The 48,439-nt window shown below is 67.1% G+C and carries 41 protein-coding genes and 2 tRNA genes; 24 read left to right on the top strand and 19 right to left on the bottom strand.

What is annotated here, in order from left to right:
• Nucleotides 1–39: 39 nt before the first annotated feature.
• The 6 genes from ARTB_RS15345 to ARTB_RS15320 all read left to right on the top strand — a co-directional run bounded on the left by ARTB_RS15345 (nucleotide 40) and on the right by ARTB_RS15320 (nucleotide 3,791).
• Complete coding sequence (locus ARTB_RS15345; protein ID WP_243181315.1) at nucleotides 40–789, top strand: sunset domain-containing protein; 750 nt, start codon at nucleotides 40–42, stop codon at nucleotides 787–789.
• A gap of 46 nt (nucleotides 790–835) precedes the next feature.
• Entirely contained in the window at nucleotides 836–1,978 is a 1,143-nt protein-coding gene (locus ARTB_RS15340; RefSeq protein WP_243181314.1) for a PQQ-dependent sugar dehydrogenase, read from the top strand.
• Nucleotides 1,979–2,094: 116 nt separating this feature from the next.
• A tRNA-Lys gene (locus tag ARTB_RS15335) sits at nucleotides 2,095–2,170 on the top strand.
• Between the two features lie 203 nt (nucleotides 2,171–2,373).
• A complete protein-coding gene (locus ARTB_RS15330; protein WP_243181313.1) occupies nucleotides 2,374–2,919 on the top strand; it encodes a hypothetical protein in 546 nt (181 codons plus the stop codon).
• A gap of 73 nt (nucleotides 2,920–2,992) precedes the next feature.
• A complete protein-coding gene (locus ARTB_RS15325) occupies nucleotides 2,993–3,490 on the top strand; it encodes a hypothetical protein (RefSeq protein WP_243181312.1) in 498 nt (165 codons plus the stop codon).
• A 121-nt stretch (nucleotides 3,491–3,611) separates the two neighbouring features.
• Nucleotides 3,612–3,791 carry a hypothetical protein gene (locus ARTB_RS15320; protein WP_243181311.1) on the top strand — a complete coding sequence of 60 codons (180 nt, stop codon included), beginning with the start codon at nucleotides 3,612–3,614 and terminating at the stop codon, nucleotides 3,789–3,791.
• Between the two features lie 990 nt (nucleotides 3,792–4,781).
• On the opposite strand, the gene ARTB_RS15315 is transcribed toward ARTB_RS15320, so the two are convergent.
• Entirely contained in the window at nucleotides 4,782–4,970 is a 189-nt protein-coding gene (locus ARTB_RS15315) for a hypothetical protein (protein ID WP_028275031.1), read from the bottom strand.
• 289 nt (nucleotides 4,971–5,259) lie between these two features.
• Here ARTB_RS15315 and ARTB_RS15310 point away from each other — a divergent pair, with 289 nt between their 5' ends.
• Nucleotides 5,260–5,889 carry a DUF2510 domain-containing protein gene (locus tag ARTB_RS15310; protein WP_243181310.1) on the top strand — a complete coding sequence of 210 codons (630 nt, stop codon included), beginning with the start codon at nucleotides 5,260–5,262 and terminating at the stop codon, nucleotides 5,887–5,889.
• A 365-nt stretch (nucleotides 5,890–6,254) separates the two neighbouring features.
• Entirely contained in the window at nucleotides 6,255–6,644 is a 390-nt protein-coding gene (locus tag ARTB_RS15305) for a hypothetical protein (RefSeq protein ID WP_243181309.1), read from the top strand.
• A gap of 89 nt (nucleotides 6,645–6,733) precedes the next feature.
• Here the strand turns inward: ARTB_RS15305 and ARTB_RS15300 are convergent, their stop codons facing one another.
• Nucleotides 6,734–7,216: a MarR family winged helix-turn-helix transcriptional regulator gene (locus ARTB_RS15300; RefSeq protein WP_043433894.1), complete on the bottom strand. Its 483-nt coding sequence runs from the start codon at nucleotides 7,214–7,216 to the stop codon at nucleotides 6,734–6,736.
• Nucleotides 7,217–7,325: 109 nt separating this feature from the next.
• On the opposite strand from ARTB_RS15300, the gene bcp reads away from it, so the two are divergent.
• From bcp to ARTB_RS15270, 6 genes are all read left to right on the top strand, one after another.
• Complete coding sequence (gene bcp / locus ARTB_RS15295) at nucleotides 7,326–7,799, top strand: thioredoxin-dependent thiol peroxidase (RefSeq protein ID WP_243181308.1); 474 nt, start codon at nucleotides 7,326–7,328, stop codon at nucleotides 7,797–7,799.
• Between the two features lie 115 nt (nucleotides 7,800–7,914).
• Nucleotides 7,915–7,996: transfer RNA gene (locus tag ARTB_RS15290), tRNA-Leu, on the top strand.
• 237 nt (nucleotides 7,997–8,233) lie between these two features.
• Entirely contained in the window at nucleotides 8,234–8,911 is a 678-nt protein-coding gene (locus ARTB_RS15285) for a fasciclin domain-containing protein (RefSeq protein WP_243181307.1), read from the top strand.
• A 241-nt stretch (nucleotides 8,912–9,152) separates the two neighbouring features.
• Entirely contained in the window at nucleotides 9,153–10,808 is a 1,656-nt protein-coding gene (locus tag ARTB_RS15280; RefSeq protein ID WP_439954138.1) for an ABC transporter substrate-binding protein, read from the top strand.
• Between the two features lie 78 nt (nucleotides 10,809–10,886).
• A complete protein-coding gene (locus ARTB_RS15275; RefSeq protein ID WP_243181306.1) occupies nucleotides 10,887–12,389 on the top strand; it encodes a malate:quinone oxidoreductase in 1,503 nt (500 codons plus the stop codon).
• A gap of 119 nt (nucleotides 12,390–12,508) precedes the next feature.
• Entirely contained in the window at nucleotides 12,509–15,688 is a 3,180-nt protein-coding gene (locus tag ARTB_RS15270; protein ID WP_243181305.1) for an efflux RND transporter permease subunit, read from the top strand.
• On the opposite strand, the gene ARTB_RS15265 is transcribed toward ARTB_RS15270, so the two are convergent.
• The 5 genes from ARTB_RS15265 to ARTB_RS15245 form a co-directional block, all read right to left on the bottom strand.
• Nucleotides 15,685–19,977 (bottom strand): Pls/PosA family non-ribosomal peptide synthetase, encoded by a 4,293-nt coding sequence (locus ARTB_RS15265; protein ID WP_243181304.1) that lies wholly within the window; start codon nucleotides 19,975–19,977, stop codon nucleotides 15,685–15,687. The two genes, ARTB_RS15270 and ARTB_RS15265, sit on opposite strands and share 4 nt — an antisense overlap.
• 15 nt (nucleotides 19,978–19,992) lie before the next feature.
• Nucleotides 19,993–21,444: an aspartate kinase gene (locus tag ARTB_RS15260; protein WP_243181303.1), complete on the bottom strand. Its 1,452-nt coding sequence runs from the start codon at nucleotides 21,442–21,444 to the stop codon at nucleotides 19,993–19,995.
• A 75-nt stretch (nucleotides 21,445–21,519) separates the two neighbouring features.
• Nucleotides 21,520–22,791, bottom strand: a complete 1,272-nt coding sequence (ectB, locus tag ARTB_RS15255; protein WP_243181302.1) for a diaminobutyrate--2-oxoglutarate transaminase — start codon at nucleotides 22,789–22,791, stop codon at nucleotides 21,520–21,522.
• Nucleotides 22,792–23,281: 490 nt separating this feature from the next.
• On the bottom strand, nucleotides 23,282–24,181 hold the full coding sequence (locus tag ARTB_RS15250) for a M20/M25/M40 family metallo-hydrolase (protein WP_243181301.1): 900 nt from the start codon (nucleotides 24,179–24,181) through the stop codon (nucleotides 23,282–23,284).
• Between the two features lie 175 nt (nucleotides 24,182–24,356).
• Complete coding sequence (locus ARTB_RS15245) at nucleotides 24,357–25,784, bottom strand: MFS transporter (protein ID WP_308197246.1); 1,428 nt, start codon at nucleotides 25,782–25,784, stop codon at nucleotides 24,357–24,359.
• 277 nt (nucleotides 25,785–26,061) lie between these two features.
• Here ARTB_RS15245 and ARTB_RS15240 point away from each other — a divergent pair, with 277 nt between their 5' ends.
• Nucleotides 26,062–27,183 carry an LLM class flavin-dependent oxidoreductase gene (locus ARTB_RS15240; RefSeq protein WP_243181299.1) on the top strand — a complete coding sequence of 374 codons (1,122 nt, stop codon included), beginning with the start codon at nucleotides 26,062–26,064 and terminating at the stop codon, nucleotides 27,181–27,183.
• The gene (locus tag ARTB_RS15235; RefSeq protein ID WP_243181330.1) at nucleotides 27,183–27,644 is read left to right on the top strand and encodes a MarR family winged helix-turn-helix transcriptional regulator; all 462 of its coding nucleotides are present in this window, start codon (nucleotides 27,183–27,185) and stop codon (nucleotides 27,642–27,644) included. Before ARTB_RS15240 ends, ARTB_RS15235 begins: the two co-directional genes overlap by 1 nt.
• 33 nt (nucleotides 27,645–27,677) lie before the next feature.
• Here the strand turns inward: ARTB_RS15235 and ARTB_RS15230 are convergent, their stop codons facing one another.
• From ARTB_RS15230 to ARTB_RS15220, 3 genes are all read right to left on the bottom strand, one after another.
• On the bottom strand, nucleotides 27,678–28,481 hold the full coding sequence (locus ARTB_RS15230; RefSeq protein ID WP_243181298.1) for a transglutaminase-like domain-containing protein: 804 nt from the start codon (nucleotides 28,479–28,481) through the stop codon (nucleotides 27,678–27,680).
• A gap of 85 nt (nucleotides 28,482–28,566) precedes the next feature.
• Nucleotides 28,567–29,397 (bottom strand): hypothetical protein, encoded by an 831-nt coding sequence (locus ARTB_RS15225; protein ID WP_243181297.1) that lies wholly within the window; start codon nucleotides 29,395–29,397, stop codon nucleotides 28,567–28,569.
• Nucleotides 29,398–29,427: 30 nt separating this feature from the next.
• Complete coding sequence (locus ARTB_RS15220; protein ID WP_243181296.1) at nucleotides 29,428–30,870, bottom strand: M20/M25/M40 family metallo-hydrolase; 1,443 nt, start codon at nucleotides 30,868–30,870, stop codon at nucleotides 29,428–29,430.
• Between the two features lie 125 nt (nucleotides 30,871–30,995).
• Between ARTB_RS15220 and ARTB_RS15215 the strand changes: the two genes are divergently transcribed.
• Entirely contained in the window at nucleotides 30,996–31,670 is a 675-nt protein-coding gene (locus tag ARTB_RS15215) for a DUF1684 domain-containing protein (protein ID WP_028277528.1), read from the top strand.
• 4 nt (nucleotides 31,671–31,674) lie between these two features.
• Nucleotides 31,675–32,160, top strand: a complete 486-nt coding sequence (locus ARTB_RS15210; RefSeq protein WP_243181295.1) for a GtrA family protein — start codon at nucleotides 31,675–31,677, stop codon at nucleotides 32,158–32,160.
• A gap of 83 nt (nucleotides 32,161–32,243) precedes the next feature.
• Here the strand turns inward: ARTB_RS15210 and ARTB_RS15205 are convergent, their stop codons facing one another.
• The 5 genes from ARTB_RS15205 to ARTB_RS15185 are packed head-to-tail and all read right to left on the bottom strand — an operon-like array spanning nucleotide 32,244 to nucleotide 38,239.
• The gene (locus ARTB_RS15205) at nucleotides 32,244–33,398 is read right to left on the bottom strand and encodes a cysteine desulfurase family protein (protein WP_243181294.1); all 1,155 of its coding nucleotides are present in this window, start codon (nucleotides 33,396–33,398) and stop codon (nucleotides 32,244–32,246) included.
• 8 nt (nucleotides 33,399–33,406) lie between these two features.
• Nucleotides 33,407–34,333, bottom strand: coding sequence for a carboxylating nicotinate-nucleotide diphosphorylase (gene nadC, locus ARTB_RS15200; RefSeq protein ID WP_243181329.1), 927 nt, complete (start codon nucleotides 34,331–34,333; stop codon nucleotides 33,407–33,409).
• A 35-nt stretch (nucleotides 34,334–34,368) separates the two neighbouring features.
• Nucleotides 34,369–36,222, bottom strand: a complete 1,854-nt coding sequence (locus ARTB_RS15195) for an L-aspartate oxidase (protein ID WP_243181293.1) — start codon at nucleotides 36,220–36,222, stop codon at nucleotides 34,369–34,371.
• Nucleotides 36,219–37,526, bottom strand: coding sequence for a quinolinate synthase NadA (gene nadA, locus ARTB_RS15190; protein WP_243181292.1), 1,308 nt, complete (start codon nucleotides 37,524–37,526; stop codon nucleotides 36,219–36,221). Before nadA ends, ARTB_RS15195 begins: the two co-directional genes overlap by 4 nt.
• Nucleotides 37,523–38,239, bottom strand: coding sequence for an NUDIX hydrolase (locus tag ARTB_RS15185; RefSeq protein WP_028277523.1), 717 nt, complete (start codon nucleotides 38,237–38,239; stop codon nucleotides 37,523–37,525). Before ARTB_RS15185 ends, nadA begins: the two co-directional genes overlap by 4 nt.
• A 217-nt stretch (nucleotides 38,240–38,456) precedes the next feature.
• Between ARTB_RS15185 and ARTB_RS15180 the strand changes: the two genes are divergently transcribed.
• Nucleotides 38,457–39,101 carry a maleylpyruvate isomerase N-terminal domain-containing protein gene (locus tag ARTB_RS15180; RefSeq protein WP_243181291.1) on the top strand — a complete coding sequence of 215 codons (645 nt, stop codon included), beginning with the start codon at nucleotides 38,457–38,459 and terminating at the stop codon, nucleotides 39,099–39,101.
• Here the strand turns inward: ARTB_RS15180 and ARTB_RS15175 are convergent.
• Nucleotides 39,098–39,574 (bottom strand): Lrp/AsnC family transcriptional regulator, encoded by a 477-nt coding sequence (locus tag ARTB_RS15175; protein ID WP_243181290.1) that lies wholly within the window; start codon nucleotides 39,572–39,574, stop codon nucleotides 39,098–39,100. The genes ARTB_RS15180 and ARTB_RS15175 overlap by 4 nt on opposite strands.
• 183 nt (nucleotides 39,575–39,757) lie before the next feature.
• Here ARTB_RS15175 and ARTB_RS15170 point away from each other — a divergent pair, with 183 nt between their 5' ends.
• The 5 genes from ARTB_RS15170 (at nucleotide 39,758) to ARTB_RS15150 (ending at nucleotide 44,573) form a co-directional block, all read left to right on the top strand.
• Nucleotides 39,758–41,188, top strand: a complete 1,431-nt coding sequence (locus ARTB_RS15170) for an amino acid permease (protein WP_243181289.1) — start codon at nucleotides 39,758–39,760, stop codon at nucleotides 41,186–41,188.
• Between the two features lie 106 nt (nucleotides 41,189–41,294).
• Nucleotides 41,295–42,332: a thiamine pyrophosphate-dependent enzyme gene (locus ARTB_RS15165; RefSeq protein WP_243181288.1), complete on the top strand. Its 1,038-nt coding sequence runs from the start codon at nucleotides 41,295–41,297 to the stop codon at nucleotides 42,330–42,332.
• A 103-nt stretch (nucleotides 42,333–42,435) separates the two neighbouring features.
• Entirely contained in the window at nucleotides 42,436–43,419 is a 984-nt protein-coding gene (locus ARTB_RS15160) for an alpha-ketoacid dehydrogenase subunit beta (protein ID WP_243181328.1), read from the top strand.
• Entirely contained in the window at nucleotides 43,412–43,741 is a 330-nt protein-coding gene (locus ARTB_RS15155; protein ID WP_018775751.1) for a biotin/lipoyl-containing protein, read from the top strand. Before ARTB_RS15160 ends, ARTB_RS15155 begins: the two co-directional genes overlap by 8 nt.
• 4 nt (nucleotides 43,742–43,745) lie before the next feature.
• The gene (locus ARTB_RS15150) at nucleotides 43,746–44,573 is read left to right on the top strand and encodes an alpha/beta fold hydrolase (protein ID WP_243181287.1); all 828 of its coding nucleotides are present in this window, start codon (nucleotides 43,746–43,748) and stop codon (nucleotides 44,571–44,573) included.
• A gap of 139 nt (nucleotides 44,574–44,712) precedes the next feature.
• On the opposite strand, the gene ARTB_RS15145 is transcribed toward ARTB_RS15150, so the two are convergent.
• The 3 genes from ARTB_RS15145 to ARTB_RS15135 form a co-directional block, all read right to left on the bottom strand.
• Nucleotides 44,713–46,068, bottom strand: coding sequence for an MFS transporter (locus ARTB_RS15145; RefSeq protein ID WP_243181286.1), 1,356 nt, complete (start codon nucleotides 46,066–46,068; stop codon nucleotides 44,713–44,715).
• Between the two features lie 160 nt (nucleotides 46,069–46,228).
• Nucleotides 46,229–47,683 (bottom strand): 4-hydroxyphenylacetate 3-monooxygenase, oxygenase component, encoded by a 1,455-nt coding sequence (gene hpaB, locus ARTB_RS15140; protein WP_243181285.1) that lies wholly within the window; start codon nucleotides 47,681–47,683, stop codon nucleotides 46,229–46,231.
• Between the two features lie 55 nt (nucleotides 47,684–47,738).
• On the bottom strand, nucleotides 47,739–48,275 hold the full coding sequence (locus ARTB_RS15135; protein ID WP_243181284.1) for a flavin reductase family protein: 537 nt from the start codon (nucleotides 48,273–48,275) through the stop codon (nucleotides 47,739–47,741).
• Nucleotides 48,276–48,439: the final 164 nt, after the last annotated feature.

Here is a 48,439-nt window from a genome sequence, read left to right as displayed (position 1 = left end):
CATACGAGATCGCACTAATGGTCTCGTGGGCTCGGAGAGGTGTATAAGAGCCAGGTTGCCCCCGAGGCGACCGGGCCCGCAGCGGCCACCGCCGCCCCGACCATCAAGCCGGGCGCCGAGGCCGCCCCGGAAGCAACAGGCGCCCCGGGCAATGCCGAGTGGGAGACCCAGTGGTCCGAGACCGCCCCGCCGGCGGAGACACACACCGCCGCGGCCCACGCTGAGCCGGCCCGCGGTGCGCACGCTGTGACGGCCGCCGAGCTTGGCGGTGCTGCGGAGACTGGCGCGGCGGGCCTGCCCGTCCACCACCCGGAATACACTGAGCCCCACGCTCCGACTCTGCCCGGGGCCGAATCGGCAGCCGCGGAACCAGTCGACGACGAGAACACCGTTACCGGCACGGCCACTTCAACCAGCACTGGCGTTGATACCGGCACCGGCACGGCGATGCCCGGACAACCCGACGCCGGGACACAGCCCACGGGTCCCGGCGACACGGAAACGACGCAGATGGCAGCCTCGCCGGCAGGGGCCGGGGCCTCCGCCAGCCAAACGGCCGAGCCCACCGGCCATTTGGCCACTGAGCAGCCCTACGGCGAGGGGTCAGCGGCTCCGGCCGCCGACGGAAGCGGCCCTGAGGGTTTCACAGTCAAGGGCAATGCCTCGTCGATGATCTACCACGACGAGACCAGCCCGGCGTATGAAGAAACCCGGGCTGAGGTGTGGTTTGCCTCCCCGGCCCACGCCGAAGCAGCCGGGTTTCGGCCGCCGCGCCGGACACGGCAGTAGCCGGCGGTCCGGTCGGCCGACCCATCCGTTCTCATCGCGTCCGTTGATGCTCGTCCGCATTACCGGCAGGCGCTTCGGTGGCAGGCGCTTCTTCTTCAGTGCGGTGGCCCGGGCCACCGCGCTGGCCGTTGCCGTGTTTTTCCTGAGTGCCTGTACCGGCGGCTCAACCTCGCCCGTGGTTCAGCCGGGAGACCGCACTGCCACCGGCGCACCGGGCACGGCCGGGGCAGCGGGTGAGCCCACGGTTGCAAGCCGGGTTAATGGGCTGCAACTGCCGTGGTCCACGGTCCATCTACCCGACGGCACCGCGGTCATCTCCGAGCGCGACACAGCACTGCTCAGGACCATCAAAGACGGACAGCTCGGTACGGTCGGCAAGGTGCCCGGCGTCGTGCCCGGCGGCGAAGGCGGCCTCCTGGGCCTTGCCCTTTCGCCCAACTTCGCGTCGGACCGTTACCTCTACGCCTACTTCACCGCGGAGGCGGACAACAGAATCGCCCGCATGCGGCTGGAGGAACGTGGCGGCCGGCTGGAGCTCGGTGCCTTGGAACCGGTTTTCACCGGCATTTCCAAGGCCGGCACGCACAACGGCGGCCGGATCCGCTTTGGGCCCGATGGTTTCCTGTATGTGGGGACGGGCGATTCGCAGCGCCGGGAGCAGCCGCAGGACCGCGCGGCGCTCGGCGGAAAGATCCTCCGACTCACTCCGAATGGCAGGCCGGCACCGGGAAACCCGTTCGGCGATAACCCCGTCTACAGCTTCGGCCACAGGAACGTCCAGGGACTGGCCTGGGACAGCGCGGGCCGGCTGTGGGCCAGCGAATTCGGCCCGGACGTCAACGACGAGCTCAACCTGATCGTGCCGGGCGGCAACTACGGCTGGCCCGAGGTGACGGGCGCCCCGCACCGCCCCGGCTTCCTGGACGCCAAGGTGGTGTGGCCGTCGACGGCGGAGTCTTCCCCCAGCGGACTCGAAATTGCCGGCAGCACCGCCTACCTGGGCGCCCTGCGCGGCCAAAGGCTCTGGGTCGTTCCCCTCAACGGCGAATTCGCCGGAGATCCTGTGAGCTATTTCACAGGAAAGTATGGCCGGGTGCGCAATGTTTCACTCGCTCCTGACGGGCGCCTGTGGCTCCTCAGCAACGGGCAAAACCCTGATTTCGCGCTGATTTTGAACCTCCCCGGCTAACCTGGACCATCCCGCGCCCCTCGATTTCACACGACAGCCAATCTCGTGTAGAGTTTCATGTCGTTGCGGAGAACAACGCGGGAAATAAAAAGCCCCGAGGAACGAAAACAACAGATGCACCTCTAGCTCAACTGGCAGAGCAATTGACTCTTAATCAATGGGTTCCGGGTTCGAGTCCCGGGGGGTGCACCAGCGAGAAACCCCGTCACGCAGGCTTAGCGGCCTGCGGGACGGGGTTTCTTTTTTGTTGGCGAAAAGGAGCCGGCGACGACGCCGTGGCGGGCCGGATCCGGGCTGGTGCGCAGACCAGACTCGCAATCAGGTTGGCGAAGGCCTCCCCGACCGGCGGGGCCGGAATGACTTGCCTTTTAGGGCACTGACCGTAGACTCGGCCCATGTCTGGTCCTGGGGGAACGAAAACAGTCCGCTGCGCTGCGGCATCCGTTGTTGGCCTGCTGCTCGCCGGTAGTTTGGCCTCCTGCGCCTACGAGGACGAGGGCGATCCGCGGCCGACGGCGGCCGGGCAAAGCCACCGCCCGGCGCCCGCCCCCCCGACCAGAGATCCGGGGGTGCTGGGGGTGGAAGCGAGCAACTACGCCGAGCTGCACAAGCGTCTGGCCGAGGCGCCAGGGGCCGCGCTCCTCTCCGACGCCGGTCCGGCGGACGGGCCAGGGGTTGGCTTCACCAAAGCCGCAATGGTGACGGTCGCCGGTCCGCACACAGTCACCGCGGCCTGCGTGGGCATCCCCCATGCCCAGATCTTCCTCTCCCAGAACTCGCTGGGCGGAACAGAGCACACGGTGTTCGAGGTCGATTGCTCGCGAACCCAATCGCAGGTCGTACAACTGCAGAAGGGCTACGTCAGCGCCCAGTTGACCCGCCCGGACCCGACCGGCGCCTGGACCGGGGCGGTCGCCGGAATCAAAGTCACGGCCCAGTGAGGCTGACGAGCCTGGTGCGGACGCCGCTGGACGTGCATTGGACCCAGCCCAACGTGTGGTGGAGGGACTACTGATGCCAACCGTAGATGCTGCCCTCGATCCGTATCGTAACTGGACCGAGCCTCGCGACGGAGTCGGAGTCGGGTCGAACCCATTCCGGCTCGCCAGCAAGGTGGAGTCAGGAGCCTCCCTCGACGAAGTCTCAGGGGCTTGGGCCGCCCACGCACTTTTGCCCGGGCTGGAGGCACTCTGGCTATCAAGTCGCGAGGCGTGGCTGTTCCAAGACATCGACTACGGCCAATGGGGCCTCCACATTCTGGAACCCGCGACGGCGGCAGCGCGCACCGACGCCGAGCGAGCGAGCCGACCGAAAGACTTTGTGCCGAGCGACGCAGTCATCGGCGAGTTCCTTGGCGACACGGACCTCTTGGTACTGGAAGCCAACGGCGGCGTCTTGGTCGCACAGCCCCTGGACCCGCGCAGTGACTGGCCACTGGCGGCGTCGACGCTGTCCGAGTTCCTGACCCTGTATCTCGAAGCTGTGGGCGATAAATACTGGGAGAGCTCCTGACCTCGACCTGAGCGCCCGGAGTGGAAGGGCCTGCGACCGGCCGCTGGCCCATGCGAGCTTCGTCCCCCTGCTCCGGGGAGCAGCCGCTGAAACCCGTGCCCTGCGATCCGAAGGTGTCGACATGCCCGCCTTCGTGATGACCCGCAAGGCGCTTGTCGTCCTCTCCGTCATCGCCGGTGGGCTCTGGATCGTCTTTGCCGTCCTCGCATTCCTGGGTGAGTCCGCCTCCCCGTTGGTTCCGATCGCCTGGACAATTGTGCTTGCCCTCCAGGGCCGCCGCTGGAGATCCTTGCCGCGGTGAATGCCAGGTCAGCTGTGCGGCCGGCAGCGGACCAGGCGCTGAACTTCCAGGAGCTGCGAGTCATCCGCGGTTCCATTCGCTTGCGGCCCTCAGTGGTCGGCATGAGTCAGATCTCCGGATGCTTGGGGTCTTTGGCGGGGAGCGGGGTTCGCTGTCGCTGCCCGGTGCTCATGGCTCATGGCTCATGGCTCATGGCTCATGGCTCATGGCTCATGGCTCATGGCTCATGGCTCACCCTACCCATTCTTGGTCCACAGTGGCGATGGTTTGCTGAGCGCAGACCTTGCCCGGGCTAAGGAGACACGCAAAGGCCAGGATTCCCCGGCTGCCGGCGGTGGAACCCTACGATGGTAGGGATGAACTCCACCCGGAAGGCCTCGTACGCAGCCGCTGTGGCCCTGCTGCTCGCGGTCTCGCCGTTGGTCGTTGCGCTGCCCGCGGCGGCTGCGCCCTGCAAGTCTGCCGGCCTTCTTCCCGTGAAGATCTGCCCCGCCTCACCGACGCCGGTCCCACCGTCCGCTTCCCCGGCGCCCAGTGTGACTCCCCCGGGCAGCACAGCGCCGCCGTCGGACCCCCCGCCGCCCCAACCACCGTCTCAGTCGCCGTCTCAAAGCCAGGTCCCCGGACAGGACGCGGCTCCGCCGACGCCGGGCCCCGCCCCCTCCGTCAGCCAAGGAGCCCCCACCCCACCGGCCACGGGTGCTGTTCCGGTCCCAGCCACGGCGGGAACGTCCGCCCCTCAGTCGCCAGACGCTGGCCAGGGCCCAGAGTCCGCAACGGCGATTCCTTCCGCAGCGGCGGCCGGCAGGGTTGGTCCCGGACCGGACGGGCAAGGCAGTCTTGCCGGCGGATTCCTGCTGGCGCTCAGCGGTCTGCTTATAGGCCTCTCCGCGGCCATTGGCCTCCGCCGGCCCGCCGGGCCATGAAACGGCCGCCGAACCGTCACAGTGAACTGTGTGGCTCAGCGGCCGCCTCATGCACATCGATTTATCAGACTTTCTCGCGGGACCGGTCGCGCACCTTCTCCGGCTCTTCGACCGTGAACTCCTTGCTGCGGCGGGGGAAGGCCCAGAACCTGAATTCCGGCGCCTCCGCCCGGGTCTCCGGGCGATCCTCAGAATCCTTTGCGGCATCCTTCCTGGTATCCCGCCAGGAATCCCTGTTGTACGAATAGCACATCACTGACCTCCTTCGTGGTGATTGCCTATTAATCGTCCTCCCGATCGGCTGGCGCGTCGAGACTTCCGGACTGCCCTTTTGCGCCTGGGCGGCAGGCTGGCCCAAGGGTTCCAGCGGACGGGTCTGCGCCGTCGGCCGGCCTTCCCGCCGGCACGGGCCGCGGTTAGACTCCATCCAATGCACCACTGCGGCCAATGGGGGAATCATGGAGTTGCCCATCCCCCTGTACGCTCTCTCACGGAACAGAAGAAAGCCAACGCGCGCCACGCCACGCAAAGGATGAACAGCCATGACCGTCCCGCCCAACGCCTCCGCCCCTGGCCCTGGCTGGTATCCGGACCCGGCAGGCTCGGGCCGGCTTCAGTGGTGGAACGGTTCGGCCTGGACCGGCCAGTTCAACGCACCGCAGTTCCAGGCGACAGCGCCCCGCCAGCCGGTGGCGCCGCGCAGGCGCATCAGCGACCGAACACCGGTCTACAACGCGTACATCTGGACAATTGTGGCCCTGCCGCTCGTACCGCTCATCCTGCTGATGTTCTGGAACCCTGTGCTCCGGCTGCGCACCGTGGGCCCGCGGCAGATCCAGACAATTGATCCGGCGTCGATTTTCACGGCGCCTTACTTCCTCTTCATAGCAATCAGTTTCGTGGCCTACGGCGTGTCCGCCCTCCTGGCGTACCTGGACTGGGACCGGCTGCGCAAGGACGGCGTTGTCCGGCCCTTCCACTGGGCGTGGGTGTTCCTCAGCAGGGAGGTCTACGTGATTGGCCGCTCCGTGATCGTCCACGAGGTAGCACCGCGGCGGGGGCTCGCCCCGGTGTGGGTCACGATCAGCGTCGTCTTGCTCACGGCGGTGCTCACCGGCCTCAAAATGTCAGCCATCGTCGCCACCCTGGCGAACCAGGCCGTAACGGTGTAGGCAGCGTCAATCCAGGCAGTGGCCAACGTGCCGGGGCTGCTCCGACCGCCAGCATCCCGGCTCCTGAAGCGATCCGTCCGATTGCTGCAGAAACAGGGTCTTTAGTCCCTTTTGAGAGTCAATGCAGGGGCGTTGACTGGAAAGGTGCTCCGGGCAACAGTTCTGGAGCGACCGGTCCTGCAGACCCGGACCGACAACAACGCCGGCCAGAGAGCCCGACGCGACCACCAAAGATGATATTCAGATCTCCCGGTGCCCTCACTGAGGATCGCGTCAGCAGACACGCAAATCATGGGCCCCCGGCAGCATGCCTGTCCGGCCCGCCCCGGGGCCAGGGAAATCGATCTCCGTTAGGACCAAGTTTCATGAACAAGGCTATTCGCATCATTGGAACAACCGCGGTGACCGCCGCACTGGGCCTGGGCGCCAGCGCCCTGCCTGCCAGCGCCGCCGCTACCACTTCGACCGCCTCCGCCAGCTCCTGGAGTCAGTCCTCATTTGTGAACCGGCACCACATGCGGGACAACAACCGGCACGACACGCGCAATGGCTGGTGGGACGGGGAGAACCGGTGGCATGACAACGCCGACGGATGGGGGTGGCGCGACGATCATGGCAATTGGCGGGACGACAACGACCACCGCGGCTCGTGGACGGGCCGGGACGGCTGCCGGCATGACAAGGACGGGTTCTGGGACCATCACGGAAACCGGCACGACAATAGGCACCACAACCACCACAGGAACACCTGGTGACCTCTCACCACTGAAGGCCTCGAGAACGGAACTGATTGGGACGGCGGGAAACCCTGCCGTCCCGTTCCCGTTCCCCCACAGCAGTGTGGCTAATTCAGCGGGGTGGCCCCGGCAATGGCGCCCGGCTCGGCAGCCGTGACGATGGCGTTGGCCTCCGGCGAGGAAGACTTGGTTGCCAGCACCCTGACCACGGCCTGGAGCTCCTGCCGCAGCACGTCGGGGTCAATGGGCGTGGCGGCGAGCACGGAACGTTCCATGTCGGCGGCCGCGGCAACCGCCTCGCGCCCCTGGTCAGTCAGCGACACCACATGGCTGCGCCGGTCGGAGGTGCTGCGGTGCCGCGAAATGTGGCCGTGCGCTTCCAGCCGGCTCAGTGTCTTGCCCATTGTCTGGGCCTGGACCCGGACGAGCTGGGCCAATTGGGCTTGCGTCATCGGCCCATTCGCCGAGAGCACCTCCATGGCGATCACCCCGGCATGGGTCAGGCCAATGGCCCCCAATTTTTCGTTCCAGGAGTGTTCTACAAGACGTGCTGCCGTGGACAATAGGCGGCCCGTGGGCCAGCGATCCATATCAGGCATACCCAAGAGTATAGCCAGCAGCGGATTCGTCCGGCGCCGATCGCGTCACTACGCTGGATTATCACCCCGCTTCATGACCAACCTCACCAAGGAGACACCCGTGTCCGAGCGACTCACCGCCGGTGCCACAGCACCGGATTTCACCCTCAAGAACGCCGAAGGACAGGACGTCAGCCTGCGTGATTTCCGGGGCCGGAAGACCGTGCTCTACTTCTACCCGGCAGCCGCCACGCCGGGATGCACCAAGGAGGCCTGCGATTTCCGGGATTCCCTCGGCGCGCTTCAGGCCGCCGGTTATGACGTCGTGGGCATCTCCCCCGACCCCGTCGGGAAGCTTGCCGCGTTCGCGGCCGCCGAAGGGCTGAACTTCCCGCTGCTCTCTGACGAAGACCACTCCGTCGCCGAGGCCTACGCGGCCTGGGGCGAAAAGAAAAACTACGGCAAGACCTACCAGGGCCTGATCCGCTCGACCATCGTCGTCGACGCCGACGGCCGGGTTGCCGTCGCACAGTACAACGTCCGGGCCACCGGGCATGTCGCCAAACTTCGCCGGGACCTGAACCTCGACGCCTAGTCCCCGGTCTCCGGTCCGTCCGCCCGCGGCAGCCGTTGCAACCAGCAAACCGGCAATAGGTACAATAGAGCCTGGCGCCCGCCTCCGGGGTTCTTCCCCGGGACGACGGCGCCGCGCGCGAGTGGTGAAATTGGCAGACACGCAGGATTTAGGTTCCTGTGCCTTCGGGCGTGGGGGTTCAAGTCCCCCCTTGCGCACAGAGAGAACCCCGGTCTTCGGACCGGGGTTCTTGTGGTTTCCGGCGCTGTTCCGGGATTTTTCAGGAGTTTTGACGCCGCCAAAAAGAATTTCACATCCGCACCCATCCGTTTCCTCCGAGCGACCGAATACCCATTGAGACACCAACCAAGGGTCGGTGCCCAACAGTCGGGAAAAGGCCGCAGCGGCAAAAATTCGCCGCCGGCAAACATCGGCACAACAAAGGAGAAACCGAAATGCAGAACATCAAGCGCACCACGTTCGCCGTTGCAGGTATCGCAGCTGCCGCCATGCTCAGCCTCACTGCCTGTGGCGGATCCAGCGCCTCGTCGGCCCCCGCCTCCTCGGCCCCGTCCTCCGCACCGGCGGAATCCAGCATGGCCTCCCCCTCCACGAGCGCCTCCGCTGCGGCCATGGATCCGGCCGCCAACCTCGTCGGCTCCGGCTGCGCCGCCTACGCCGCCCAGGTTCCCAGCGGTGCCGGCTCCGTCTCCGGCATGGCGCTTGACCCGGTAGCCACCGCGGCGTCCAACAACCCGGTCCTCACCACCCTGACCGCCGCCGTGTCCGGCAAGCTCAACCCCAAAGTCAACCTGGTGGATACGCTCAACGGCAGCGAATTCACCGTCTTCGCCCCGACGGATGACGCCTTCAAGAAGATCGATCCGGCCACGATCGAGGCCCTGAAGACGGACGACGCCACGCTGAGCAAGATCCTGACCTACCACGTTGTCCCCGGCAAGATCACCCCGGACCAGATCGTCGGCACCCACAAGACGGTTGAAGGCGGTTCGGTGACGGTCACCGGCACCAAGGATGCCCTCAAGGTTGACGGCGCCAACGTTGTCTGCGGCGGCGTCCAGACCGCCAACGCCACTGTCTACATGGTCGACTCAGTCCTGATGCCCAAGTAGTCAGCCCTTTTGCACTCCTGCCCGGCTCCAGCCTGACTCCCTGGACCACTAGGAGAAGCGGAGGCCCGCACCACCAGGTGCGGGCCTCCGCTTTTTGCGCTGCCGTGCGCCTTGCGGCGGTGTGCCACAAGAGCTGGCGGACCCGGCCGTCAACTAGACTGGGGCTGGTCCGCAGCCGGCGGGCCATCCAGTTCCCAGAGGTGATTCTCGAGTGCCCAGCAGTACAGTGCCCAGCAGGACAGTGCGGCGGATTGCCGCCAGCATCGGGGCCGCCCTCCTTGTCCTGCCGCTCGCGTCCTGCACGGGCAGCCTCGGCCCGGCACCCAGCTCCCCCACCGCCTCTGCCACCGCCAGCGCGGCACCTACCGCGCTTTTCACCTTCGGCACTGGCTCGGAGCCGCTCGGGCTCGATCCTGCCCTGGTCTCCGACGTCGAGTCCTACCGCGTCACCCGGCAGGTACTGGAAGGCCTCGTGGGCGTAGACCAGACCACCGGCCAGCCCACGCCGCTGCTGGCCACCGAATGGTCCCAGAGCGATGAAGGCCGGACCTACGAGTTCAAGCTGCGCGGGAACGTCAAATTCCAGGACGGAACACCGTTCGATGCCGCCGCGGTCTGCACCAACTTCAACCGCTGGTTCAACTTCTCACCGGCCCTCCGCGAACAGGCCACCGGTACCACCTTCAAGGGCGTCTTCAAGGCCCATTCGGACCAGGCGCCGCTGTCCATATACAAGAACTGCACCGCCGTCGCGCCGGACAATGTGCGGATCGGCCTCACCCAGCCCTTCACGGGTTTTCTCCAGGCCCTCACCCTGCCGGCCTTCGCGATCTCTTCGCCCAAGGCCCTCGCCGCGGAGAACGCTGACGTCCTGAACCAGAGCCGGGGCGGGCAGCCGGTATCCGCTTACGGCCTCCACCCGGTAGGCACAGGACCGTACGTTTTCGGCTCCTGGGATTCGGGCAGCGTCACCCTGGCCAGCAACAAGGACTACTGGGGGGACAAGGGGCAGATCGGCACCATCAAGTTCGTGACCTACGATCACCCGCAGACCCGGATGCAGGCGCTCCTGGACGGCAAGATCGACGCCTACGACGCCGTCACCGTGGGAAACTTTGACCAACTGGTCAAGAGCGGAAAGCAGATCATCCAGCGGGACCCGTTCTCCGTGATGTACCTGGGCATGAACCAGCAAGTCCCCATCCTGCAGAACCTCAAGGTCCGCCAGGCGATCGAAATGGCGCTGGACAAGGACACGCTGATCCGCCGGTTCTTCATCGACAACACGGCCCAGGCATCCCAGTTCGTTCCACCCAAGCTCAGCGGCTTCAACAACAACGCCGCGGCGCTCGGCTACAACCCGGGCAAGGCCAAGGAACTCCTGGCCGAGGCCGGCTACAAGGGCGAGGAGCTGAGGTTCTACTATCCGCTCAACGTCACCCGGCCCTACCTGCCGACGCCGGAAAAGGTGTACGCCGAAATCAGCCGTCAACTGACCGCCGTCGGGCTCAATGTCAAGCCCGTACCGGTGGACTGGGCTGACGGCTACCTGCAGAAGGTCACGTCCCCGGGCGACCACGCCCTGCACCTGCTCGGCTGGAACGGCTCGTATTCGGACCCCGACAATTTCGTGGGCCCGCTCTTCGGCGAGAACACCGGCGAATTCGGTTACCAGGATCCCCAGGTCTTCTCCAAGATCGCCCGGGCCCGGGGCCTGCCGGACGGCAAGGACCGCACCGAGGAGTACCAGACCATCAACGGGCAGATCGCGGCAACGGTGCCCGCGGTTCCCATTGCCTTCCCGATCTCGGCCCTGGCGCTCTCGGACCGGGTGCTGAAGTACCCGGCGTCGCCGGTACTGAATGAAGTTTTCACAAAGGTCGAGCTAAGGCCTTGACGCCCGGGGCCAATTTCAGTTAGTGGGCGGTGCGGGATATTCTGTGACAGCCAGAGCCGCTGCTATCGGAGACTGATTGTGACTTTCATTTCCAAGACCCAACACGCCGACGTCGTCCTGATTGGCGGCGGCATCATGAGCGCCACGCTCGGCGCCTTCATCAAGCAGCTTGAGCCGAACTGGACCATCTCGCTCTTTGAGCGTCTGGACGAGCCCGGACTGGAAAGCTCCGACCCGTGGAACAACGCCGGCACCGGACACGCTGCCCTGTGTGAGCTTAATTACTCCCCCGCAGCCAAAGACGGCTCGGTGGACCCCGGCAAGGCCCTGAACATCAACGAGCAGTTCCAGCTGTCCCGCCAGTTCTGGTCCCACCTCGTCTCGAACTCGCTGATCGGCTCCCCCAAGGGGTTCATCAACACCGTTCCGCACATGAGCTTCGTGATCGGCGAGGACCACACCAAGTTCCTCCGCACCCGCTACGAGGCACTCAAGCCGAACCCGCTGTTCCGTTCGATGGAGTATTCCGAGGACCACGCGCAGATCGCCAAGTGGGCCCCGCTTATCGTCAAGGGCCGCGACCCCAAGCAGCGCGTCGCGGCAACCCGTGCCGCCGAGGGCACCGACGTCGACTTCGGCGCCCTGACCCGCGAGCTGACCACATACCTGGGCAACAACGGCGTGGAGATCAACTACGGCCACAACGTCAGCGACATCAAGCGCGCGTCCGGCGGCGGCTGGGACCTGTCGCTGAAGCACGCCAGGAGCGGCGAGCACGGCTCCATCCACGCTAAGTTCGTGTTTGTCGGCGCCGGCGGCGGGGCCCTGCACCTGCTGCAGGCCTCCGGCATCCCGGAAGGCAAGGGGTTTGGCGGTTTCCCGGTCTCCGGCCAGTTCTTCCGCTGCACCGACGAGAGCATCGCTGCCCGGCACAGCGCGAAGGTCTACGGCCAGGCGTCTGTCGGCGCTCCGCCCATGTCCGTGCCGCACCTGGACACCCGCTACGTCAACGGCAAGCGCTCCCTGCTGTTCGGTCCATACGCCGGCTTCTCTACGAACTTCCTCAAGAGCGGCTCCTACCTGGACCTGCCGCTGTCCATCCGCCCCTCCAACATCATCCCGATGCTGGCCGTGGCCAAGGACAACATGGACCTCACCGCCTACCTGATCAAGGAAGTCGCCAAGCGTCACGGCGACAAGGTCGAGGCCCTGCGGGAGTACTACCCCGAGGCCAAGGACGGCGACTGGGAGCTCATCACCGCCGGCCAGCGGGTCCAGATCATCAAGAAGGACCCGAAGAAGGGCGGCGTGCTGCAGTTCGGCACCGAGGTCATCGCCGGACGCGACGGCACCATCGGCGCCCTGCTTGGCGCATCCCCGGGCGCGTCCACCGCCGTGCCGATCATGATCGAGCTGCTCCAGAAGTCCTTCCCGAAGAACTTCAAGGGCTGGCAGTCCAAGCTCAAGGACATGATGCCCGGCTACGGCGTCAAGCTCAACGACAACCCTGAGCTCGCCGCCAAGCTGGAGGCCGAGACGGCCAAGACGCTGCAACTCGAACAGGTCACCGCCAGCAACTAAGCCGGCGCCCGGCCGCGGCTGGTTTACACTGCTGGTTTGGGACCGCTGCAACCCGTGACGTCCCCGTTTTTTGATGTCCCGTTGTGCAGGACGCCCCCGACCCACCAGGAGACCATGAGATGTTCCGGCTCGCAAAGCTGTCTCTCGCCAACCGGGCCCTGATCGCGCTGATCACGGTGTTCGCTTGCGTTTTCGGCGTGATCACGATGTCCTCGCTGAAGCAGGAGCTCATCCCCTCCATCGAGTTCCCGCAGATCACCGTGATCTCCTCGATGCCCGGTGCGTCGCCGGAAGTCGTGGACAAGCAGATCAGTGCCCCGTTGGAAAAGGCGCTGAACAACGTCGAGGGGCTGGAATCGACGTCATCAACGTCCCGGAACGGCGTCTCGCAGATTTCCCTGGCGTTCACCTACGGCTCCAACCTGGACCGTGCCCGGAACCAGATCGACCGCGCCATCTCCAACGCCAAGCAGGCCCTGCCGAAGGACGTGCAGCCGCAGGCGATCGCCGGGAGCATCAGCGACTTCCCGATCGTCTTCCTGGCCGTGTCCTCGGACAAACCGCTCAGTGAACTCAACGCCGATCTCGCCCGGCTCAGCGTCCCCAGGCTGCAGAAGCTCGACGGCGTGCGCGGCGCCGACGTGACCGGCGGCGCCACACAGCACATCCAGATCCTGCCGCGGCCCCGGGACCTGGCGGCATCGGGCGCGAGCCTCCAGGCCATCAGCGACGCGCTGAAGAACAACGGTGCATTGGTCCCGGCGGGCACCATCGAGGAACAGGGCAAAACCCTCTCGCTGCAGATCGGCAGCCCGGTGGACTCCCTCGACGCCATCAAGGCCCTCCCCCTGGGGGCGGCCCGCGATGCGGCGACGATCGGCAGCGTGGCGGACGTCAGCCTGGTCGAGGACGCGCGCACGTCAATCACGCGGACCAACGGCAAGGAAACCCTCGCCCTGTCCGTGACCAAGAAGCCCGAGGGCGACACCGTCGCGATCTCCCACGCGGTCAAGGACGCCATCCCGCAGCTTGAGGCCGAGCTTGGCTCCAACGCCAAATTCACCCCGGTCTTCGACCAGGCGCCGTTCATCGAGAAGTCCATCAAGGACCTCACCACCGAGGGCCTGCTGGGTCTGGGCTTCGCCGTCCTGGTGATCCTGGTGTTCCTGATGTCCGTACGCGCCACCCTGGTGACGGCAGTGTCCATCCCGCTGTCCCTGCTGATCACGTTCATCGGCCTCTCGGGCACCGGCTACTCGCTCAACATCCTCACCCTTGGCGCGCTCACCATCGCGATCGGCCGCGTCGTGGACGACTCGATCGTGGTCATCGAAAACATTAAACGGCACCTGAGCTACGGCGAGGACAAGATCACCGCGATCGGGACGGCCATCCGCGAAGTTGCCGGCGCCATCACGGCGTCCACCCTGACCACCGTGGCCGTGTTCCTGCCCATCGCCTTCGTCGGCGACCTGGCCGGTGCGCTGTTCCGGCCGTTCGCCCTGACAGTGACCATCGCCCTGCTCTCCTCGCTGCTGGTCTCGCTGACCATCGTGCCGGTGCTGGCCTACTGGTTCCTGCGCGCGCCCGCCGTCACCGGCTCTCCGGCGTCTGCCGCTGGCATTGCCACCAAGGCGCACGAGGCCGAGCAGAGCACGCTCCTGCAGCGCGGCTACCTGCCTGTCCTGTCCGGTACGCAGATGCACCCGGTCCTCACCCTGGTCGCCGCGGCCCTGGTGCTTGCCGGCACCGTGGCGATGTCCCCGCTGCTCGCCACCGACCTCCTGGGGCGCTCCGGCGAGAACAGCATGACCGTCAAGCAGGCCTTGCCGGCAGGGACCAGCCTTGACGAGGCCAGCGCTTCGGCGATCCGCGTCGAGGACACCCTGCGGGGCATCGACGGAATCAAGGACGTCCAGGCCACCACCGGCAACGCCCAAACCGGCTTCTCGGCCCTGCTCTCCTCCGGCGCGTCCAATTCGACGTTCACCGTGGTGACGGACGAGAAGGCCAACCAGGGCAAGCTCCAGGAGACCGTCCGCAGCGAACTCTCCAAGCTCGGCGACGCCGGAAAGATCACGGTCGGTTCCCAGCAGGGCGGCTTCGGCACTTCGTCAACCGTGGACATCACCCTCAAGGCCGCCACCACCGCCGACCTCCAGACGACCAGTGACGCGATGGTCAAGGCCATGGACGGTGTCCCGGGCAGCAGCGAAGTGGCCACCAACCTGGCCGCCAGCCAGCCGGTGGTCCAGGTCAAGGTGGACCGCGCCAAGGCCGTCGCGGCCGGCCTGAACGAGGAGCGCGTGGCCGGGGTCCTGGCCGCCACGATCAGCCCGATTCCGGCCGGGACGATCCGCATCGACACCAACGACTTCCCGGTCCGGATTGGCGAGGGCACCCGCTTCACGAGCATCGAGGCCGTCCGGGACATGCCGCTCCCGACGGCGGCCGGCGCCGTTGCGCTGGGCAGCATCGCCTCGGTAGAGCAGGTGGACGTCCCCGTCTCCATCACCGCCAGCAACGGCCAGCGCACCGCGCGGGTCTCGGTGACGCCGTCGGGCTCCAACCTCGGCGCGGTCAGCACCGAGGTGCAGAACCGGCTCAAGTCAGTCCAGCTGCCGCCCGGGGTGACCGCCACGATCGGCGGTGCCACGACGCAGCAGGCCGATTCGTTCCGCCAGCTCGGGCTCGCGCTGCTGGCCGCCATCGCGATCGTCTACGTGATCATGGTGGCTGCGTTCAAGTCGCTCGTGCAGCCGCTGATCCTGCTGGTCTCCGTCCCGTTCGCCGCGACAGGCGCAATCGCCCTGCTCGTGGTGACCGGCGTGCCGTTGGGCCTGCCGTCGCTGATCGGCATGTTGATGCTCGTGGGCATCGTGGTGACCAATGCGATTGTGCTGATCGACCTCATCAACCAGTACCGCCAGCCGCGCAACGGCGAACCCGGGATGAACGTGGCGGACGCGATCACGCACGGCGCCCGCCAGCGCCTCCGCCCCATCCTCATGACGGCGCTCGCCACGGTATGCGCCCTGACACCGATGGCGCTGGGACTGACTGGCGGCGGCGGATTCATCTCCCAGCCCCTGGCGATCGTGGTGATCGGCGGCCTGATCTCCTCCACCGCCCTCACACTCATCCTGGTCCCGGTGCTGTACCGGCTCGTGGAAGGCCGGCGCGAGCGCAGGGCACTGCAGAAGTCGCTGCGCCGTGGACGCCATTCCGGGCCGGCCGTGACCGAGGACTTCCCCGACGACTTCCCCGAAGACGCTCCCCTGCCAACCAGTTCGCACTAGGAACCAGAACCCGGCGTCCCTGCCTTGTCCCGCGATGCCGGGAGCGTCCCGTGGGTGCCACGGGCGCCATGTGCTGCATGGGTTCCGTGGGATCCCCTAGAGGGCTTCGGGCGGCCACCAGCCGCCGCGACGCCGTCCCTGTGACGGGGCCCGCTGGACACCAAGGCCGCGAGGGTTGACGGTGCTGCGGGGACCGTCACCTCGCGCGCCGGGTTGCCGGTATAGGTTGCATCTTCCGGGACGTCTTCGCCCTTCATCAAGAGGGCGTCGGCACCGAGTGACGAACCATCCTGCATCGTCACCCCGTAGTTGACCCACGAATCCACGCCAAGGGAGCAGCGGTTGCCGAGAACGATGTAGTCGGACTTGAAGGCCCCGTCTTCCATGGAGTGGCCCTGAATGGTGGCTCCTTCATTGAACGCACAATCATCACCGATAGCCACAAGAGTTTTCTCCGGTATGTTGGCGCCGGCATCGTAGAGCCGCTTGCCGACCTTGACGCCCAGCATTCGCCAGATCACGGGCTTGAACGGGGTTCCGTTGAAGCCCGGCATGGCCAGCAGCTTCCATAGACGTTCGTGCCGCCAGAAGTAGGGGTCGTAGATGGAGCAGTATTGCGGCTTCAGGTGGCGGAAGCCCATGACCGAGCGCTCAACAAGCACGGCAATCAGTACGCGGAACAGCAGCAAGGTGAGCATCATGGCTGCGATCGCCAGCACACCGAGGAAGCTGAATGCCGACACGGCAACGGCGGCGCTAAACGTGGCAACAAACAACAGGAACCAGCGCACGGCCAGGAACAGCACCATGCTCAGGATGTTGTGCCGGTTCTTTGCCGGGAGAGCGCTGTTCCGCGCCTCTGCAATCGTCTGTTCATCAAATTGGGCGTCACGCTGAACAGACCGGGGAATCTCGAACGGCGGTGACCCCAGCAGGCCCACATCCGCACGGATCGGACCGTCGATCGGAATCATCACCTTCGTGGCCAAGAGACAGTTCTCCCCGACCCTGGATCCGATCGGAACACTGATGGCATTACCGAGAAAGTTGTGGCCAGCCAGGTGGACCCGCGAGAGACGGAACGACGTGCTTGAGAAGTCGGCGTTCATCATGTTGAGGCCGTCCGCGACCATGGTTCCTGTTCCCACTGAGCTCAGGAACGGCGACTCGTGGGCCAGTGTGGGGCCGAAGTTTGACCCGGTTTGCTCCACCCTGCCGAGGTTATAACCCAAGGCCTTCAGATAGTGCACTATGTACGAACTATCGCCGAAGACATCTTTGTACAGTTTGACGTTGGACACGCGGGCGATCATGCGCTGGATGGTGAAGTGCACGCCGTACAGCGGATAGACCTTTTCCGGCTTGATGAAGCGGTTGAGCAAACGCGGGATGCTGAAGATGATGATCAGGCCGGTGATCAGCCCGACAACGAACAGAACCACTGTTACGGCGAGTACGTCTATGAAAAAGTTTGGGGAGCCCGGCTGCAGGTGTCCCGTGCTCAGGTAGGGGGGCAGGAGCACGGCCAGCCCGAGAAGGCCCGCCGGAACCACCAGGACCAAACGGTTGAACAACTGGAGAAGGCTGAAAATGACCCTGCGTCGCGTGCCGCAATTAGTGGGCGGGACACGCAGGTAATTGGTGTTGGTGCGCGCAGCAGGCGAACCGTGCCAGATTTGTCCACCAGGTACAACCTGCCCGGTCTGCAACGATGAAGCATGTCCCAGCTGAGTGTCGTCTCCCATCGACGTAGCGATGTCCAACGTGGTTTTCTCCGACACAAGGACATTTCTGCCCAGCATCACGGGACCGGTTTCAATCATGCCCGAGCGTGCCCGATAGCATTGGAACGAGGAGTTCTTGTGGATGACTGTGTTGTCACCGACGCTGAGCAGGTCCGGGCACGCGGGCACCTTCCGGGAGAAGATCACCACCCCCTTGCCGATCTTTGCACCCAGGAGCCGCAGGTACACCACATACAGCGGAGAGCCGGCGAACAAGACCAGTGGATTTGCCCTGGTAAGTGTCTTGACTGCCCAAAAACGGAGATAAGCCAGACTCCATATTCGGATGTTGCCCGGCTTCCACCGCCCAACCAGAATCCACTTGGCGAGGATCGGGGTCACGGAAAGGATCAGGAACATGGCGGCGCCGAAACCAATGGACCGCAGCCACATGTCAAATGGATTGCTGCCCCCGGATGTCCACTGGAAGCCGATAATCAGCAGGGAAGCAGCGTACGAAGTGTAAGCCAGGAAAATCAGCAACTGAATTGCCCCGCACATGACGAACTGGAAGGTGCTGGGTGGTGGCATCGGAACCGGGGGTACAGCGTCGGTCTCTGCTACGGCCGCAACGAGGACGGATTCACTGTGCCGGGCTTCGAGGCAGGCGGCGAGCTGCCGGACCGTCGGGTTCTCATAGATATCCTGCATCGCGGCTGCGGGCAGGGCGGTTTCTTTCCTGATGCGGGCGCAATAGCGGGCCATCAACAGCGAGTCGGCGCCAAGGTCGTTGAAGAAGTGGGCATCGGTGGAAACCTTCTCAAGGCTCAGGACGGTGCCAAGCTGCGCGGCCAGGGCCTCTTCGGCGGCGGTTGTGGGGGCAGTGAAGGACCCCGCAGCCGCCCGGCTGATCCTGTGCTCGGGACGGGGTAGCCGCTTCCTGTCCACTTTGTCACTGGCCATCATGGGAATGGAGTCCAGCTGTTCAAAATAGGCAGGAACCATGTATCCGGGGAGCCTGGTGCGCAGCATCCGGTGGAGGTCATGAGCATCCACGCCCTCCACGTCCTGGCGCAGGGTGTAGTAGGCGGCCAGCTCCACGGTTCCTTGTTCCGGCTCATACGTCTGTACGACTGCCTGTGCAATGCCGGGGAGCTGCAGGAGGACGGATTCTATTTCGCTCAGTTCGATGCGGTAGCCACGTATTTTGACTTGGGTATCGATCCGGCCGAAATATTCGAGCTGCCCGTCGTCGTTCACCCGTCCGAGGTCCCCGGTGCGATAAATCCGGCCGGAGGGGTTGTTCTCAATTCCGAGGAAATCCGGGACAAAGGCCCGCTCTGTCAGGTCCTGACGGTTCACGTACCCGCGCGCCAGCCCCACCCCTGCGAGGCCGATTTCTCCCATTTCACCGCGCGGCAGGGCCCGAAGCCCGGCGGGATCCACAATGACCGCGGTGTAGGTGGGCAAGGGCACTCCGAGGGACACGGGCAGGTCCGGGTCCAGGACCGACCAGGTGGCAGTCACGGTCGCTTCGGTGGGGCCGTAGACGTTCAGGAAGCGCCGGCCGGGGCGGTGCCAGCGCATCACGAGATCCTTCGGGCACGCCTCTCCGGAGACCAGCAGGAACCGCAAATCGGGCAGGTCCTCGTCAAGCGTGGCCAGCAGCGTTGGAACGCAGCAAAGGGCGGTGATCCGTTTTTCCTGCAGGTACTCAGCGAGTTCGGCACCCAGCATGCTGGACCGGCCCGGTTTGGGCACCAGCGTGGCTCCGACCATCCAGGCAACCCAGATTTCCTCCACCGAGAAATCGAAGGCGATCGTCATGCCTTGGTACACGCGGTCAGTGGACTCAATCCCGTAGATGTCAGAGGCCACCCGGACAAAATTGCAGATGCTGGCCTGCTCCACTGCCACGCCCTTGGGCCGGCCGGTCGAGCCGGAGGTGTAGATAATGTATGCCAGCTCATCCTTGGTTCCGCCATGGTCCGCGGTTCCCAAACGGGAGGATTCCTCGGCGTCGATCTGGGCCTGCACATCATCGACGCACACCGTGACGGCGGCTACCTCAGGCAGCAGATCCCTCAGATGGGACAGAGACAGGACCATGGCCACGTTGGCGTCCTCGACAATGTACTGAAGACGGTCAGGGGGAAACCCAGGGTCCAGGGGAACATAGGCCGCGTGGATCTTCAGAACGGCCAGCATTGCCACGTAGGCCCGCCATGGCTGGTCAAACAGCAGGGCGATGCGGTCACCCGGCCGGGCACCGCACACCAGGAGATGCCGCGCCAGCTGGTTCGCCCGTTCATCCAGCTCCGTGTACGTCAGGCCAACGTCCCCCGCATCGACTGCAACCTGGTCGCCGCGCCCCTGTTCCCGCAAGCGGTCGCAACTATCCTCAAACAGCCGGTCCAACCGCTCGCCCCGCTGCCAGCGAGCGGCCTGATCGGGCGCAGCCGACGTGAGGACAGTTCCGCCTTCCGAGCCGCCGATCATCGACATGATTCCCCGCAACTCGGGAGGTCTGGTGAGGCCGTTGCCGGTCCTCGCGGTCTTGCCCATCCTTTAGCTCCTTCGCTAGAAGTGACGTGCCACAGTTCTGTCGCCCGCCGGAACAGGGGTCATATCCTGGCCGGAAATCGGGACCCACGTCTGGAGCGGGGGGCCAACAGCGGGTGTGAGATGGCCTTCATGACCGGCCGCCGTTGCCTCGTCCGCCGGGGTCATGCCGAAGGCCCGCCGGACAGCGCGCTCGGCATCCGCGAGCCGGTCGGCGTGCGTGACAGCCCCCACGGACGTCTCGGAGATGTCGACGAGATCGAGCTCCACGTCGGCGTCGGACAGGGCCTTGAGGAAGGTGCAGAAGATTTCCGGGGACGACCGCATGCCCAGTCCAGTAATGGACACCCGGCCTACCCGGTCCTCGTGCTGCAAACCTTCAAATCCAATGCTTCCCTTTTCGGCATCCAGCACGGCAAGGGCGTTGCCCGCATGGGCAGCAGGCACGATCAGGGCAACGTCGGAACGCCTCGGGCCGGGGCCGGCCGTATTTTGGACAATTGCCTGGACATGCGCCCCGGAACGAGAGAGGACATGCAAGATGCGCGCCATGCTGTCCGGCTGGTCCGGAATTCCCACCACAGTGATTTTCGACGCCGAGTTGACCCCGGCTACTGCGGTCACCTCGGGTTGTTCCCTGGCGGGCTGGAGCAGTGGATGACGGTCAAGGCCGGGCAGGATCAACGTCCCGGGCTCCGGCACGAAGGAGGACCTCACATGGATCGGAATACCGAACCGGCGGGCGTATTCAACACACCGCAGGTGCAGTACCTTGCAGCCGGAGGCGGCGAACTCAAGCATTTCCTCGCTAGAGAGGATCTCGATCTTCCGCGCCGTCGGGACAACCCGGGGATCCGCGGTGTAGACGCCGTCGACGTCCGTGTATATCTCGCAAATATCGGCTTCGAGCGCAGCGGCCAGGGCGACCGCGGTGAGATCCGAGCCGCCCCGGCCGAGCGTGGTCACCCTGTTCCGTTTCTGCGTCCTGCCCTGGAATCCTGCGACGATGGGGACCTCGCCACGGGCCAGACTGCTGCGGACGCGGTCCGGCCTGACATCAGTGATGTGTGCCTTGCCGTGGATGTTGTCGGTGATGAGGCCGGCCGCACTGCCGGTAAATGTGCGGGGCAGCTGGCCGAGGTCCGCCAGGGCAATCGCCAAAAGGGCCGAGGACACAAGCTCGCCGATGCTCAGCAGGGCGTCAAGGTCCACAGGCAGCGGCCGGGCGGAAACTTCCGCGGCAAGATCGCAGAGTTCATCGGTGGTGTCCCCCATGGCGGACACCACCGCCACGACCCGATAGCCGTTGGTCCGTGTTTTGGCGATCCGCTCGGCTGCCCGGAGGATACCCGCGGCATCCGCCAGAGACGAACCGCCAAACTTTTGAACAATGACACTACCCGGGGGAATCGCCCGGTCGGTCTCCGCTAGATCACTGTCGTTGAAAGCTGTTGCCTTGCGGGTACCCATTTTGCTCCCCGAAATCTACTTCGATTCTTGCAAGGGGCACTGGCCCCTTTGAGCCGTTTTGCCCTGTTCGGATGCTCAAATGGTTGATCCCAAGGCCACCGGCTCCCCGGTCACAGTCACCGCGGCTGCAGCGAGAATATCGAGTCCCTTCTGAAGATCCTCGGGGCTGATAGTCAGCGCGGGCATCGTCTTGACCACTTCACCTTCGGGTCCGGACGTTTCCACGAGCAGACCACGGGCGAAGGATTCGGCCGCAATCTTCTCCGCAGTTTCGGGGTTGGGGTAGTAAACACCCGCGAGCAGTCCCCGGCCACGGACCGTGGCGCCTTCGACGCCCGCTGCGATCTGGGTAAGCCCCTCGTGGAGCTGGGAACTGAGCCCCGCGACGCTTGACTGGAAGCTGCCGTCCCGCCAGTAGTGCTCCAGGGCAGCGGCGCCGGTGACGAAAGCCGGGTTGTGCCCCCGGAAAGTTCCGTTGTGCTCGCCAGGCTTCCAAATATCCAGTCCGGGTTTGAACAGTGTCAGTGCCAAAGGCAGTCCAAAGCCCGAGATGGATTTCGACAGGCAGACGATATCCGGAGTGATCCCCGCTTCCTCGAAGCTGAAGAAGTTCCCGGTCCGTCCGCAGCCGGCCTGCACATCATCCACGATGAGCAGGATGTCGTGTTCCCGGCACAGCTCGGCAAGGCCTCGCAGCCAGGACGCCCGGGCAGCCCTGAGCCCACCCTCGCCCTGGACGGTTTCCACGATCACCGCTGCGGGCTTATCGATGCCCGATCCCCTGTCCTCCAGGGCTTGCCGGAGCCACAGAAAGTCCGGCATCTGACCATTGAAGAACCCGTCATAGGGCATGCTCGATGTGTTCGTCAGCGGGACGCCGGCTCCCTGCCGTTTCATTGAATTGCCCGTGACCGACAACGATCCCAGGGTCATCCCGTGAAACGCGTTGGTGAAGCTCAGGACATGCTGCCTGCCGGTAACCTTCCGGGCAAGCTTCAGGGCTGCCTCCACCGAGTTTGTTCCCGTCGGTCCGGGGAACATGACTTTGTAGTCCAAATTCCTGGGCTCGAGGATCAACTCCCGGAAGGTTTCCAGGAATTGCCGCTTGGCCGGTGTTTTCATGTCGAGTGAATGAACGATTGCGCCGGAGAGAAGATAGTCCACCAGCGGCTGCAGCAGCACCGGGTTGTTGTGCCCGTAGTTCAGTGCTCCGGCGCCGGAAAAGAAGTCCAAATATTCTCTGCCGTCTTCACTGTAGAGGCTGCTGCCGGAGGCACGTTCAAACACGGTGTCCCAGCTGCGGCAGTAGCTGCGGACCTCGGACTCCAAGCTTTCGAAGATATCCATCTGTCGATGTCCCCCGTACTTCCGACTGGCGAAGATGCCCGAGCGCAAACACAACCCGGGTTTTCCGGATGACGGGCGCGGGAAGGGGACAGTGCAGCGCCTGCGGCGCACTGACCGTTGCTTTCACGGGGCCCGTATGTACTCCCGTATAGAGGTGCTCTAGGCGGGAACTGGGCAGATCCTAGACGCCTGCCCAAATGCTTTTCCGTTTCTTATCGTAAACTCAGGAAACTCACAGCACCTGAGTAGCGGGTACCTGTCTTTTCCCCTCAAACGGCTGATTAACTACCCGATTCGGCAGCGTTTCTCACCTTCGGCAACCCCGGGCTACTCGGAAAAATGCGGGCCGCCGGGCATCCGGCGGACATGGGCGCCGGCGCCATGGACATCCGACTTCCTCGGCCAACGGGGACGGCGAACGCGGCGAGGGACGGGACACCGTTTTGAGAGTCGTTTGATTTGATAGTCGTTTGAAAGGCGAAGCTGGTGTTTAGCCGGTCTTGGCCATCGCGTAGGCCACGGTGCCGTAGGCCAGGGCGCCGGACATTTCGGTGAGCAGTTCCGGGTTGGTGTTGGCGATCGTGTCACAGGCCTCGTGGTAGCAGGGATCGAGGTCCTTGCCGGCCGCCCCGCCAAAGGACTGTGCCTGGGCCTGGGTCTTCTTCTCGACATCGCCGGTGAACAGCCCGCCGCCGGGAATGCCGGCCGAGAGGAAGGCGTCGTAGTCCGAGCCGCCGTCAAAGGGCGTGGTCTCGGCCGGCAGCGCGTTCTCCTGGAAGTAGCGGAAGAAGACGTCCTCGATCGCCTTGGACCCGGCCGGGCCGGCGTCGCCGAAATCCGATCCGTCCCCGTCATGAACGGACCGCACACCGTTCGGCGAGGCCGCCATGTCCACGTTCAGGTTCGCCGCGGTCTGGCCGATCTCGGCCGCACTGAGTTCATCGACGTAGTGCTGGGACCCGTACAGGCCGTCCTCCTCGCCGCCCCAGAACGCGAACCGGACCCGGTTGGCCGGGGTCACCCCGGCCTCCTTCATCCACCGCGCGGTCTCCAGGACCGCCGCAACCCCGCTGCCGTTGTCGTTGATGCCCGGGCCCTCCTGCACGGAATCCAGGTGCGCGCCCACCACCACGGTGTGCCCGGCATCGCCAACCGTGTCGGCGAGGATGTTGAAGGACTCTACCCGCGCCTTGCCCCGGCCATCACGCCGAAAAGAGAAGCTCTGCCGCACCGGTGAGTATCCGGCCGCCCGCAGCTGTTCCTCGACGTAGCGGGCCGACTCCTCATACCCCGAGGTCCCCGCGGCCCGGTTCCCGCCGTTGGCGTCGGCCACCCGCTGCAGCGCCTGCAAATGCCCCACCATGTCCCGGGACTTGAAATCCTCCAGCACGGCACGCGCATCCACCGGACTCGCCGGGGCCAGTACGGTAGGTGCCGAACATCCCGAAACCAAAAAGCCGATTGCCACCAGGACAGCCGCGGCCGCCGTCCGCCCCCGCTGGTACCTCCGCCTACCCGTCACGCTAAGAACATACTTCCTCAGTCGCCGGGGAGGAAGGCCACCCCTAGTGCGAGCCGGCCCTAAGCGGTGCGGCGGCCACGGCCGCCGGATCGGAGAAGGCCAGACGGGGCACCATCACCAGCGCGGCAGCCGCAGCAAGCCCGGTGACCCCGCAGATGGTCCATACCGTGAGGTAGCCGGCGAGCGGCGCCGCGGTCTGACCGGCGTCCCCCGCGCCGGCCCCGGCCTCGGCCAGGACGTGGCTGACCAGGGCGATGCCGAACACCGCGGACGCGAAGGCTCCGCCGATGGTCTTGGTGGTGTTGGTCAAACCCGTGGCCATCGCGGTCCGGTTGAGGGGGGCGGCCGCGGCGGCCGCCGAAGGCAGCGCCGCCACGAGGGCCCCGGAGCCGACACCGGCGATCGCCATGTTGGCCAGCGCCTGGATCAGACTGCCGTGGAACGGCAGGAACAGCAGGTAGCCCAGGCCCACGAGCGTGGCGGCGCCCACGAGGGTCCAGCGCGGAGTGAGCCGGCGGGTCACCACCGGGTACAGCAGCGCGCCCACCAGCAGCGCCAGCACATAGACGCCGATGATGATGGAGACGTGCCCGGCGCGCAGCCCGAGGCCGTAGCCGTGCAGCGCGGGATCTGTCCGGGCGAAGGTGGACAGCGGGGCCTGCGCGCCGAGCACCGAGACACCAAAGAGCCCGGCGGTCAGCTGGACGGGCCACATGGACTTACCCCGCAGCATTCGGATGTCGACGAGCGGATCGGCCGCGCGCAGCTCGAACCGCGCGAACGGAACGAACACCAGAATTCCGGCTCCCACCAGCGCCCACGGCCACCACGCGCCGGCCCCGTTGAGGCGCATGAAGGTCAGCCCGGACGTGATGAGCAGCAGCCCGAGGGCGAGGAGCGTGAAGCCACGGGTGTCCACGCGTCCGCCGCTGCGCTCCCGCGACTCCGGCACGCCAAACCTGACGGCGAACCAGCATGCGGAGACGGCCACCGCGGGGACCAGGAGCACCAGCTGCAGCTGGCCCGCGAACACTTCCACGAGCGCACCGGCGGCGAGCGCCCCGGCGATGACACCGGCTTCCAGCGCCCCGACGAGGACGCCGGCCGCGCGCCGCGTGCGGGCGGCGCCGTCGGGCAGCTGATGGACGCGGCTGAAGATCAGGGCAATTTCCAGGGGCAGCCAGACCACGTAGAAACCCTGGAACGACCACGCGGCCAGGAAGGTCCAGAAGTCCGGGGCGAGCGCGACGACCCAGGAGGCCATGGCGGTGACCAGCGTGGAAACCAGCAGGATCCTCTTGTGCCCGTACATGTCCCCCAGCTTGGCCAGCACCGGCACGGCGAGGGCGCTGACCATGAGCTGCGCGGCCTCGAACCAGTTGACGTCGGCGTCGTGGATTCCCAGGTGCCGGGCGATATCGGTGAGGATGGGCGTGTAATAGCCCTGCAGGATTCCACTGGTGAGCTCCACCAGACACAGAAAAGCTACAACACGGCGCATGGCGGCCTTCCGGGAGGGCGGGCACCTCGCGGCCAGCCGACTGATTGCATCCTAGGCCCGCGCCGTCGCCGAAGGCGGGAACGCGGCCGGCAACGCGGCCGGGAAGATGGGGCGGGAAACCCCGGCGGAACGGCGCGGGAATATTCGTCCGCGACGGGCGTTATACCGGTCGATAGATGCAAATGCATCTAAATCGGCTATAGTAGAACCAGATCCCGGATCCACCCCGGCCACGGAAAGGCACACCATGCAGATCGGCGTATTCAGCGTCAGCGACATCACTACCGACCCCACCACGGGCCGCACCCCGACTGAGCACGAGCGCATCAAGGCGTCCGTGGCGATCGCCAAGAAGGTCGAAGAGATCGGCATGGATGTCTACGCCCTCGGCGAGCACCATAACCGGCCGTTCTTCTCGTCCTCCCCCACCACCACGCTGGCGTACATCGCGGCCCAGACCGAGCGCATCATCCTGTCCACGGCCACGACCCTGATCACCACGAACGACCCCGTGAAGATCGCAGAGGACTTCGCGATGCTCCAGCACCTCGCGGACGGACGCGTGGACCTGGTCCTGGGCCGCGGCAACACCGCCCCCGTCTACCCCTGGTTCGGCAAGAACATCCAGGACGGGATCGAACTCGCGATCGAGAACTACTCCCTGCTGCGCCGCCTCTGGGACGAGGACACCGTCAACTGGTCCGGCAAGCACCGCACCCCGTTGCAGAACTTCACCTCCACCCCCCGCCCGCTCGACGGCGTCGCCCCCTTCGTGTGGCACGGCTCGATCCGCACGCCGCAGATCGCCGAAGTGGCGGCGTACTACGGTGACGGTTTCTTCGCCAACAACATCTTCTGGCCCAAGGAGCACTACCAGCAGCTGATCGGCCTCTACCGCGAACGCTATGAGCACTACGGCCACGGCAAGGCGGACCAGGCGATTGTGGGCCTCGGCGGCCAGTTCTTCATGCGGAAGAACTCCCAGGACGCCGTCAAGGAGTTCCGTCCCTACTTCGACAACGCCCCGGTCTACGGCCACGGCCCCTCGCTGGAGGACTTCACGTCCCAGACCCCGTTGACCGTCGGCAGCCCGCAGGAAGTGATCGAAAAGACCCTGTCGTTCAGGGAGTACTTCGGCGACTACCAGCGCCAGCTCTTCCTGATCGACCACGCCGGCCTGCCGCTGAAGACCGTCCTGGAACAGCTGGACCTGTTCGGGGAGGAAGTGCTGCCGGTGCTGCGCAAGGAATATGCCGCGCTCAAGCCGGCGCACGTTCCCGAACCGCCGACGCACGCCGGCCGTGTTGCCGCCGCGCTGGCAGCGGGCACCGTCGACGCCGCCGCGGAGACCACCATTCAGGGCTCATGATGCCCGCCAAGACTACCGAATCGCCGGTACGCCTGGCCGCGGAAACCTGGGAATCCCTGTTCCGGGCCCAGGTGGCGGTGATGCGCAAGCTGCAGGCGGCGCCGGCATTCAAAGCCCTGGCGCTCAATGAGTACGACGTCCTGTTTACGCTCTCCCGCTGCCCCTCCGGGTGGCTGCGCCTGAACGAGCTCAACGACAACGTGCTGCTGAGCCAGTCCAGCCTGAGCCGGCTGGTGGAGCGGCTCGAAAAGCGTGGGCTCGTTGAACGGACTCCAGCCCCGGAGGACGGCCGCGGGATCCTCATCCGGCTCACCGATGCCGGACGGGACCTGCAGAAGCAGATCGGCCGGGAACACGTGCGCGACATCGCCGCGCTCGTGGGCCCGGCCCTCTCCGCCGCCGAACAGCAGGAGCTGCTGCGGCTGACCGAGAAGCTCCGCGCCGCGGTCTCCGTGCGCTAAGGCCGTGCCCTTGACAGCCCGGCCGTGCGCTGCCTAGTGGATCGCGACGAGCTGCGCCGGGTCTTCCTGTGGCAGGTTATCGACGACGGCGGTGACGCTGAGTTCCTTCAGGGACAGGCTGCCGCCCACGGTGGACAGGAAGGCGGTGTCCGAGGAATCGCGTCCTGCCGTGATCCGCAGCATGCTCTCCCGTGGCGCCAGCCCCGTGGGGTCGATGACGTGCCAGGTGCCGTTGATGTGCGCCTCGGCCACGGCGTGGAAGTCCATCGGGGTCAGTCCCGGGGCGTAGACGGCGGCCAGCCGGGCCGGGACGTTCTTGGAACGCAGCAGGGCAATGGCGAGGTGGGCAAAGTCCCGGCAGACGCCGCGGCGGTGCAGCAGTGTTTCGACCGCGCCGTCGGTCCCCCGCGAGGATCCGCTGACGTAGCGCAGCTCGTTGAAAACCCAGTCCCGGACCGCGTGGAGCAGCTCCTCGCCCTGGAGCCCGCCGAATTCGGCGTAGGCGGTGGGCAACAGCCGGTCCGATTCCGCGTAGCGGCTGGGCCGGACATAGCGGATCAGTTCCATGAGCCCGGGTTCCTCGGGCAGCGCGAAGCCGGTGACGGTGGCCGAATACTCAACCAGGACGTCGGTGGGTTCGGCGAATTCCATGTAGTGGAAGCGGCCGCCGTGATGGTCCGAGAGCTCGGTCAGCGGCACGTCCCCGCCTCCCGCGGTCACCCTGAGCGATTCGTCAATCGAGTCGTAGCCGGCGTTCCGGGCCACGGCCACGGCGAGAGCCACCTTGGTTTCGGCAACGGTCTTGAAGGCCAGGCGGGCGGCTACGGCGCGTTCCATGTATCTCTGTCTCCGGGATGTGGGATTGAGGTGGGTGCAGGGGAAGCCGCCGTCAACGGCCCGGGGATGTGCGGGGCGGGCGGGACTAGTTTTTGATCTTCAGAGACATTAGCATCCGCTGGACGTTCGCGAATTCGGACCCCTCGTTGACGTACTTGGCCGCCTGGTCGAGAGTGTCGAACGCCTTGGCGGGGGCAACCTTTTGGTCCGGCGCCAACGCCTTGAGCACTGTCAGGTCCCCGAACGAATAGTCCCCCTTGCCGGCCGGGCCACGGACCACGTTCTGCAACGCGCAGCTCTTGCCGCCCGCGCCGCCCACCACGTTGGTGATGCCGTAGGAGCCGAAGTACTTGTAGCCCTGGACCACCCGGAACACCACGTGCGGGTCAATGGTGCCCCCGCCGCCGGCGTGCGGCAGGTCAACCGGCACGCTGCTGACCACGACGTAGTTGCGGGCGGCGTCGTCCGGGCAGGCCGCGGCAGGCTGCGGGGGCAGGCCGGTCTGCAAGGTGGCCAGGTAGGCGCCGCCGGCGTCCTTGACGGTGATCTTCAGCGCCCCGGGCAGAGCACCGGCGTCGGGAGCTACGGACTGGACAATCCAGTCCTGCGGCACCTCAAAACTGACGGACTTTGCCGGGTCGGTAAAGACCTTCCAAGCCGCTGCGCTCGAGCCCGGGGTGGGGGAAGCGCTGGCCGAGGCGGCGGCATCAGTGGTGGCAGACGGCGTCGCACTCTCACTCGCACCGGGACCCGCACTGTCGGCCGGGCTGCTGCCCGCGGTCCAGACCGGCGTCCCCTTGCCGTCGCTGCTGCAGCCCGAAAGGGCTGCCACCGCGACTGCGAGCGCCGCGCCGGTGCGCAGCACAGCGCCCCGGATTCCTGCGGTGCCTGTTGAAGAAGGGGCCGTCCCAGTCATGGTGCCAGCGTAGCCGGGGCGCCGCATGACTCAGAGCTCCCGCATCAGTGTTTCGTAGAACCGGACCCCCTGCTCCAGCGTCTCCAGCCCGATCTTTTCGTCAACGGTGTGGATCGAGCCGCGGGCCCGGACGTCCATGAAGAAGGGCGCGAAGCGGTACACGGCACCGCAGATCCCGGTGAAACGGCGCGAGTCGGTGCCGCCCATCATGATGTAGGGGGTGATGATCGCCTCGGGGAAGACCTGCCCGATGCAGTCCGCCAGCAGGTCCCACTGGGCCCCCGAGGACGGCGACACCGGAGACGGGTCGTTGCCCTCCACGACGCGCAGTCCGACTTTCGGGTCGCGGATGATTTTCCGCAGCAGTGCCATGGTGCCCTCGACCGTCTCCCCCACCGCCACCCTGATGTTGGCGTTGGCCTTCGCCGTGGCGGCGAGGACGTTGGCCCCGGCGCTGCCTTCGAGCGTGGTGATGGCGACGGTGGTCCGGGTCATGGCGTTGGTCTCGCTGCCGAGCCGGCCGAAGAGCCAGGTGATGGGCGCCCGGAGCAGTGCCACGTTCGCGAACACGGCCCGCAGCGGTGGCGGGGTGTGCGGGCCGAAGCGGCGCAGCATCTCGGCGGTCACCTCCGGCAGCGACTGCGGGAACGGGCTGCGCTCGATCCGGGTGATGGCGCGGGCCAGCCGCGCTGTCGCCCCCATCCGCGGCGGCGTGGAGGCGTGTCCGCCCGGGTCCCGGGTCAGCAGCTCCACGTCCAGGATTCCCTTTTCGGCCACGCCGACGACGGCGGCCGGCCGGCTCACCCCCGGGAAGGCGCCGCCCGCGACGGCACCGCCCTCGTCCAGGACGAGCCAGGGCACCACGCCGCGGCCGGCCAGCAGGTCGGCGGCGGCCGCCGCGCTGTTGCCGGCTGTCTCCTCGTTGTTGCCGAACGAGAAGTAGAGGTCGTGCGCGGGCGAATACCCCGCCAGCAGCAGGCTCTCGGCCGCTTCCAGGATGGCCACGAGCTGGCCTTTGTCATCGAGCGTCCCGCGGCCCCAGAGGAACGTGCCGTCGTTGTGGCCGGAGAACGGCGGGTGTGTCCACTCCCCCGGGTCGTCTGCCGGGACGACGTCGTAGTGCGCCATCAGCACCGATGCCCGGTGCGCGGCCGCCGGGTCCTCCGCTGGTGCGGCGCCGGGCCAGCGGTACAGGAGGGCGTGGCCGTTGACCCGCTCCAGTTCCAGGGCAGCATGGACCGCCGGATACAACCGGGGCAGCGCCGCGATGAAGGCCTCGAACTCGGCTGTTTCCACCCCGGCCCCGGCCGCGGAGGACCCCTCGGCCCGGCTGGACACGGTCCGGTACGTCACGAGCTCCGCCAGCGACGCCGCCGCGCGCCCGGCGCCCGGCGGGTGCCCGGGGCCGCCCGGTGTTCCGCCGGGGCTCTTGAGGGTATTGCCGGCGGCCGCGTTCTGCAGGGGGTTGCGCATGCGCGAAAGTCTACGGCCGGAGGGTCCGCCGGAACGGGCTATTCCGCGCGCGGGTCCGGCCCCGGAATCCCGGGCACAATTCGGCGCACAAATTTCGGCCTCGGGAAAGCGGATACGCTGGGGGCATGGCCGAACAGAGCATTGACGGAACGCACTTTGGGGATCTGGGCGACGTGGCAGGCATGTCGGCCCTCGATATCGCGGACTGGCGGCTGCGGACCTTTGCCCTCTACGCCACCACGCGGAAGATTGCCGCGGACAGCCCGGCCGAGGCGCATTCCTACTGGCGCCAGGAGCGGGACCGCATGTTCGGCACCCACCCGGCGTCCGCGCTGACGGCCGAGGCCAAGGCCACCTTCGGCGGCCTGAAGACGGCGGACTACGATCCGATCTACCGTTTCCACGTCCCGCTGACCCCCGAGGGCGCCGGGCGGGAGATGAACGTAGAGACCGGGACCGACGGCCTGGTCCGGTTTGTGCGGCTGGGCACCTTCGACCTGCCCGAGATGGGACAGCTCGCGGTCTGGAAGCTCAGGGGTTACGGCGGCGGTATCTTCGTGCCGTTCCGTGACGCCACCGCCGGCCAGCCCGGCGGCAGCTACGGCGCCGGACGCTACCTCCTGGACACCATTAAGGGAGCTTTCCACGGCGTGCGGGGCTCCGGGCCCCAGGCCGAATTCATCCTGGACTTCAATTTCGCCTACAACCCCTCGTGCGCCTACAACGAGGCCTGGGCATGTCCGCTGGCCGGCCCGGCAAACCGGCTGGCCGTGGACATCCCCGTGGGCGAGCTGTACTGAGCGGATGGAGTCCCAGCTCGAACAGCTTGACCCTGCCCCCGCCGTCGTCCTCGGGCCGAAGACCCGCCGGTACCGTGGAGTCCTGCGTTACCCCGTGGTCCGGCAGCTCATCCGGTTCACCGGCGTCGGCATTGTCTGCACCCTGACCTCCCTGGCCCTGTACGCCCTCTCCCGGCCCTGGCTTGGGGCACAGCCGGCCAACGCGGCGGCCCTGATCCTGACGTCGTTCATGAATACCGCCCTCAACCGGCGCCTGACGTTCAAGATCACCGAAAGCCGCCGGATGAAGCGCGACCACCTCAACGGCCTGATCGTAATCCTCGTCGCGCTGCTGATCACCGGCGGCAGCCTCGCCGTCCTGCACTGGGTCAACCCGGACGCCACCGTGGCGGAGGAGCTGTGGACCACCACCCTCTCCGGTTTCGCCGCCACCGCCGTGCGGTTCACGATGCTGCGGCACTGGATCTTCCGCCGCGCCCGCCACCGCTGACGTCGCCCACGGCCCCCACCCCGGGTTGAGCTAGCAGTTCAAGCCGCTATGGAGGCGGCCCGATAGGGACATGTAGTGACGGCTCAACCGGTGGAGGGGGTGCCGAGGGAGCGGACGCCGGCGACGGCGGTGCGGACCGCGGCCGCCGCCTCCTGCAACTGCGCTGCCGTCACGGTCGAGTCGAAGCTGAACCGCACCGCCGTCTGGGCGATCTCGGGCTCGATGCCCAGGGCCAGCAGCACGGGTGAGGGCGCATCCGAGCCGGCGGCACACGCGGAACCGCTGGAGCAGATGATGCCCTGGCGTTCGAGCTCCAGCAGCACGGACTCGCCGCTGGTGCCCGGGAAGCAGAAGGATGCCACCGAGGGCAGCCGCTCGGTGGGGTGGCCGGTGAGCAGTGCGCCGGGAACACCGGCCAGCACGGCGTCAAAGAACCCGTCGCGGAGGGCAGCGACGTGCCCGGCCGGTTCCCGCGGCAGCGCCAGGGCCGTCGCCAGCGCCACGGCGCCGGCGACGTTTTCCGTGCCCGACCGGCGGCCGCGCTCCTGCCCGCCACCGTGGACCAGCGGTTCAAGCCGGACCCGGCCGCGCACAAACAGCGCGCCGCTGCCTTTGGGCGCGCCCAGCTTGTGGCCGGAAATGCTCAGCGCGTCCACGCCCAGTGCGCCGGTGTCCAGCGGCAGCCAGCCGGCGGCCTGGACGGCGTCGGTGTGGAACGGGACTCCGTGGGCACGGGCCAGCGCCGCGAGCCGGGCGATGGGCTGGACCGTACCGACCTCGTTGTTGGCGTACATGATGCTGACCAGGGCCGTGCCGGGCTGCAGCACGGCGGCGAGGGCCTCTTCGCTTACCTGCCCGAAGCGGTCCACGGGGATCACGTCGACGGCGAAGCCGTGGACCCGTTCGAGGTACCGGGCGGATTCTTCCACCGCGGGATGCTCGACGGCGCTGATTGCCACCCGGTCCAGGCGCGGATCGGCGGCGCGCCGGGCCAGGGCGATGCCCTTGACGGCGAGGTTGTCCGCTTCCGTGCCGCCGGAGGTGAAGACGACTTCCCCGGGGCGGCAGCCGAGGGCCTTGGCGGTTGCGGCGCGGGCCCCCGCGAGCGCCGCGGCAGCCGCCTCTCCCAGGGAGTGATGGCTTGCCGGGTTGCCAAATTCGCCCGTGAGGTAGGGCCACATGGCCTCCAGCACCTCGCGGCGGACCGGGGTGGTGGCCGCGGCGTCGAGGAAGATCATGGTGCGCCTCAGCCGGCCGCCGGACCGGCGCCGGAGTCGACGGCCGGCTCGACGTCAAGCTCAATGTCCAGGCCGAGGTCCAGGGCCGTGACACTGTGCGTCAGGGCGCCGATCGAGATGACGTCAACCCCGGTGGCCGCGATGTCCGCCACGGTGGAGAGGTTGACGTTGCCGCTGGCCTCGACGCGGGCCCGGCCGCCCACCAGTCCGACGCCGGCCGCGAGCTCGGCCAGGGAGAAGTTGTCCAGCATGATGGTGTCCACCCCGGCGGCAAGGACGGGCTTGATCTGCTCCATGGTGTCCACCTCCACTTCGAAGTGTGTTGTGTGGCCGAGCTGCGCCTTGGCGCCAAGGAGCACTGCGGTCAGCTTCGCCGGGTCGCCGCCGGTGAGGACGGCCAGGTGGTTGTCCTTGGCCAGGACGGCGTCGGAGAGGCTGAAGCGGTGGTTGGCGCCGCCGCCGCAGCGGACGGCGTAGCGTTCGAGCACCCGCAGCCCCGGCGTCGTCTTGCGGGTATCGGTGATCCGGGCCCGGGTGCCGGCCACGAGCGCCACGAACTCGGCCGTTTTGGTGGCGATGGCGCTCATCCGCTGGACCAGGTTCAGTGCGACGCGTTCGGCCAGCAGCACGGCGCGGGCGTTCCCGGTCACGCGGGCCAGGGCGGTTCCGGCAGCGAAGGCCTCGCCGTCGTTGACCAGCAGTTCGACGACGGCGCCCGGGTCGGTCAGCCGCATCGCCGCGGCGAAGACCTCCCCGCCGCTCAGCACGCCGGGAACCCGGGCGTTGAGAACCGCCGTCGCCCGCGCCTGCGCGGGGATGAGCACCTGCGAGGTGATGTCCCCGGACGGGGCGTCCTCCTGCAGCGCCGTGCGGAGGACGGCGAGGACGGCGGCCTCGGGCAGGCTCCCGGCGAGGGCCGCGGCGCGGGAGGGCAGGGTTTCCGGGGCAGCGGTGGCGTGGGCAGTGGTGGTCACGAGGAAATCCTTTGCATGGAATGGGTGAGGGCTGAGGCGTCGTCCGTGTCCGCCCGGTAGTGGGCTCCGACGGACTGCGTGCGGTTCAGGGCAGCCGCCACAAGGAGGCGGCCCGCGAGGAGCAGGTTCCGGTCCTCATGGGCATCCTGGCAGAGCCAGTCACTGTGGCCGGCATCGGGAGCGGTCTCAGAATGGACAACGTCGTCCCAGGCCGCAAGCACGGTCTCCGCCTCCCGCAGTTGCTCCCCGCTGCGCATTACCCCGGCGTCCGCCGTCATCAACCGCCGAAGAGCGTCGCGCGAGAAAACCCCGTACGCGGATACCGACTTCACAAAATCTTCGGACACGCTCGCTAAAGTGTCCTCCCCTGACGTGAAGTCGTGCGACGGCGCTGCGGAAGCGTGCGTCAAGGGGAGGCCGCCCGCGGCCGTGGGCCCACACGATCCGGGTTCCCTGACCGAGCTTGCGAGGCTAGGGGGATCGTGGGGAGCACGCGGAGCAGTGGTGTCGTGCGACGGGTCGGCGCGCAGGAAGTCCTCGACGGCGCGGCGGCCGAACACCAGGCCCTCCAGCAGCGAGTTGCTCGCCAGCCGGTTGGCCCCCTGCGCCCCGGTGCGGGCGACCTCGCCGGCGGCGTACAGGCCGGGAACGGACGTGCGGCCCCGCAGGTCGGTGCACACGCCGCCCATCCAGTAGTGCGCGGCCGGGGAGACGGGGACCGTTTCTGTGGTCCAGTCGTAGCCGGCGGCGAGGGTGGCCGCCGTGATGGTCGGGAACCGCCGGGCCAGGAAGCCCGCGCCCCGCGCTGCCTCGATGCCGCGGGCGTCCAGGTAGACCGGGCTGTCCGGCGCGGCCCCGGTGGCGGCCAGGTGCAGGGCGATGCTGCGGGAGACGACGTCGCGGGGGGCCAGTTCGGCGTCGGGGTGGTAGTCGGGCATGAAGCGGTATCCCGCGGAGTCCAGCAGCACCGCGCCCTCGCCGCGGACCGCTTCGGAGATGAGCAGGGCCGGCGGCCCGCCTGGAATCTCCTCGGCGGCAAGGGTGGTGGGGTGGAACTGGAAGAACTCGAGGTCCCGCACCGAGGCGCCGGCACGCCAGGCCAGGGCCAGGCCGTCGGCGGTGGCGACGCCGGGGTTGCTGGTGCGGGCAAAGAGCCGGCCCGCCCCGCCGGTAGTGAGCAGGACGGCGTCGGCCGCCAGTTCCTGGGGCCGTCCGCCGGCCAGGTAGGCCACTCCGGTGACCCGGGCCGGCGTCGGGGGCATGCTGCCGCGCTGTGACAGTTCGTCCGGCAGCGCTTCGGCCAGGTCGTCCGGTCCGGTCAGGAGTCCGGTGACGAACGCGCTGGTCTCCACCCGGAGCCGGCCGTGGCCGGCGCGGTCCAGGACGGCGCGTTCGAGGACGGCGGCGACGAGCCCGCGGGCGATGCAGGCGCCCGTCGCGTCCCCGCCGGCGTGCAGGATGCGGGGCGCCGAGTGTGCCGCTTCAAGGCCCAGGGCCGGTCCGCCGTCGGGAGCTGTGTCGAAATGCACGCCGTAGCGGCCCAGTCCGGCGATGTCCCGGACGGCCTCTGTACACAGGACCCGGACTGCCTCGGGGTCGTTGAGCCCGGCCCCGGCGGCGAGCGTGTCCGCGATGTGCGCTGCCACGGAGTCACCGGGGGCGGCATCCTCCGGGGCCAGCACGGCCGAGATGCCGCCCTGGGCGTAGAACGTGTTGCTTTGCTCCAGCGTCCCCTTGCTCAGGAGGACCACCTCGATGTCACGGCCGCCGGTGGCGGCGTCGTCGGTGGCGAGCAGCGCGGCGTAGAGCCCCGCAATCCCGCTGCCGACGATCACGAGCCGCCTGGTCACGGCCGCGCCGCCAGCATGCGCTCCAGGGCCACCTTGGCCGGGGCGGCCACGTCCTCGTCCACGGTGATGCGGTTCAGCACCTCGCCGCGGACGAGCGCTTCCAGGACCCAGGCGAGGTAGCCGGGGTGGATGCGGTACATCGTGGAGCAGGGGCAGATCACCGGGTCCAGGCAGAAGATGGTGTGCTGCGGGTATTCCGCGGCGAGCCGGTTCACCATGTTGATTTCGGTGCCGATCGCGAACGTGGTGGGTTCCGTGGCCGCGGCGATGGCCTTCTTGATGAAGTCGGTGGACCCGGCGGAATCGGCGGCATCCACCACCTCCATGGGGCATTCCGGGTGCACGATCACCTGCACGCCGGGGAACTCGGCGCGGGCCTTTTCGATCTGGCCCACGTTGAAGCGTTTGTGGACCGAGCAGAAGCCGTGCCAGAGGATTACCCGGGAATCGAGCAGGGCCTGTTCGTCGTTGCCGCCGAGGTCCTTGCGCGGGTTCCACATCGGCATCTGCTCCAGCGGCACCCCCATGGCCTTGGCGGTGTTGCGGCCCAGGTGCTGGTCGGGGAAGAACAGCACGCGCTGGCCGCGTTCGAAGGCCCATTCCAGCACCGTCGCGGCGTTCGAGGAGGTGCAGACGATCCCGCCGCGCTCGCCGCAGAAGCCCTTGAGGGCCGCGGAGGAGTTCATGTAGGTGACCGGGATGACCGGGACCCGGCCCTCGGCGTCGGGCTCGGTGCCGAAGACCTCCTCAAGCTGTTCCCAGCACTCGGTGACCGAGTCGATGTCCGCCATGTCGGCCATGGAGCAGCCTGCGGCCAGGTTGGGCAGGATCACGGCCTGGTCGGGGCGGGACAGGATGTCCGCCGTCTCGGCCATGAAGTGCACGCCGCAGAAGACGATGGCCTCCGCGTCGGGCCGGGTCAGGGCGGCGTTGGCGAGCTGGAACGAGTCGCCCACGAAGTCGGCGTATTCGATCACTTCGTCGCGCTGGTAGAAGTGCCCCAGCACGACGGCGCGGTCCCCCAGTGCCGCTTTGGCGGCGCGGATCCGGGCGTCGAGTTCGGCGTCGGAAGCGAGCTTGTATTCTTCCGGGAGCTGGCCCTGCCGGGGAGTGGAGGCCGGTGCGACGTCGGTGGAGGAGGCACCCGGCCCGTAGGCGGGCACGCCGGCGAGGGCCTCGGCGAGGTCGTAGTCCCAGGGCCCGCGGGCCAGCGCGGGGCTGCAGGTGGAGGCGGCCGCGCCCTGTGCCATGGTGGTGGCCTGCTCGCGCGTGATCAGCTGGATAGCCGTGTTGACGCTGCTCATGGTGTGCTCCTGTTGTCTGGGTCGAGGCCTGGGCGGCCGGTGAAGCGGTAGAGGCGGGGCGGGCGGTGCTTGCCGCCCTGCAGATAATGGTCGGTTTCTTCGATTTCCGGTGTGGCCTTGACCTGCCGGCGGAAGTTGGCGGGATCGAGTTCGCGGTCCAGGACGGCCTCGTAGACCTCCCGGACCTGGGCGAGGGTGAAGTACTCGCCCAGCAGGTGGTAGGCGATGGATCCGTAGGCCATCTTGTTGCGCAGCCGCCACAGCGCGTAGTCGACGATCGAGTTGTGGTCGAAGGCCAGCTCGTCCAGCCTGTCGGCGCGGAACCAGCGCACGTTCTCCGATTCGTCGGCCAGCGCGGCCTCCGTGGGCTGGACGAGTGCCCAGTACACGATCGAGACGACGCGCTGGGTGGGCGAGCGGTGCAGCCCGCCAAAGGCGTAGAGCTGTTCGAGGTAGTTCGGGGCCAGCCCGGTGGTCTCGCGCAGGTTCCGCGAGGCGGCGTCCTGGAGTGACTCGGAGTGCGTGAGCGGGCCGCCCGGCAGCGCCCAGAGGCCCTTGAACGGTTCGCGGATCCGGCGCACCAGCGGAATCCACAGCGTGGGCCGGCCGGACCGCTCGCTGGGACGCAGCGCAAAGATCACCGTGGAGATGGCCAGCGACGGCGGCGCGGTCTGGCGCTCCGAGACGTTGGCTGCTGTGGTGTAAACGGTGATCTACCCGCCCTCTGAGGTTCCGGGCGGGTCCGCGATGGACTGCCCGGCTGGATCCGGCCCGACCGCCGGATTAGTTATAGTCACATTGACTAGAACTAATGATACGGCCGCGCCGCCCGGGCGCAAAATGTTTCAGGTCACACGGGCCGGACCGGGTTGTCGCCGGCGCACGGACGGGGCTTGTCCGCGGGTGCCGGCACCGGTATTAATCGAGGCTATGGACTCAGAAGATATGGACCCGGAGGGTACGGACGCAGAGGCCGTCAGGGCCCGATACGCGGGGGCGGCCCAGGCATTCATGGAGCTCGCCGGGCAGGTACCGCACCAGGCGTGGTCGCGGCCGGCACTGGGCGAATGGGATGTCCTGTCGCTGACCGGCCACACGAGCCGTGCCCTGACAACCGTGGAAACCTACCTCGCGACCCCGGCCGCCGGGGCACGCGTGCCGGGTCCAGTGGAATACTTCCTGGCCGTCCGGGGCGCCACCTCGCCCGCCGCGATTGCGCAGCGGGGCAGGGAAACCGGGGAGGCGCTGGGCGAGGACCCTGCCGCTGCCGTGCGGGAGCTTGTCCAACGCGTCACGGCCCTCGTCAGGAACACGCAGGACGATGCCCTGGTGGCCACCCCTGCCGGAGCAATGACGCTCATCGACTACCTGCCGACCCGGACCTTCGAGCTGGCCGTGCACACCCTGGATCTGGCGCGCGCCCTGGGCCTGCCGCCGCCCGCCACCTTGGCCCCGGCGGTCGCGGCCTCCCTGGAGCTCGCCGGAGCCATCGGCTCCCGACTGCCGTCCGCCGGTGATTTGCTGCTCTTGCTCACCGGCCGGACCGGCCTGCCCGAAAACCTGAGTGTCCTCTAGCCCGTGCCGGCGGCCGCGGTTTCCAGCAGCGGCAGGGTGCGGCCCTGGAAGTGCGTATTGAGCACGATCACGGAGGACGAGCGCAGGACCGATCGGGTGGCGATCATGGCATCGAGGACGCGCTGGAGGTCCGAATTGGAGCGGGCGGCTATCCGGGCCATGAGGTCCGAGCTCCCGGAGACGGTATGGATCTCGATCAGCTCGGGAATCCGCGCCAGGGCCTCCACGACGGCGTCGTGCCCGAGGTCCTGGTTGATCGTGAGGGAGCAGAAAGCCACGACGGGGTAGCCGAAATGCGCCGGATCGGGCTGGGGCACCCATGAGCCAATCACGCCGGCGTCCTGCATCCGGTCCAGGCGCGACTGCACCGTGGCGCGGGCAACCTTCAGTACCCGGGAGGCCTCCAGGACCGAGGCCCGGGGGGAATCCGTGAAAAATCGGACAATCTTTGCATCAAGCGGATCAACGTCCACTGATTCTTCCTTCCCAAGCGGGACCGGGCCGGACAAACAGCCACCGATGCCCCGATTCAGTTAGCAAACTGCCACCATGCTCTCACGGCGGAGGCGCCCCGGCGGCCGGGGGCCGGCCCCAAATCCGGTAAATTCAATAGGTCCCATAAGGACGAAAAGATCCAAACCACACGAAGGTTCGCCATGACGATGAAGTCCACCGCGACGCTACCCACCGCGGTTCCCGCCCCGAGCCTGGGGCACAGCATGAAACCACGCCAGCTGACAATGATGGGACTGGGCAGCGCGATCGGCGCCGGCCTGTTCCTCGGCTCGGGAGCCGGAATCCAGGCGGCGGGACCGGCCGTGCTGATCTCCTACCTCGTCGCCGGAACCCTGATCATCCTGGTGATGTGGGCGCTCGGGGAGATGGCCGCGGCCAATCCCAACAGCGGCGCCTTCTCCGTGTACACGCAAAAGGCCATGGGCAAGACCGCGGGCGCCACCGTCGGCTGGCTCTGGTGGCTGCAGCTCGTGGTGGTCATCGCCGCCGAGGCCCTCGGTGCGGCCGGGCTCCTGTTCACGGTGTGGCCGGTGATCCCCGTCTGGGCACTGTCCCTGATCTTCATGGCCCTGTTCACCGCCATCAACCTGGCGGGCGTGAAGAACTTCGGCGAGTTCGAATTCTGGTTCGCCATCCTCAAAGTGGCTGCCATCGTGATATTCCTGGCCACCGGCGGGGCCCTGCTGCTGGGCTTGCTGCCGGACGTCCCGTCCCCCGGCCTCAGCAACTTCACGTCCGGCTTCGCCCCGGCCGGCCTGGGCGGCATCGCAACCGCACTCTTCGTCGTCATCTTCGCCTTCGGCGGCACCGAGATTGTCAGCGTGGCCGCGGCCGAAACGGAAAACCCGGAGCGCAGCGTCGCCCAGGCGATCCGCACCGTCGTCTGGCGGATCCTCGTGTTCTACATCGGCTCGGTATTCGTCATCGCGGCCGTCCTTCCCTCGACTTCCGCGGCCCTGAAGTCCCCCTTCGCCGCCGTCCTCGACGTCGCCCGGATCCCCGGCGCCGGCGCCGCGATCACCCTGGTCGCCGTCATCGCGCTGCTCTCCGCCCTGAACGCCAACCTCTACGGCGCGTCCCGCATGGTGTACTCGCTCTCTGAGCGCGGCGAAGCCCCCAAGTTCCTCTCCAAGCTCAACACGGCCCGGGTCCCGGTCGTGGCGGTGAGCGTCTCCGTGGCCTTCGGCTTCCTGGCCGCCGTCCTGGAACTGCTCTTCCCGGACCAGATCCTGCCGGCGCTGTTCCAGCTGGTCGGTTCCACCTGCCTCGTGGTGTGGGGCTCGGCCCTGGTGTCCCAGCTGATCCTGCGCCGCCGGGCTGACCGCGACGGCACTGCGCTGCCGCTGCGGATGAAGGGCTTCCCGGGGCTGACGATCTTCGGGCTCGTGCTCCTGGCTCTGATCTTCGCCGTCGGCTTCAGCAGCCCGGAGAGCAGCAAGCAGCTGGTCAGCACCCTGGTACTGGTGGCCGGCATCGCCGTGGCGTGCTGGACCGGCGCCCGGATCACCCGGAACCGCAACGCCGCCGCCGCCGGCGCGAAAGCCGACCAGGCGGAACAGCCCAGCCGCTAGACAAATTGCCAAGCTCACCGGCGCGGGGGGCGGCATAAGTGTGCAGTCTGGGCACCCCAGCCTAGGCTGATTGCCCACCCCGCCGCCGGTGACTAGGGTCACAGGCATGGACACACTTCTCCCCGTGGCTTCCGGCAGCGCTGCCGGGCCGCTCACAGCCGATGAACTCCGCGAGCTCTATTCGCTCATGGTGGCCGTCCGGCACCTCGACACCTCGGCCATCGCCTGGCAGCGGCAGGGCATCATCCCCGGCTACGCCCCCGAACTCGGCCAGGAAGCTGCCCAGGTGGGCAGCGGCTACGCCGTGGACACCACCCGGGACTTCGCCTTCCCCACCTACCGCGAAATGGGCGTTGCCCGGACCATGGGCGTGGACATGGTGGCCTACATGTCCACCCACAAGGCCACGTGGCACGGCGGCCTCTACAACCCGATGGAATCCCGGCTGGCCCCGATCCAGGCGGTCGTCGCCGGCTCCGTCCTGCACGCCGTCGGCTGGGCCCACGGCCAGACGCTGGACAAAAAGGACGGCGTCGCCCTGACCTACTTCGGCGACGGCGCCTCCTCGCAGGGCGACGTGCACGAGGCGATGAACTTCGCCGCCGTGATGAAGGCGCCCGTGGTGTTCTTCGTCCAGAACAACGGCTGGGCCATCTCGGTCCCCACCGAACGGCAGGTGGCCGGCGGCTCCGTCGCGGCCCGCGCCGCGGGTTACGGCATGCCGGCGCTGAAGATCGACGGCGATGACGTCGTCGCGGTCCTCGAAGCGACCCGCCGCGCCTTTGCGCATGCCCGTTCCGGCAACGGCCCGGTGCTCATCGAGGCCATGACCTACCGCCGCGGCCCGCACTCCACGTCCGATGATCCGGGCCGCTACCGCTCCCTCGACGAGGAACGCGACGGCGCAGGCACCGACCCGCTCGAGCGGCTCCGGCAGCGGCTGCTGGCCGATGGAATTGCCGACGAGGCGTTCTTCGCCGAGGCGCTGGCCGCGGCCAAGGTCGAAGAGGAGCAGATCCGTACCGGCATCCAGGCCCTGGGCTCCCGGCCCGGGACCGAAATGTTTGACCTGGTCTTCCAGGAAACCACCCCTGCCCTGCAGGCCCAGGCCGCCAACTGGCGCGAGGAGTCCGAACATGTCTAACTCGATTCTCGAAAGCGAAAGTGCCAGCGGCAACAACACTGCCGACAACACTGCCGGCGACACGATCACCAACCCGGCCGGAAGCGAGCCCGCCACCACGGTGATGTCGATGCAGCAAGCACTCAACCGCGCCCTCGACGAGGTCCTCGCGGAGAACCCCAAAGCCGTCATCTTCGGCGAGGACTGCGGCCGGCTCGGCGGCGTCTTCCGCATCACCGACGGGCTGCAGGCCAGGCACGGTGCGCAGCGCGTCTTTGACACCCCGCTGGCGGAATCCGGCATCCTGGGCATGTCCGTGGGCCTGGCGATGGCCGGGTTCCACCCCATTCCCGAGGTCCAGTTCGACGGCTTCGCCTACCCGGCCATCAACCAGATGGTCTGCCAGATCGCCCGGATGAACTACCGCAGCCGGGGCACCATGCCGATGCCCATCACCCTGCGGGTGCCCAGCTTCGGCGGCATCCGCGCCCCCGAACACCACGGCGAAAGCCTGGAGGCGCTCTTCGCCCACGTACCGGGCCTGAAGGTGGTCTCGCCGTCGAACCCGCATGAGGCCTACCACCTGCTCAAGTACGCCGCCACGCGGCCGGACCCGGTGATCTTCATGGAGCCCAAGTCGCGGTACTGGCAGAAGGGTGAGGTGGACGCCGCCCGGCACGATGCAGGCGGCGGCTCCACCACCGGTGCCAAGGTGATGCGCGAAGGCCGCCACCTCACGCTGATCGCCTGGGGCGCCATGGTGGCCCGCTGCCTGCAGGTGGCGGAGCTCGCGGCCGAGGACGGGATCGACATCGAGGTCCTGGACCTGCGCTGGCTCAAGCCGATCGACGCCGAGGCCCTCGCCGCCTCCGTGCGCAAGACGCGCCGCGCCGTCGTCGTCCACGAGGCGCCGCTGACCTCCGGCCTCGGCGCCGAAGTGGCGCAGCTGATCACGCAAAGCTGTTTCGACACCCTCAGGGCGCCGGTGGAGCGCATCACCGGCTTCGACGTCCCGTACCCTTCGGGCGACCTGGAAGATGAATACATCCCGAACATTGACCGGATCCTCTTCGGCATCCAGCGAGTATTGGAGTACAAACGTGGCTGAAATTTCTTTCCCGCTCCCGGATCTCGGCGAGGGCCTGATCGAGGCCACCGTGCTGGAATGGCTGGTTTCCCCGGGCGAGCAGGTGGAGCGCAACCAGCCGCTCGTGGAGGTCGAAACCACCAAGTCGGCCGTTGAATTGCCCAGCCCGCAGGCAGGTAAGGTAGTGCGTATCTACGGCGGGCCCGGCGACAAGATCAATGTCGGCGAGCCCCTGATTGTGTTTGAGGTGCCGGACAACACCGCCGGCATCGTGGGCACGGTCCCGAAGGAAGAGGCACCTAAGCGCCGGGTCCGCCTGAGCGCCGTACTTGATGAGGACTGAGAGCATGAGCGGCAGACACACCGGTGAACAGCATTCGCACACCGTTGAGGGCACCGACCCCCAGCTGTACGTGCAGGTGCATGAGCCCCAGAACGACGCCGGGCTCCGTCCCGTCCTGCTGCTGCACGGCTTCTCCTCCTCCTCCAAGCTCAACTGGGAAGACAGCGGCTGGCTCACTGCGCTCCTGGAAGCCGGCCGGCGCGTCATCACCGTGGATCTGCCCGGCCACGGCCGCAGCGGCGCCCCGGAGGACATGGACTCCTACTCCCCCAGCCGGATCCGTGCGGACCTGCTGCAGATAGTGTTCGACGCCGGCGCGCGGCCGCTGCGCGACGGGGACCCGTCCAGCGGGCTCGACGTGATCGGCTATTCGCTGGGGTCCCGCCTCGCCTGGGAGTTCGGGGCCACACAGCACGAGCTGGTGCACCGGCTGGTCCTGGGCGGCCCGAACGTCGCCGATCCCCTGGCGGACTTCGACCTGATCGCCGCGCAGCGGTACCTGGCCGACGGCACGCCGATCGCGGACGAGTCGACCGCTGGGCTGCTGAAGATGGCCATGCTGCTGCCCAGCAACAACATCTTCGCGCTGCTGTCCCTGGTCGAGGCAATCAAGACCGAGCCGTACGACCCCGCCGAAGCGGTCCCCCACATGCCGATGCTCCTCGTGGCGGGGGAAAACGACGACCGGGCCGCCACCATGCCGGAGCTCGCCGCCCTGGGCGCCAAGGCCGGCGGCCTGGTCGAACAGCTCGTGCTGCCGGGCCGCAACCACACCAACGCCATCACCAGCCGCGCCTTCAAGCAGGGCGCCATCAGCTTCCTGGGCGTCTAAACCCACCGTACAAAAAGCAACGCGGGGTCACTTACGGCCCATCCGAATGATCTGGATGGGCGCGCAGTGACCCCGCGTTGCTCTTTAACCCAGAGGGGCACGGACCTTGCGGTCCGCGCCCCTCGTGCTTGCCTGGTTGCTAGTGCTTTGCGGCTTCGGCCGGCGCGTGGTGCGCGACGCCGAGCGGGCGGCCCCTCGTTTCCCCGGTCAGCAGGACGCCGACGGCGGAGATGACGCAGAGGATCATGATGTAGATGCCGATGGAGCCGGTCCAGTGGGTGCCCTGCAGGAGGACTTCCGCGATGGTGGCCGCGAACGCGCCGCCGAGGATCGCACCGAAGGCGTAGCCGATCGAGATGCCCGAGTAGCGCACCTCCGGCGGGAACATCTCGGCGTACATGGCGGACATGGGGCCGTAGGACAGGCCCAGGCCGACCGTGAGGACGAACAGCGCGACGCCGTAGAGCAGGATGTTCTTGGTGTCGATCAGGGCGAACATCGGGATCATCCAGGCAAAGACAATGCCGTAGCCGATCAGGAAGGTCTTGACGCGGCCGATCTTGTCCGAGAGCCAGCCGCCGACCAGGGTGAAGATCAGCCAGCCGAAGGAGGCCAGCGTCGTGGCGAGCAGGATCTGCGGGGTGGGCATCTTCAGCGTCTTGGTGGCGTAGGAGATGAAGAAGGCAATCAGCAGGTAGCCTGCGGCGTTGTTGCCGATGAAGATCATCGTCGAGTAGAGGACGGCCTTCTTGTGCTTGCGGAGCAGCTCGCCCAGGGGCGCCTTGCTTTCTTCCTTGCGGTCCTGCATCTCCTTGAAGACGGGGCTCTCGGCGACCGCCCGGCGGATCAGGTAGCCGACGATGATCAGCACGATGGAGAGCAGGAACGGCACACGCCAGCCCCAGGACGCGAAGTCTTCCTTGGACATGGAGGTGTTGAGGAAGTACAGCAGGCCGGTGGCGAGGATCATGCCGACCGGAACGCCGATCTGCGGGTAGGCGCCGAACAGGCCGCGCTTGCTCTTCGGAGCGTGCTCCACGGCCATCAGGGCAGCGCCGCCCCATTCGCCACCGGCGGAGAAGCCCTGGATGACGCGGAGCAGGATCAGGAGGATCGGGGCCCAGACGCCGATCTGCGCGTAGGTGGGCAGCATGCCGATCAGGGCCGTGGCAGCGCCCATCATGATCAGGGTGAAGACCAGCATGGCCTTGCGGCCGAGGCGGTCGCCGAGGTGGCCGGCGACGATCGCGCCGAGCGGGCGGAAGAGGAAGCTGATGCCGATCAGGGCGAAGGACAGGATCTGCGCCAGGCCCGGGTTGGAGTCGTTCAGCGGGGCCAGGAACAACGGCGAGAGCAGCGTTGCTGTCAGCTGGGCAAAAATGAAGAAGTCGTACCACTCGATGGTGGTGCCGACCAGGGTCCCGGCGAGGACCTTGCGTTCCTCGTGTTTGCTGCTGGGACCCGCCTCAGAATCTACGGATGAAGTTACGGTCATTGGAACTCCGTTGCTGGGGGCAGAGGTACTGCCCGGGGTGGGTGCGAAGTGGATAACTGATGCCTCGTGAATTACTGATCGAACGGTCAGTTAGTATCCTGAATACTACTATGAAAGATGTGATAAGGCACACATATTCCCGGAAAGTGTCTTCCGCGGGTCAGTCGGTGCGGTTGAGCAGCTCGCGGACCCTGGCCCGGACCGGCCCGCGGTCGTAGGTGTTGACCAGGGCGCCGGCCATGCGGACGGGGTCTCCGAAGAAGAAGTACTCGTAGAGCGACTGGCGCCCGGAGAACCCGGAGATCGAGGCATCGAAGGCCAGTTTGAACAGCCGGACCCGCTCGGGGCCGGTCAGGGTCTTGCCCTGCAGGTACAGTTCGATGTCCTCCCGGGCCTCGCTGTTGACGTCCGCCTCCCCCGGCAGGGCCATGAGGCCCGACGCCGAGAACTTCCGGATGATCTGCGGGAAGCGCTGGGCGATCTTCGGGTACCAGTTGCGGGCGGCGTTCAGGGTGGACCACTTCGGCAGCATGACGCCGGCGTCGTTGAGTCCGGCGTCGGCCTCGGACGCGCGGACCAGAGCCTTGCCGATTTCGACGTCGATAATCAGCTCTGCGATGTCCTCCTGGATGTGCTGGAATCCGTCGATGCCGATCGATTCGGCCAGTTCCGATGCCAGGCCCAGGTAGAACTCGCTCTTGGCGATCGTGCGGGTGACCACCTGGTGGGTCATGAGCGCGCCGGCCCCGGTCTCGGTGTAGAAACTGTTGCACAGCTGCGGGTGGCCCAGCATGAAGATGCGCTCGTTGGGCACGAAGACGTGGTCAAAAACCGCGACGGCGTCCATTTCCTCATAGCGCGAGGCCAGCGGCTCGTCGTGGGTGCTGCCGCCGTTGTACAGCGAGGTGCGGCAGAGGTAGCGCAGGCCAGGGGCGTCGTTGGGGATGGCGAACGCGTACGAGTAGGGGGCGTCCTCCGGGGTGCCCCGCAGGACCGTGGACGGAAACACGAGCAGTTCGTCGGCGATCGGGGCGATGGTGGCGAGCATGCGCGCGCCCTGGATGACGATCCCGTCCCCGCGCTCCTCCACGATCCGGGCCGAGAGCTGGCCGCCGAGCTGTTCCGAACCGGAAACGGACCGGTTGACCTGCGGCGGGATGAGGGTGTGGGTGGCGAGCACGTCGTTTTCCCGGGCCCACTCGTAGTAGTTGCGGATGTTCTCGCCGAACTTCGGATCCGCCTGCGCGAACCACTTCCCCGCCGTGCCCAGCGCGGTCAGCGCGGAGTTCATATAGTCCCCGGAGCGGCCAAGGAAGCCGTTGGAGGACTCGGCCCAGGTGGAGATGGCGCGGCGCCGCCGCTGGAGGTCCTCGATGGTCTTTGGCACCAGGAAGGAGGCACTGACCAGGTCCCCCGTGCTGGGTGAGGCGTAAGTGAGCGCATCCTGGTACTGCGGATCATGCTGCATGTCGAAGAGCCTGGCGTAGGAGCGGGCCACATTGCGGAAGGCCGGGTGCTCGGCGATCTTCTCGCTGACCACCTCGCCGTCGATCACCACATGCGGCGTCATGGCATTGAGCTTGTCCAGGTACTGCCGTCCGGTGCGGATACCCATTGGTCGTCCTCCAGTCGTCGTTGAGCTGAGCTGTGTGAATGGATGTGGCGCGGCGCTAGAGCAGGTCCTCCATGCCCAGCAGGCTTTCCGGAATGGTAGTGAAGGTGCCGTTGGCGAACGCCAGCGCATCGCCGTTGCGGTAGTTGAAGTCCACTACCTCGCCGATGTACAGGGTGTGGTCGCCGCCGTCGTACGCCGCCCAGGGCCTGCATTCGAAATAGGCGAGGACGTTGGACAGCCGCGGCGCGGTGCCCCCCTCCACCCACAGCGGCTCGGGGCCGGGCCGGCCGGCGAAGTGCATGGCCAGGTACCGCTGCTCGGCGCCGAGGATGTTCACGGTGAAGGGCCGGCCGGCGAGTTCGTCGTGGGCCCTGGCGGTACGGGCGATGCTCACCAGGACCAGCGGTGGGTCCATCGAGACCGAGGTGAAGGAGTTCACGGTGATGCCGTGGCGCTTTGTGGCCCCGTCGAAGGTCACGATCGCGACGCCGGTGGCAAACCTGCCGAGGCTGCCCCGGAAGTGGTTGGCCCGCGGGGCTGACAGGGGGCCCTGGGCGCCCCCGGCGTGGCCGCGCGGCGTGGCAATCATCATTGATCCCTTGCGTTCGTTGCGTTTCCCGACCGTGGTGTGGGTGTGCTTTGGATCAGCCGTGTTCTCTAGTCGGGTTCTGCAATTGTGTTCTATAATCGAACAAACAGTTCCCATATAGAACGCTAGCTGACCATGAGCCGGAACACAAGGGTAGCCCGGCGAGC

This window comes from Arthrobacter humicola (assembly GCF_022803015.1).
Taxonomy (GTDB): Bacteria; Actinomycetota; Actinomycetes; order Actinomycetales; family Micrococcaceae; genus Arthrobacter; species Arthrobacter humicola_A.
This window is presented reverse-complemented; position numbering and strand designations above follow the sequence as displayed.

Excerpts from the sequence above, each read along its gene's own strand:
- ARTB_RS15145 (WP_243181286.1), bottom strand. The coding sequence starts at position 46,068 with ATGACCGTAACTTCATCCGTAGATTCTGAGGCGGGTCCCAGCAGCAAA.
- ARTB_RS15150 (WP_243181287.1), top strand. The coding sequence starts at position 43,746 with ATGAGCGGCAGACACACCGGTGAACAGCATTCGCACACCGTTGAGGGC.
- ARTB_RS15170 (WP_243181289.1), top strand. The coding sequence starts at position 39,758 with ATGACGATGAAGTCCACCGCGACGCTACCCACCGCGGTTCCCGCCCCG.
- ARTB_RS15220 (WP_243181296.1), bottom strand. The coding sequence starts at position 30,870 with ATGCGCAACCCCCTGCAGAACGCGGCCGCCGGCAATACCCTCAAGAGC.
- ARTB_RS15330 (WP_243181313.1), top strand. The coding sequence starts at position 2,374 with ATGTCTGGTCCTGGGGGAACGAAAACAGTCCGCTGCGCTGCGGCATCC.
- ARTB_RS15285 (WP_243181307.1), top strand. The coding sequence starts at position 8,234 with ATGCAGAACATCAAGCGCACCACGTTCGCCGTTGCAGGTATCGCAGCT.
- nadA (WP_243181292.1), bottom strand. The coding sequence starts at position 37,526 with ATGAGCAGCGTCAACACGGCTATCCAGCTGATCACGCGCGAGCAGGCC.
- ARTB_RS15235 (WP_243181330.1), top strand. The coding sequence starts at position 27,183 with ATGCCCGCCAAGACTACCGAATCGCCGGTACGCCTGGCCGCGGAAACC.
- ARTB_RS15135 (WP_243181284.1), bottom strand. The coding sequence starts at position 48,275 with ATGATGATTGCCACGCCGCGCGGCCACGCCGGGGGCGCCCAGGGCCCC.
- hpaB (WP_243181285.1), bottom strand. The coding sequence starts at position 47,683 with ATGGGTATCCGCACCGGACGGCAGTACCTGGACAAGCTCAATGCCATG.
- ectB (WP_243181302.1), bottom strand. The coding sequence starts at position 22,791 with ATGGATATCTTCGAAAGCTTGGAGTCCGAGGTCCGCAGCTACTGCCGC.
- ARTB_RS15265 (WP_243181304.1), bottom strand. The coding sequence starts at position 19,977 with ATGGGCAAGACCGCGAGGACCGGCAACGGCCTCACCAGACCTCCCGAG.
- ARTB_RS15260 (WP_243181303.1), bottom strand. The coding sequence starts at position 21,444 with ATGGGTACCCGCAAGGCAACAGCTTTCAACGACAGTGATCTAGCGGAG.
- ARTB_RS15320 (WP_243181311.1), top strand. The coding sequence starts at position 3,612 with ATGCCCGCCTTCGTGATGACCCGCAAGGCGCTTGTCGTCCTCTCCGTC.
- ARTB_RS15315 (WP_028275031.1), bottom strand. The coding sequence starts at position 4,970 with ATGTGCTATTCGTACAACAGGGATTCCTGGCGGGATACCAGGAAGGAT.
- ARTB_RS15225 (WP_243181297.1), bottom strand. The coding sequence starts at position 29,397 with ATGACTGGGACGGCCCCTTCTTCAACAGGCACCGCAGGAATCCGGGGC.
- ARTB_RS15180 (WP_243181291.1), top strand. The coding sequence starts at position 38,457 with ATGGACTCAGAAGATATGGACCCGGAGGGTACGGACGCAGAGGCCGTC.
- ARTB_RS15210 (WP_243181295.1), top strand. The coding sequence starts at position 31,675 with ATGGAGTCCCAGCTCGAACAGCTTGACCCTGCCCCCGCCGTCGTCCTC.
- ARTB_RS15215 (WP_028277528.1), top strand. The coding sequence starts at position 30,996 with ATGGCCGAACAGAGCATTGACGGAACGCACTTTGGGGATCTGGGCGAC.
- ARTB_RS15300 (WP_043433894.1), bottom strand. The coding sequence starts at position 7,216 with ATGGATCGCTGGCCCACGGGCCGCCTATTGTCCACGGCAGCACGTCTT.
- ARTB_RS15160 (WP_243181328.1), top strand. The coding sequence starts at position 42,436 with ATGTCGATGCAGCAAGCACTCAACCGCGCCCTCGACGAGGTCCTCGCG.
- ARTB_RS15205 (WP_243181294.1), bottom strand. The coding sequence starts at position 33,398 with ATGATCTTCCTCGACGCCGCGGCCACCACCCCGGTCCGCCGCGAGGTG.
- ARTB_RS15325 (WP_243181312.1), top strand. The coding sequence starts at position 2,993 with ATGCCAACCGTAGATGCTGCCCTCGATCCGTATCGTAACTGGACCGAG.
- ARTB_RS15230 (WP_243181298.1), bottom strand. The coding sequence starts at position 28,481 with ATGGAACGCGCCGTAGCCGCCCGCCTGGCCTTCAAGACCGTTGCCGAA.
- ARTB_RS15270 (WP_243181305.1), top strand. The coding sequence starts at position 12,509 with ATGTTCCGGCTCGCAAAGCTGTCTCTCGCCAACCGGGCCCTGATCGCG.
- ARTB_RS15305 (WP_243181309.1), top strand. The coding sequence starts at position 6,255 with ATGAACAAGGCTATTCGCATCATTGGAACAACCGCGGTGACCGCCGCA.
- ARTB_RS15165 (WP_243181288.1), top strand. The coding sequence starts at position 41,295 with ATGGACACACTTCTCCCCGTGGCTTCCGGCAGCGCTGCCGGGCCGCTC.
- ARTB_RS15240 (WP_243181299.1), top strand. The coding sequence starts at position 26,062 with ATGCAGATCGGCGTATTCAGCGTCAGCGACATCACTACCGACCCCACC.
- ARTB_RS15310 (WP_243181310.1), top strand. The coding sequence starts at position 5,260 with ATGACCGTCCCGCCCAACGCCTCCGCCCCTGGCCCTGGCTGGTATCCG.
- ARTB_RS15340 (WP_243181314.1), top strand. The coding sequence starts at position 836 with ATGCTCGTCCGCATTACCGGCAGGCGCTTCGGTGGCAGGCGCTTCTTC.